We start from the raw sequence: 57,024 nt of genomic DNA on the forward strand, positions 1-57,024 counted from the left end.
GCTGCCTCGGATGCCGGCTGGCCGGACGCCGCGGCGCCCCGCGACCTACGGACGTCGCGCCCGAGGCCATGCCCGCCGACATCGCCTCTCGTACGGGCGCGCCCGCTGATCTGTCGTCCTGACGGCAGTCAGGACGACATGACCGCAGCCGCCGCCGGCGCCCGGTTCCAGCGCATGCGGGACCACGGCAGGGCCAGGCGGCTCTGGTCGGACACCTCTCGCGGGGCGAGGTCCGTGATCGATGCGGCCTCGTGGTGGCGGGCGTAGACGGTGTCGACGTAGCGGTGGCCGGTGTCGGCGGCGATGAAGAGGACCGTTCGTCCGGGGGAGCGGTCGCGTTCGTGGCGGGCGGCGAGGTAGCCGGCTCCGGTCGACAGGCCCGCGAAGACCGCGTGCCGGCGCAGCAGGTCGACGCTGCCGGCCAGGGCCGCGTCGAAGGAGATCCAGTGCAGGGTGTCGTACAGCTCGTGGGAGACGTTCCCGAAGGGGATGGAGCTGCCGATCCCGGCGATGATGATCTCGGGGTCGGAGACGTGCTCGGCGCCGAAGGTGACGCTGCCGTACGGCTGGACGCCGACCAGTTCGACATCCGCCGAACCCGCCGATCCCGCCGGATCCGCACGCAGGTAGCGGGCCAGGGCTCCGGTCGAGGCCCCTGATCCGACGCCGCCGACGACGGTGAGCCCGTCCGTGCCGGTCGCCTCGCGGATCCGGTCGGCGATCGCGCGGTAGCCGAGGTAGTGGATGTCGTCGTGGTACTGCCGCATCCAGTGGTACTCGGGGCGTTCGGCGAGGATCTCGTGGATCCGCTCGACGCGCCGCTTCTGGTCGAGCTTGAGGTCGCTGCACGGCTCCATCTGCTCCAGCGTCGCCCCGAGTACGGCGAGCTGGGTGCGCAGCGTGTGGTCCACCGTCGTCGAGCCGACGATGTGGCAGTGCATGCCGTGCCGGTGGCAGGCCAGGGCGAGGGCGTACGCGTAGATGCCGCTTGAGCTGTCCAGCAGGGTGTCCCCGCGGCGCACCGCCCCGGTGTCCAGCAGGTGGCGTACCGCGGCGAGGGCGGAGACCACCTTCATCGTCTCAAAGCGCAGGCAGACGAGCCGGTCGTCGAGGCGTATCAGGTCCGGGCGGCCGATCGACTCCGCGATGTGCTGGTCCATCCAGGATCTCCTTGGTGGTGGTGAACGTCGTGAAGGTCCGGGTGGCGGGGATGCCGTGGGCGTCCAGGGCGCGCAGGCAGCTGCGGACGCGGTGTCGCAGGCCCGGCGCGGCCGGGTCGAACAGCACGCCCGCCACCGCGCCGCTGTGCGCGATCTGGACACCTGCCGCCCCGACCCGGCGGGCGATGGCGGTCAGCGCGTCGAACTCCTGGTGGCCGAGCACGTGTTGGCCGCGCCGCGCGCTGGCGGTGGCGACCTGGCCGAGCAGCCGTACGTCGCCGGTCGCCACCGCCCGGCGCAGCCGCGTGCGCATCCGCTCCCAGGCCCGTACGTCACTGTCGCCGGGTTCGCGTACGGGCAGGGACAGGGTGTCCACGGGCGCGCCCCCGCCGAGGGTGCAGCCCACCACGACCAGCGGCGGGAGGGCCGGGCCGAGGACCTCCAGGACCCGGCCCTCCCGTTGGGCGAACAGCACCGGGCGGCCGTCCAGCATCAGCGGATCGCAGGCCGACTCCGCGCGCACGGCCAGCCGGGCGACCGTGTCGGGTGCCGGTCGCAGCCCGTACGAGTCCGCGACCGCCCGCACGGCGGCGATCACGTCGCTGGTGGAGCTGCCCATGCCCAGGCCCACCGGTATGTCACCGGTGAGCCGCAACTCCCCGCCGCAGGGCGGCCGGCCGGTCCGCTCCGCGCACTCCGCCACCGCGAGGGCCGCCGCCCTCGCGGCCTTCGTACGGTCGGCCGGTACGACGCTGAGCGCCTCGGGCGCCGTGCCGGTCCGGCGGACGAACTCGGCGCTGCTGCCGGGCCCGGCCATCGGCAGGGTGACCAGGCCCGCGCATCGGCGCCCTTCGTCGTCGAGGAAGACGCCCTGGAGGATTTCGCCGTGGTGGCAGGGGGCGTACCCGGTGCCGGTGACCTCCCCACCGGCACCGGGCACGGCCGTGCGGGTGGCGGGAATCACGCGCCGCCCACCGTCCGGTAGCGGTACAGGCCCGTCTCCTCGGCGCTGAACTGGGAGAAGGGGAACGGTTCCGCGGACAGGGCGGTGACGCCCGAGCCGAGGAAGGCGCGGGCGACGGCGCTGCCGGTCTGCGCGTAGACGATCAGCGGGATGCCCCGGGACCGGCAGCGCTCCAGGATGGTGTCGAACGAGCTGTTGCTGAGGGTCATTCCGGTGGCGACGACGGCCTCGGCGCGGTCCAGCACCTCGTGCATGTCGTCGGTGACGGGGTCGCCCCACTGGGTGGTCTCGAGGTTGAGGTCGCAGGGCAGCGGTCGGCCGCCGCGCTCGCGTATCGCCGCGATCAACGGGTTGACGACGCCGATGAGGCCGACCTTCGCGCCCTCCTCGATGTCCAGCAGGCCGGCGATGGCCGCGTCGCGGGCCTTCGCACGGACCTCCGGGGTGCCGGCGGGGAGGATGACGGGCTCGGCGTCGCCCGCCTCGGCGGCCACGCGGTGGGGACGGGTCTCGGAGAGGTAGGCGTCGAGGGCGGCGATCCGCAGCGGACGCGGGGCCTCGCGCAGCAGGACGTCGAGCGGGGTGCCGGAGGAGTCGCGGCAGATCGCGGGGTCGATCTCGCCGGCCTCGAAGGCGCAGCCGCCGAACGAGCCGCCGAGGCGGACCAGGACGTACTGGTTGAGGTAGGTGGTGTCGCCGCCGGCCAGGCGGGTGCCGTGGTGGATCCAGAACACGCTGGTCGCGACGAGTTCGGAGGGGAGCGGGCCGTGTTCGCCCGCGAGGACGGCCTCGACGAGGGCGTCGACGGTCGGTGCGAGGGAAGGGGCGGGGGAGTTTTGGGTCATGGGATTCCTATTCATAGGGATTCACAGGGAGAGGTGGCGCGGTCCGCGGTACGTGACCACCGGGCGCCCCAGGGCATCGGTGGTGAGTTCGGCGTCCACCTCGAAGACCTCGGCGAGCCGCTCGGCGGTCAGGACCGCGGCGGGGGTGCCGGAGGCGATAAGGCGGCCGTGGTGCAGGAGCAGCAGCCGGTCGCAGTACCGGGCGGCGAGCGACAGGTCGTGCAGCGCGACCAGGACCGTCTGCCCGGTACCGGTCAGCAACTGCATCAGTTCCAGCTGGTGTTTGACGTCGAGGTGGTTGGTGGGCTCGTCGAGCAGGAGCCCGTACGGCTGCTGGGCCAGCGCGCGGGCGATGTGGGCGCGCTGCCGCTCGCCGCCCGACAGGGCCTTCCAGCAGCGGTCGGCGAGCGCGGTGAGTCCGACGCGCTCCAGCGCGGCGGCGACCACCGCCCGGTCGGTGGCGTCCGGTCCGCGCCAGCGGTCCCGGAACGGGGTCCGCCCCAGGCCCACGACGTCGGCGACGCGCAGATCGCTGTCCGCGCCCGAGTCCTGTTCGACGAAGGCGACACGGCGGGCGATCCGGCGCGCACTCCAGTCCCGTACGCACTCGCCGTCGTAGCGGACCGTGCCCGCGTCGGGGGCCCGGAGGCCGGCCAGGCAGCGCAGCAGCGAGGACTTGCCCGAGCCGTTGGGGCCGAGCAGCCCGACCGTCTCGCCGGGGGCGATGTCCGCGCTGACCTCGCGTACGACCGGGGTGCCCGCCACCGACCAGCTCAGCTCGTCGACGGTGATCCTCACAGTTCACCTCTCTTGCGCAGGACGAGGAGGAAGAGCGGCACGCCGAGCAGTGCGGTGATCACGCCCACGGGGACCTCGCGGGGTGCGAAGGCGATCCGCGCCAGCGCGTCCGTCCACACCAGGAACACCGCGCCCGCGAGCGCCGCGTACGGCAGCAGCACCCGGTGCGGCGGCCCGACGAGGAACCGCACACCGTGGGGGACGATCAGCCCGACGAAACCGATGGCGCCGACGGTGGCCACCGCCACCGCGGTCAGCGTGGCCGTGACCACGAGCAGCAGCATCCGCGTGCGCCGCACGCCGATCCCGAGGGACGCGGCGGTGTCGGTGCCGAACGCGAGCCCGTCGAGGGCGTTCGAGCGGAGCCACGCGGCCAGCAGCCCCAGCGGGGTGACGATCGCGCAGACCACGACGGTGTTCCAGCGCGCCGGCGCCATCGAGCCCAGCAGCCAGTGGGTGACGGCCCGCGTGGTGTCCGCGTCCGCCGAGGCCATCAGGACGAGCGAGGTCAGAGCGGTGAAGAGCTGGCCGACGACCACGCCGGTGAGGACGATACGGACCGAGTCCAGGCCGGTGCGCCGCAGCAGCAACAGCAACAGCCCGAAGGAGAGCAGCGCGCCGGCGAGCGCGCCGCCGGTGATCCCGAGCGCGCTCGCGCCCACGCCGAGGACGATCACGGCGACGGCTCCCGTGGACGCGCCCGAGGAGACGCCGAGCAGGTAGGGGTCGGCGAGCGCGTTGCGGGTGACCGCCTGGAGCACCGTGCCGCACACGGCGAGCGAGGCGCCGACGAGCGCGGCCATCAGTACGCGCGGCAGCCGCAGGTCCCAGATGAGGGAGTCCACCAATGGGGGCAACGGCTCCACGTCCAGGCGGAGATGGGCGCCGAGGACGCGGGCGAGGTCGGTCCAGCCCACGTCGGCGGTGCCGATGCGCACGGCCGCCGTGACCGAGCCCGCCAGGGCGAGCGCGGCGAGGAGGAAGAGGACCACCCGGGTCACGGCCGGCCGGCCCGACTGCGGGGTGGTGACGGAGCCCTCCGGCACCACCCGCCCGCGGGCCGCCGGAAGCAGGAGGTCCACCGACCCCGCCCGGGCCACGGGGTCAGCGGACATACCCGAGGTCCTTCATCCCCTTGGCCAGCAGTCCCAGGGCGTGCACCGAGCGCACGGACGGGTCCAGCTCGATGCCCGGCACCTCGAGGATCTTGTTGTCACGGACCGCCGCGAGCTGGGAGACCACCGGGTGCCCGGTCATCGCGGCGCGCTTCTCGGCCGCGCTGTCGCCCGGCCGTCCGCGCTCGGACAGGTCGCCGATCACGATGAAGTCGGGGTCGCGCTTGGCGACTTCCTCCCAGGAGACCTCCGGCCAGTCCTCGTTCACGTCGTCGAAGGCGTTCTTCGCGCCGACGATCCGGCTCATCTCGCTGGGCAGGCCGCTCTTGCCCGCCACGTACGGCATGCCGTTGAAGACGGAGTAGAGGTAGACCACGGTGGGCCGGTCGTCGCCCCGGGGAACCTTGGCGGCGTTCTCCCCGGCCTTGGCGACCGCCGCGCGCTGGTCGGCGGCGAGCTTGCGGGCCCGCTCCTCGGCGCCGAAGACCTTGCCCAGGTTCTCGTAGTCGGAGAAGAGCAGCTCGAAGGGGGTCTTGCCGGCCGGGTTCTGCTGCGGGCAGTCGACGGCGCTGACGAAGGTGGGGACCTTGAGGGAGGCCAGCTCCTCGCGGGTGCCGGCGCGGTCCTTGGTGTAGAGGTCCTTGGAGCCGGCGACGACGAAGTCGGGGGTGGCGGCGCGCAGCTGCTCGCCGGTGGCGATCTTCGGGGCGATGACCGGGACCTTTGCGTACGCGGCCCCGTACTGCGCGGGGATCTTCGTCTTGAGGTTGGCCGTTCCCGCCATCCGGTCCTGGAGCCCGAGTTCGAGCAGGGTCTCGGTCGAGGTCTGGTCCAGGGCGACGGCCCGCTTGGGGGGCCCCGCGACGGACACCCGGCGGCCGCAGCTGGTGACGGAGGCCGCCGGGGCGGAGGCCCGGGCGCCGGGCTCGGCGTCCGTCCCGGAGCCGTCGCCGGCTGCCGTGGAACAGCCCGCGGTGACGAGGGCGATGGTCAGGGCGATGCCGAGGCGGGCTGGGTGGCGCATGGGTTCTCCGGTCTGGGAGGGGAGGGAGGGGAGGCGGGAGGAAGGCGTGGGTGTTGTCGTGCACCGGGCAGGAGTGCCGCGTTCGAAGGGTACTGTAATGGTATTCATTTTCATTAACGAATCCGGGTGCGGTTCGCCGAGCCGCCACCCCCACCCCCGAGGAGCGACCACACCGTGCCGACCACACCCGCGCCGACAGCGCCCAAGACCGATGCCCCGCCCCCGCGTTCGGTCCTCCGCGACACCGCGTTCCTGCGCCTGTGGGCGGGCACCACCGCCTCCGGCCTCGCGACCTGGGCCCTGCCCTTCGTCCTCGGACTCGCCGTCCTCCACCGCGACCTCGGCGCCGCCGGACTCGGCCTGCTCCTCGCCGCGCGCACCGCCGGCTTCCTCATCGCCGTCGCCGTCGGCGGCGTGCTGGCCGACCGCCACTCCCGCCGCGCGGTCGTCCTCTGGTCGGCCCTCGCGGCCGCGGTCGCCGCGCCCCTCCTCGCCGCCGGTCTCGGCCGCTCACTCGTGCTGATGACGGCCGCCGCCGCCCTCGCGGGCGCCGGGCAAGGCGCCTGCCGCCCGGCGTTCCAGGCGCTCACCGCCGAGACCGTCGCCCCCGAGCGCCGTCAACAGGCCAACGCCGCCATGACCATGGCCGTACGGAGCGCCACCCTCACCGGACCCGCCCTGACCGCGCTGCTCGCGGCCTTCCTCGACGTCTCGACGCTCCTGCTCGGCATCGGCCTGCTCTGGCTGGTCGCCGCGCTCGTCCCGGGCAAGGGGGCCGCCGCGGTGAACCTCGCCGCCGATCCCGCCCCGCGCGCCGGCTTCCGCGCCGAGTTCGTCGAGGGGATACGCGAGGCGCGCCGCCACCCCTGGTTCCTCGCCGGGCTCGCCGCCCTCGTCGCCGTCATCGCCCTCGGCTACTCCGCCACCAGCGTGGCCCTGCCCCTCATCAGCCGGGACCGCTACGACACCCAGTGGGTGCTGGCCGCGGCCATGACCGCGTACACCGTGGGCGCGCTCGGCGGGGCCCTGGTCATCGCCCGCCGGCGGCCGCGCTCCCAGGGCTGGGCCGCCTTCGCCGGGCTGGGCGCGTACGGCGTCGCGCCGCTGAGCCTGATGCTGCCCGTGCACCCCGTCGTGGTCGTGGCCGCGTACGCCGTGGCCGGGATCGGCATCGAGCTGTTCAACGTGCCCTGGTTCACGGCCACCCAGCGCGAGGTCGCCCCGGAGAAGCTGGCCCGCGTCTCCTCGCTGGACTTCCTGGTCTCCTACGGCCTCGCGCCCGTCGGCCTGGCCCTGATCGCCCCGGCCATCGACGCGTTCGGGGTCACGCCCGTCCTCGCCGTGTGCGCCGCCGCCTGCTTCCTCGTACCGGCCGCGGCGGCGCTGGTGCCCACCGCCCGCCACTTCGCGCGTACGGCCCCGGCGACGAAGGACTGACCTCCGGGCAGGTCACGGCACGTCCCTGCCCCGAGCGGGCATGCGAGGGCCCCGGCGGGGCCCTCGCATGCCGAACGGCGCGACGACGGCCGACGGGCCAGGTGTGGTTGCGACTCGAACCCCGCAAGAAGGTTCCGCCTCGCGTGTGTTCCTGCAGCTGGAGACCGCGAATGATGAACTGGGCACCCGCCTGTTCGGTTCGTAGCCAGTACAGCCGATTGCCGGGCTCGCCTCGGAACACGGGCGTGCCGTCGCCGTCCGGAAATTCGTCGTCATCCTTGGCGATCACGGGCCAGACTGGCTCCGTGCAGCATGATGAAGAGCAGCAGTTGACCGGTGGGAACGTCAGCAACGGCGTCGTGCGTGTCGGTGATACCGTCCGCCGCCCGGCGGGGCCGTGGACTCCAGCAGTGCACGCGCTGCTCACCCATCTCCACGGGACGGGCTTCCGGGCGGCCCCTCGCCCCCTCGGCATCGACGACCAGGGCCGGGAGGTACTGACCTTCATGCCCGGCGACGTGGTCTGGCCCGACCGGTTCGCTCTCCTGGAGCCTGTGCCACGGCTCGCGCGTGTCGCGCGTCTGATCAGGGACTTCCACGATGCCGTGCAGGGCTTCACGCCGCCGCCCGACGCCCAGTGGCAGGTGCTCATCCCCGCCGAGGGCGCCGACATCATCGCCCACCAGGATCTCGCGCCGTGGAACCTCGTGGCCGGCGGCGCGGACGATTGGGCCTTCATCGACTGGGACACGGCCGCGCCCGGCTCCCGCCTCTGGGATGTCGCCTACGCGGTGCACGGCTTCATCCCGCTGTCCGCAGATCCCCACTGGCAGCGCACCGATGCGGCGGACCGGCTGCGGGTCTTCGCCGAGGCCTACGGGCTCGACGAGGCCGAACGGCGTCAGCTGGTGCCCCTGCTGGGGCGCCGTACGCGCTCCATGCATGACTTCCTGCGCGACCAGGCGGCCCAGGGCAATCAGCCCTGGGCCACCCTCTGGGCCGAAGGTCACGGCGACATCTGGCGAAGCGACGCCGAATACATCGAGCAGCGCGAAGAACTGTGGGCGCGTGCCCTGTTCGCGGGCTGAGCTCGGCTCAGAGAGCCACCCGCCTCGTCACCGTCACGCGGTGACCCTGGCGAAGACGTGGTCCAGCGCGGCGTCCGGCAGCAGCCGGGACAGCGCCATGGCCGTCCTCGCGTCGGTGCCGACGTGGTAGCGGGGCCTGGGCCGGGAGGTGGTCAGGACGCGGAAGACCGTACGCGCGAAGTCCTCGGGCCGTGTCCCGCTCGACTGCGCCCGCTCCTCGTTCATCTGCAGGAACCGCTCGAACGACGCGCGGTACAGGCCGGCGACGTCGCCAGGGGCACGGTCGAGGAGCTCCTCGCCGGCCTCCCGCACCTTGTCCCAGATCGGCGTCGCTATCGCGCCCGGCCGTACGACACTGACCGAGACGCCGAAGGGGCGCAGTTCGCGGCGGAAGGCGTCGCTCATGCCCTCCTTGGCGAACTGGCCCGTCGCGTACGCGCCGAGGTAGGGAGCCGCGAGAGCGCCCAGGCCCGAGGAGATGTTGACGACGCGCCCGCCGGTGCGGCGCAGGTGGGGGAGGAAGGCCTGGGTGACGGCGACCGCTCCGACGACGTTGACGTCCAGCTGCGCGCGCAGCCGCTCGGGCGTGACGCACTCCAGCGGTGCCGACACGCAGGTACCGGCGTTGTTCACCAACCCCCACACGCCCTGCTCGCCGGCCGCGTCGACGACCTCGGCCGTCGCCGTCCGGATGGATTCCTCGTCGGTCACGTCCAGGAGCACCGGGCGCAGGCGGGTGGAGGAGGCGTCGGCGCGGAGCTTCTCGCCGTCCTCCGCCCTGCGGACACCGGCGAAGACGCGGAAGCCACGCCGTTCCAGATGGAGCGCGCACTCCCTGCCGAGCCCGGACGAGGCACCGGTGAGGACTACGGCGCGTCCGGCCGGAGGGATGGGCTTCGGCTGTCGGATCAACGGTTCTCTCCTTCTGTGTGGTGGATGGCGGACAGCACCGTGCGTACGGACTCGTCGGCGATGTGCCGTGCGCGGTCGGCGGGCACGATGCCGTCGACATGGCTGAAGTTCCACGCGAGCCGGCCGTGGCTGGTGTTGGCGGTCGCCACGACGGCGCCCGTCACCGAGACGGCCGCGACCAGCTGGGTGTCGGAGACGCGCCAAGGGCCTATCCGGGCGGGGAAGTCGTAGCGGCCGAGGTTGGACAGGCACAGGTTGAGCGGCCCTTGTTCGTCCATGTACCGCATGAAGGGCTCGTAGTCGGCCGAGGACTTCGGCCCCGCCCTTCCCAGCAGGTTGATCATGGACAGATGTTCCTCGCGCTCGCGGCGCGCCACCAGGTCCCGGCCGATGGCCCCGGCCATGGGCCACAGCGGTGTGCCGGGCCGGTAGAGCACGCGGGACGGGAGGGTGGCCGCGTAGGAACCGGCCTCGTCGTAGGAGACGGCGGGGTCCAGTTCACTGCGGAAGTCGACCGGGGAACCGATCGAGAAGTAGGCGGGCTCCGAGGTCCCCGCCTCCCGGGCGACGGCGGTCACCATGGCGGCGGCGAGGGCTCCGTGCACCGTGGTGCCGTGCCGCTTGCAGGCCCGTACCAGCAGCTCCAGCTGTTCGGCCGTGAGGGACCGGTGCACCATCCGGGTGCGCCGCTCAGCGAAGGGCACCGGGTCGCTGGGGACCACCCGCCGCGGCCGCAGCCGCTCGGTCTCCTCCTGGTCGCGGTCCATCAGGGCCGTGAGAGCGGCCGCGCCCTCCGCGCCCCGGTGGCGGCGGGGGAGCAGGTCCTCCGTGGCGGGCAGCGCCCGCAGCGAGGTGCGCGGCAGCGCCTCGCCGTCGCCCAGCCGGGCGGCGAGCTCGATCCACTGCCTCATCAGGGACAGGCCCGTCATGCCGTCGGCGATGCAGTGCGAGGCCGTGAGCAGAAGGTCGTGGACGTCCTCCGGGTGTCCGGGGCCCGCTTCCCGCGTGATCACGACGGCGCGCACCAGCGGCCCTTCGCGCCAGTCGATGCGTTCGGCGAGCTCGTGCTCGTCGACCTCGCGCTCCCACCGGGTGTCGGCCGCGGGGTCCGCCGGCGACACCGTGACCTGGCGCAGCGGGATCGGCCGCCCACCCACCGGCCGGAACGCGGGCTCCACCCCCGCCGTCCCGTCCGCGGCGCCGGTGACGGCGACGCGCAGTAGGGGGTGCCGGGCCTGGAGGGCGTCCAGGGCGCCGCGCAGCAGCGGCACCGGCAGGGGGCCGCGGAGTCGGGCCCGGAAGACGCCGCTGAGCGATGAGGCCCGGTCGGCCGTCCAGTACCAGCGCTCCAGCGGGCTGAGCGGGCGCCGCACGCGCGGCTCGGGGTCCGGGATTCCGGGGAAGGTGAGGGCCTCCTCGTTCTGCCGGGCGAGCTCCTCCCTGGGCGTCAGCCGGAAGTAGTCGTCCCGGACCTTCCGCAGATCGGGGGTGTCGGCCTGTTCGAGGTCGCTCATCGACCGGGAGGCGGCGACCATGGCCCGGGTGCGGTCGCGGCGGCGGTCCTCGTACGTGCGCAGGGCCAGCGGCAGGTCCTCGCACGCCCCCGGCTCGGCGAGCGTGTGCGCCAGGACGACGGCGTCCTCGATGGCCATGGCCGAACCCTGCCCGAGCGTGGTCAGCATGGGGTGGGCGGCGTCGCCGAGGAGGGTGACGGGGCCGTCCCCCCACCGCTCCAGGAAGGCGCGGTCCCGGGAGGGCACGGCGAGGATGTCCTCCGGCGGGGTGGCCTCGATCACCGCCCGCACCTCGTCGGCCCACCCCGCGTACGCCTCGGTGATCTCGTCCTTGGTGCCGTCCCACGCGTGCGAGCGGGCGGCGGGCATGTTCTTGGTGCCCCACCAGTAATAGCGGCCGTGGCCGATGTCGATGAGACCGAAGCGCTGCCCGCTGCCCCAGTAGTGGCGCACGGCCCCCGGGGTGAGCACCGGATGGTCGAAGGGGACGATGCCGAGCCAGCAGACGTAGCCGCTGTCCTCGGACGCCTCGGGGCCGACGAGGTGGGCGCGTACGGCCGAGTGGAAGCCGTCGGCGCCGATGAGGAGGTCGCCGCGGGCCGAACGCCCGTCCGCGAAGCGGACGGTGACGCCGTCGCCGTCGGCCTCGAAGCCGGTGGCGGTCGCGCCCAGGTGGAGGGGGACGCCGCCGGCCGCGTCGAGCAGGGCCTCCTGGAGGTCCGAGCGGCTCAGGCAGACGCTGGGCGCGCCCACCTTGTCGCAGATCTCCTTGAACGGCAGGTCCCGTATCCCGCCGCCCAGATGGTCCAGGACCAGGAAGGACTCCGCGACCTGGCCGCGCTTGTCCAGGCCGAGGTCGATGCCGAGCGTGGCCAGCGCGTTGACGGCGTTGCTCATCACCGAGAGACCGGATCCCGCCGCGCGGAGCTCGGTGGCGCGCTCGTACACCTCGACGTCGACTCCGACCCGTCGAAGGGCCACGGCACAGGCCAGGCCGCCGATGCCGGCGCCGATGACGAGGGCCTTGGCGGGCTGTCGTCCCGTCATGGCGTCACTTCCCCTCTACGGAGGCGGCCGGGCCGCTCCCGAGCAGTTCCACGACGGTCCTGGCAACGTGTTCCACGTACGGTTCCTCCATGATCGTGAGATGGTCGCCGGGCACGTCGACGACGCGGAGCCGGCCGCTGGTCATGTCGCGCCAGCCGTTGGCCCGGTCCTGGTGGCGGCTTCCGGCGGCGCCGTGCATGGCGGTCAGGACGTCCGGAAGCGGTTCCATGGCCCGGATCAGGGTGAGGTCCTGCTCCTGGACGCCCGGCCGGTACTCCAGCGTCGCCTGCCAGTTGGCCCGGTAGACGCCGAAGAGCCGGCGTATGACGGCTCCCGAACTGCCCGCGGGCAGGACGCCCGCGTCGCTCGCGAGCCGGGCGATGAAGTCGAACTTTTCCTCGAGGGAGGTCAGTTCGTCCGGGATGGTCTCCATCGGGGAGTCACCGCCGCGCTCCAGCAGGAGCAGCTCCCAGAAGAACCACCGCAGCAGCGCGTCGTCGTCGTGCCGGACGCGCGCCCCCTGGTCCAGCGCGGTGGTGTCCAGCAGCACCAGGTGGGACACCTCCTCGCCCGCCGCCCGCAGCTGCCGGGCGATCTCGAAGGCGACGAAGCCGCCGAAGGACCACCCGCCGACGGCGTACGGGCCCTGCGGCTGTACCCCGCGCAGTGCGGCGACGTAGCCGGCCGCGATCTCCTCGACGGTGCGCAGCGGTGTGGTGCCCGGGTCCGCGCCGGCGGCCTGGAGGGCGTACAGCGGCTGGTCGTCCGGGAGGTGCCGGGAGAAGGGGACGTAGCAGAGCACGTTGCCGCCCATGGGGTGGACCATGAACAGCGGCGGCCGGGTGCCCTCCGGACGGATCGGGACCACCGGGTCGTACGCGGCGACCGCGTCTCCCGCGCGCAGCCGCGCCGCGAGAGCGGCCACGGTCGGTGCGGCGACGAACCCGGACAGCGGGATGTGCACGCCGTAGCGCTGCTCGATCTGGACCACCAGCCGCATGGCCGTGAGCGAGGTGCCGCCCAGGTCGAAGAGGCTGTCGCCGATGCCGACAGCGGGCAGCCGCAGCAGGTCCGCGAGCATCTCGGCGAGCGCCCGCTCATAGGCGTCGCGCGGCTCGGCACCGACGCCGGTGGCACCGGCGGCGGTGGTGAGCGGGGTTCGGCGCAGTGCGGCGTCGTCGCGCTTGCCGCTGGGGGTCAGGGGCAGGGACGTCAGCCATTGCAGGTGCGCGGGGACCATGTGGTCGGGCAGCGTCGCGCGCAGGTGCTCGCGGATGCCGGCCAGGTCCGCGGCCGTGCCCTCGCCCACGAGGAACGCGGCGAGGAAGGAGTCGCCGTCGTCGCGACGCCGGGCCACGACCGCGGCGTCGAGCAGGCCCGGGTAGCGTCCGGTGAGGTCGGTGAGGGCCAGCTCCACCTCCGCGGGCTCGACGCGGAACCCGCGCACCTTGACCTGGGAGTCCGCCCGCCCGGCGTAGGCGATCGTCCCGTCGGGCAGCACCAGGCCGAGGTCGCCGGTGTCGTAGAGCCGCCGCTCCTCGCCGTCGAAGGGATGGGGGACGAAGCGCTCCTTGGTCAGGTCGGGGCGGCCCTCGTAGCCGTCGGCCAGGCAGGCGCCGCCGAGGTGGATCACCCCGCGCGCCCCGGCGGGCACCGGGCGCATCCGGGCGTCCAGCACATGCGCCTCGGCCCCGTCGACGGGCCGGCCGATCGGCGGCAGCGCCGGGAACGCGGCCGGGTCCCCGGTCATGGCGAAGGCGGTGGCGACATGCGTCTCGGTCGGCCCGTACTGGTTCTCCAGGACGGCGCCCGGCAGCGCGGCGCACAGTCCTCGGATCTCCTCGGTGACGCGCAGCTGTTCGCCGGAGGAGATCAGTACGCGCAGGGCCCGGGGGACGATGTCCAGCGCGGCCGCGGTCTCGGCCAGTTGCTGGAGCGCGACGTAGGGGAGGAAGACCCGCTCGACGCCTTCGTGATCGATCAGCCGCAGCAGGCGGGACATGTCGCGCCGCTCGGTGTCGCCCACCAGGTGCAGCGTGCCGCCGGAGCACAGGGTGGAGAAGATCTCCTGGAAGGACACGTCGAAGCTCAGCGGCGCGTACTGCAGGGTCGTCCCGCCCACGGCGCCGCTCGCGGTCCCGTTCTGCCAGGCCACGAGGCCGGCCAGGGAGCGGTGCGGCATCGTCACGCCCTTGGGCCGGCCGGTGGAGCCGGAGGTGAACAGGACGTAGGCGGCACTGTCGGCGTCGATTCGCGGCGCGTCCGCGGCGGGTTCCGCCGGCTCCCGGGTCAGGGATTCGGCGGGCAGCACGAGCGACGGGTCGCCGGCGAGGTGGGCGTACGGGGCGTGGGCGACGACCCGGAAGGGCCGGGCCTGCTCCAGCATCGCGGCCAGCCGCCGGGCGGGGTAGCCGACGTCCAGCGGCACCACCGCGCACCCGGCGCGCACCACGCCCAGCAGCACGGCGATCATCTCGGGCGAGCGGTCCATGGCGATGCCGATCCGGGCCCGGGGCGGGGCGCCGAGCGCGCGCAGCCGCCCGGCCACCCGGTCGGCGGCCTCGGCCAGCCGTGCGTAGCTCCACCGCTCCTCCCGCATCACCAGGGCGGTCGCCCCCGGGGTGCGGGCGGCCTGCTCGGCGAAGAGTTCGACGACGGTGGGGCGCGCCACGGAGTCCGCGAGGACCGGGGGGTCGGCGAGGAAGGCGAAGTGGGGCTCCTCGTGCGGCTCCTGCACCATCTTCCGCAGGATCCGCAGGAATCCGCGCGCGTAGAGCTCGGTCCGCTCGGTGCAGAACGTCTCGCCGTCACCGTCGATCCGCAGCCACACGCGCCCGCCGTCGGGGTCGGTGACCGCGTTCACCAGGAGCCGGAAGTTGGTCTCCTCCCAGGTGCTGAAGTCCAGCAGGCGCACGCCGGGCAGGCGCAGGACCTCGGCGAGCTGGTGGAAGTGCACGTAGTTGAAGGCGGTGTCCAGGACGGGGCCGCCGTGGTCCTCCTGGACGGCGCTCAGCGGATACCGGCGGTGGGCGTGCCCGTCCTGCTCCTGCCGGAAGGCCTCGCGCACCACGTCCAGCCAGCTGACGCGCCCGGTGCCCAGACGCAGGGGCACGGTATTGAGGAAGAGTCCGGCGACGCGTTCGGCGTGGGCGAGCTCGGGCCGCCCGTGGGTGACCAGCCCGGTGGTCACGTCGTGGGTGCCGGCGAACACGGACAGCGTCAGGCAGTGCGCCGCCAGGAGCGCGGACTTCACGGGCACGCCGTGCTCGGCGGCGAAGGTCCGCAGCTGTGCCAGCAGGCCGGCGGGCAGGTCGAGGCGGTGGGCGGCCGGACCCCGGCGGGCGTGCGGCGGCCGGTGCGGCCGGAACGTCTCGATCTGCAAGGGTTCGCAGCCGGCCAGCTTCTCCTTCCAGTAGCGCCGCGCCTCCTCGGACCCCAGGGCGATCCGTTCCTCCCGCACATGCGCCGCCGCCGACGGCGGCGCCGTGGCGTCGACGGGGCCGATGCCCAGCCCGAGGTCGTGCGCGTAGTCCTGGAGGAGTTCCTGGAGGAGGTTGGCCACGCTGCCGCCGTCGAGGAGCGCGTGGTGGAAGCTGAGGACCAGATCGACGGTCGTGGGCCTCACGTGGACCCTGGCGAGGTACAGCGGCGCCCGGTCGAAGGCGTAGGCGTGGTGGCGCCGTTCCTCGATGTGCGCGTGGACCTCGGCGTCGGCCGCGGCGCCGTCGAGGGGGCGCAGGTCGACGACGTCCAGGCCACCGTCCACCCGGGGGTGGACGATCTGCAGCGGCTCGGAGAAACCCGCCAGGTCGAAGCCGGAGCGCAGCGCCGGATGCCGCGCCACCATCCGGGCGAACGACCGGCGGAACCGCTCCTCGTCCCATGGCATCTCGAGGCGGTACAGGAAGACGTCCTTGTACATGGCGGAGGTCTCGTGCCGACGGCTGTGGTACAGCAGGCCGAGCTGCAGCCGGGTGAGCGGATAGGCGTCCTCGGCGCCTTCCAGCCGGGCCCGGTCCACCGTGGATATGAGACCGAACGGCGCCGGGACGTCCCCGCCGCCGGCCGCCGGGGCGCTGTCGGCCCGGGCGGCGAGACCGGCCACCGTCGGATGGCGGATCAGGTCGGTGAGCGAGAAGCGCAGGCCCCGCTCCTCGGCCTCGGCCCGCACCTTGAGCATCAGGATGGAGTCCCCGCCGAGCGCGAAGTAGTCGTCGTGGACGCCGACGCTCTCCACGCCCAGCACCCGGGCCCAGATCCCGGCCAGGACGGCCTCGGTACGGTTGCGCGCCCGTCCGCCGGCGGCCGGCTGCGCGGGCTCCCCGGGTACGGGCAGCGCGCGGCGGTCGGCCTTGCCGTTCGGGGTCAGCGGAATGCCGTCGATGCGGACGAAACAGGCCGGAACCATGAACACCGGCAGCGTCCGCGCGAGCCGCTCCCGCAGCGACTCCGGGTCGATGTCGGCGTCGGCCACGTAATAGCCGACGAGGTGGGTGCCGCGGGCGTCGGTGGCGCGGTCCACGACGAGGGCGTCGCGGACGCCCGGCACCGTGCGCAGAGCGGCCGCCACCTCGCCGGGCTCCACGCGATTGCCGCGGATCTTCACCTGGCCGTCGATGCGCCCGAGGTATTCCAGGGTGCCGTCCGCCAGCCAGCGGGCGAGGTCGCCGGTGCGGTACATCCGGCCGCCCCGCACGAACGGGTCCCGCAGGAACTTCTCGGCGGTCAGCTCCGGCCGGTCCAGATACCCCCGGGCGACACCGACGCCGCCGATGCACAGCTCGCCGGCGACGCCGACCGGCTGCGGATGGTCGTCGGGCCCCAGCACGTACAGCCGGGTGTTGTCGATCGGCCGGCCGATGGGCACCCGGGCGATGTGCCCTTCGCGCGGGCAGTCGTGGTACGAGACGTCGACGGTGGCCTCGGTCGGACCGTAGAGATTCACCAGCCGTACGGGGGAGTGCGCGCCGAACACGCGGTTGAACTGCTCGACGCGCGCGGAGGGTAAGGCCTCACCGCTGCAGAAGACGTACCGCAGGGAGCCGAGTCCCTCGACGGCCTCCGGTGTCCGCTGGAGCAGGTCGAGGAACGGCCCCAGCATCGAGGGGACGAAGTGCGCGGCGCTGACCCGCTGCTCGCGGACGGTCCGCAGGATCTCCCGCGGGTCCTGCTGTCCGCCGGGCGGCAGCAACGCCACGCTCGCGCCCTCGATCGCCCACCAGAACAGCTCCCACACCGACACGTCGAAGGAGACCGGCGTCTTCTGCAGCAGGACGTCGCTCGCGCCGAGCGGATAGCGGCTCTGCATCCACGCGAGGCGGTTGACCACGCTGCGGTGTTCCACCATCACCCCCTTGGGGCGGCCGGTCGAGCCGGAGGTGTAGATGACGTACGCCAGGTCATGGGAGGTGCCGAGCGGTTCGAGCGGGGCGCCGTCCGCGCGCAGCAGGTCCTCGACGCACCGCACCGTCGTCCCCTCGGCGGTATCCGCGACCGGCCCGTCGCCGTCCACGATCACCACCTTGGCGCGGCTGTCCTCCAGCAGGAGCCGCACGCGCTCGGCCGGGTAGCCGCGGTCCACCGGTACGTAGGCGCCACCGGCCTTCAGCGTGCCCAGGAGCGCCACCAGCAGCTTCGGCCCCCGCTCCATCATCACCGCGACCCGGTCGTCCGGGCCGACGCCCTCGGCGCGCAGGGCCCGTGCGACCCGGTTGGCCCGCTCGTCCAGCTCGGCGTACGTCAGGGTTTCCCCGGCGGCGCCGGTCACGGCCGTCTGGCCGGGCCTGCGGGTGGCCTGCGCCTCGAACAGGCCGTGCAGCGTGGCCCCGTCCGCGTACGGGACGTCCGGGCCCTGGGCGCGCACCACGGTGAGGTCCTCGTACTCGGCGGCCGCCAGCATCGGCACGGCCGGGACGGGCCGGTCCAGCATGTCCACACCGTTGCGCAGGAGCGTGGTGAGATGCCGGGCGACCGACGCGATGGACAGGTCGTCGTCGAAGACGTCGCAGGCGTAGTCCAGGTCGACGTGGAGGTCGGCGCTGTCGTCGAAGGCGGACACCACGATGCCCAGGGCGTCCTGCTCGTGCGAGGGGGCCCTCATGGCCGTCCGCCGCTCGATGCCGGGGAGCCGGTCCTGCTGGGGCCAGTGGATGTAGGAGAGCGTGACGTCGAACAGCTGACGGGGGCCCTCGGCGGAGGAGGGTAGCTCGCGCAGGACGTCACCGAGGGAGAGCCGCTGGTGCCGCTGGAGCGCCCGGGTCGCGTCCTGGGTTCCGGCGACCAGGTCCCGCACCGACCGCTCGCCGGCCGCCGGTATGCGCAGCGGCAGGGCGTTGGCGAACTGGCCGAGGATGTCCCGCCATCCGCCCGGCCGGTTGAGGAAGGGGACGCCCAGCACGACCTCCTCGCTGCGGTGCAGGCGTGTCAGGTACGTACCGACCATGGCGGCGATGTACGCGAACGGCGAGAGGCCGGCGGCGCGGACCCGCTCGACGAGGGCGCTCTCCACCGTGAACGAGTGGCGGCCCCGCCCGCCTCCGGCCGCCGCGCGGGTGAAGAGGGCAGGGGCCACTCCCGCCAGGTTCTCCCGGTGGAAGGCGCGGTCGCGGTCGGCGTCCGCGCCGGAACGGTAGGCGGCCTCCTCCTCCACGAAGGCGAGATAGGAGGTCGGCGGGCGGAGGCCGCTCATCCCGGCGGTCACGGTCCGCGCGTAGTCGTCGAGGATCTCGGTGCTCAGCTTGTGGAAGGTCCAGGCGTCGGCGACGATGTGGTGTGCCTTGATGTGCACATGAGTGACGCCCGGACCCTCGAGGAGCAATGCGGCTTCGACGAGGGGGCCGTCGGCCAGCGGCAGAGGCGTCTCCAGGGAACGCCGCATCCACTCGGCGCACGCCGCCTCCGGCTCGGGCTCCTTGGCTAAATCGACCCTGTCGACCCCGACACCTTCCGGTTCGGCCCACTGGAACGGCGTCCCCGCCCGCTCGTCGAACCGCAGCCGGAACGTTTCATGGCGGCCTAACGCACGCTCGACACAGGCGGTGAGCGCGTCGAGGTCGACGCTGCCCAGCAGACGCTCGTGGAGGACGCAGTTGAACTGCGGCGAGTGGGGGGCCTGGGAACCCGCGGCCCAGATGTCCCGCTGGTAGGCCGTCAGGGGGTGCTGCACTTGACTGATCACGTATATCTGCTTTCCACGGGTGGACCGCCCTGTCAGTCGCAGTCCCTGTCTTGATCGACATCATGCCTATGGGGAATTAGGCCATTTGCTGGTTCTGGGTCACGGTGGGGCAAAGCGAGGAGGAGGATTCCAGCCACTCGTCCACGCGGCTGCCGGCGTGCGCGATGGCCGGAGTCGTGGAACGGTGATCTGCGTGAGGCGCCCCGTTTCGTGGAGGCGCCGAAGGGTTCACGGGAACGACGCGTCGAGGGCGGAGCGCATGGCCGTCACACCGCTGACGAGCTTGGCAGAGTTCGAGGTGGCCATCAGCCAGGACAAGCCCGTGGTGGTGGGCTTCTGCGCCACATGGGCCCCTCGCTGCCGGGTGATCGGCCCTGCCTTCGTCCGGCTCTCCGAGCTACCCGAATACGCCGGAACCGTCGACTTCCGTTCGGTGGACATCGACGAAGCGTTCGAGATCGCCCAGAAGGCGGGTGTCGGGCCCGTCCCCGTCTTCATGGCGTTCCTCAACGGCACCAAACTCGCCGAGGTCGTGGCCCCCCATCCGCAGGCGCTGGGGGAGTGGGTCGGCCAGGCATGCGCGGGAAGCGGGTGACGTCGCCCGCTCAGCCCCCTTTCCCGGCCGCCTCCCTCACCTCGTCGGCGATCTCCGTATCCAGCGCCGCCCTCACCAGCGCGGCGGCGAACGCCGGAGCCTGCTCGCGCCCGACCAGCCGGGCCAGTGCGGCGGGGTCACGGGGCAGCCCCAGGCGATCGGCTCCCTCGCCGGCCTTGCCCCCGAAGCACGGATGGACCTCCGGCCACAAGCCCTGCACCTCCCGCAGGAAGATGTCCACGCCCGTCGGCCCGAGCCCCGGGATCTCCCGCAGCAGCTTCCGCAGCCGCCCGAGATCGCCGTCCGCCTCCTCGCGCATGCGCCGGACGTCCCCCCGATAGCGGTCGAGCAGCAGCTGCGCGCCGTCGCCGAGCTGGGTGGCGGTGCGCTCGTCGTAGCGGCGGTAGCCGCCCTCGCCCAGGGCGTCCACGCGCTGCTGCCACGTGGCCCCGGCCATCCGCCGCGGGTCCTTCATACCGGCCTTCGCCAGGCTGCGGGCGGTATCGGTCGCGACGGACGCACGGATACGCGCGCTGAGCAGGCAGGCCAGCACCACGAGCCGGTACAGCGGCTGCGGGGTGTCCCGCAGCGTGATGCCCGCCTCCTCGGCGTACGTCCGCCCGTGCGCCCGCAGCAGTGCGGCGGCCACTCTCCGGTCCCCGGTGCTCATGGAGCGAGTCTGCCGTGGCCCGGCCCCGATACCGCCGACGGACGCCCCGACCCCCGGCATACGCGCCCGCCCGTTCATCCGGACGGCCGCATGGGCGAACGCCCCCTCGTACGGCCCCTCTTGACAACCCGACCTGGAGTGAAGAACATGGGCGTCAGATTGGAAAGTTTGTGCCCACCGGCGCCTCGCCGCCGGTCCTGACACCTTCGTCGCAGACGCGACACGTGACCGAGGCACCTTTCCGCAATCCGCACCAGCATCTTTCCGCACCACATGACTCCCAGAGCGGCCCGGGTGATCCCGGGCCGCTCTTCGTTTGCAGTCGAGGAGGGAACATGACGAACGGAGCCGGAAGGACCGCGCTCGTCACCGGAGCGACCAGCGGCATCGGCCTGGCGATCGCGCACCATCTCGGGGAGCTCGGCCACCGGGTCTTCCTGTGCGCCCGCAGCGCGGCCGATGTGAAGCTGACCGTCGAGCAGTTGAGGGCCAAGGGCTACGACGCCGACGGCACCGACTGCGACGTCCGCTCGGCCGAGCAGGTACGGGCCACGGTGACCGCGGCGGTCGAGCGCTACGGCAGCATCGACGTCCTCGTCAACAACGCGGGATGCGGAGGCGGCGGCGTCACCGCGGACCTCACCGACGAGACGTGGCTCAACGTCATCGACACGAACCTCAACAGCGTCTTCTACATGACGCGCGACGTGCTCTCGATCGGCGGAATGCGGGACAAGAGCTGGGGCCGGATCGTCAACATCGCCTCCACCGCCGGAAAGCAGGGCGTCGTGCTGGCATCCCCCTATTCGGCGTCGAAGCACGGCGTCGTCGGCTTCACCAAGTCCCTCGGCAACGAACTCGCGAAGACCGGGATCACCGTGAACGCGGTCTGCCCGGGGTACGTGGAGACGCCGATGGCCGAGCGCGTCCGCAGCAATTACGCGAAGGCCTGGGAGACGACCGAGGACGACATCCTCCAGAGGTTCGAGGCGAAGATCCCGCTCGGTCGCTACTCGACCGTGGACGAGGTGGCGGGCATGGTCGGCTACCTCGTCGGCGACAGGGCCGCCTCGGTGACCTCGCAGGCCCTCAACGTCTGCGGCGGCCTGGGCAACTTCTGAGCCGCCCCCGTCCCACGGCCGGCCGGGCGCCGGCAGCGACAAGGAGACCTTCCTGTGCAGTACACAGCATTCCTCGGGGTCCGATTCGAGCCCGAATGGTTCCTCAAGTCCCGCGCCGAACGCGAGGAATTCGAGGCCGAGCACCTGTTCCCCGTCATCGGGAAGCACGCGCAGGTCCTGCAGATCCAGCCGTTCCGCGCCGCGGCGTTCAGCGCCCGGCTCAGCAATTTCTTCCTCGTCCACTTCGACGACGTCACGGCCTACAACGACCTCGTCGAGGAACTGCACGAATGCCCGCTGATGGCCGAGAGGTTCGCCGTCATCACGGACAACGTCATCGGCATGCAGGGGACCTACTACGCCGACCGGGAGCAGGCATGACCAGGATCGGCATCATCCTCGGCAGCACCCGGCCGGGACGCAACGGCGAAGCGGTCGCCCGCTGGGTCCACGACATCGCGAGCCGCCGCGACGACGCCGCGTACGAGCTCGTCGACATCGCCGACCACGCACTGCCGCACCTCGACGAAGCCGTCCCGCCGATGGCCGGCGTCTACACCCAGCCGCACACCCTCGCCTGGGCCGAGCGCATCGCACGGCTCGACGGGTTCGTCTTCGTGACGCCCGAGTACAACCACTCCATACCCGGCGCCCTGAAGAACGCCATCGACTTCCTGTACGCGGAGTGGGGCGACAAGGCCGCCGGCTTCGTCGGATACGGACCGCTGGGCGCCACCCGCGCCGTCGAGCACCTCCGACTGATCCTGGCCGAACTCCAGGTCGCCACGGTGCGCGCCCAGGCGGCGCTGACCTTCGCCACCGACTTCGCCGACCACAGCACCTTCCGGCCCGCCGAGGCGAGCGCGGCTGCGGTCGAGGCCGTACTGGACCAGACCGTGGCCTGGAGCCGGGCGCTGGAGCCGCTGCGGCGCAAGGCGTCCGCGTGAACGGCGCCGCCGCCCACCGCACCACCGCTCCGGAGGTCGACGCACCGGTGATCGTGGCCGGGGCGGGGCCGACCGGCCTCATGCTGGCCGGGGAACTCCGCCTCGGCGGCGCCGAGGTGATCGTCGTCGAGCGGCTGGCCGAGCCCGTCACCGAGTCCCGCGGACTCGGCTTCACCGCCCGCGCCACCGAAGTGTTCGACCAGCGCGGACTGCTGGACCACTTCACGAACCCCGAGATCAGCACCAAGGGGCACTTCGGCGGCATCCCCATGGACTACGGCGTGCTGCCCGACGGCCACTTCGGCGTACGCAACGTCGAGCAGAGCGAGACCGAGGGAGTGCTGGCACGCTGGGCCACCGGGCTGGGCGCCACGGTCCTGCGCGGACACGAGGTCACCGACGTACGCCCCGGCGACGACCTCGTCGAGATCACCGTCTCCACGCCCGCCGGCGACCGCGTACTGCGCTGCTCCTACCTCGTCGGCGCCGACGGCGGCCGCAGCGGCGTCCGGCAGGCCGCCGGCTTCGACTTCCCCGGCCACGACGCGACCAGCGAGATGTTCCTCGCCGACATCGCGGGCGCCGACGTGCGCCCGCGCTTCATCGGCGAACGCGTCCACGGCGGCATGGTCATGGCCGCCAGACTGCGCGACGACGTCGACCGGGTCATCGTCTGCGAACGCGGCACCGCCCCCCGCGAACGCACGAGCCCGCCCACCTACGCCGAGGTGGCCGGCGCCTGGAAGCGGCTCACCGGTGAGGACATCGGCCACGGCGAGGCCCGGTGGATCAGCTCCTTCACCGACGCCTCCCGCCTGGTCACCGCCTACCGCCGCGGACGCGTGCTGCTGGCCGGCGACGCCGCCCACATCCACCTGCCCGCGGGCGGCCAGGGGCTCAGCGTCGGCGTGCAGGACGCCGTGAACCTCGGCTGGAAGCTCGCCGCCGTCGTCACCGGCCGCAGCGAGGCGGACCTGCTCGACACCTACCACCGCGAGCGCCACCCCGTCGGGGAGCGCGTCCTGACCAACACCCGGGCCCAGGGCCTCATCTACCTGGGCGGCAGCGAAGTGGAACCGCTCCGCGCGGTACTGGGCGAGCTGCTGCGCGACGACGACGTCGCCCGCCACCTCGCCGGCATGGTCACCGGCCTCGACATCCGCTACGACACCGGACCGGGACAGCACCCGCTCCTGGGACGGCGGATGCCCCCGTGCGAGGTGCTCACCGGCTCCGGCCCCACCACCACGGCGAAACTGCTCCACCCCGCCCGGGGCGTGCTCCTCGACCTCACCGACGACCCGGCACTGCGCCGCACCGGCGAGCGCTGGGCGGACCGCGTGGACGTGGTGACGGCCACCGTCGAGGACGAACGGCTCACCGGTACGAGCGGGCTGCTGCTGCGCCCCGACGGCCACATCGCCTGGGCGGCCCCCGACGGCGGGGACCTGACCGCAGCACTCGGCACCTGGTTCGGCGCGGGCCGCTCCCAGGAGACGGAGCTCGCCGCACACCGCTGACGGCCCGCGACGCCGCAACGGACGGAACGAAGGAGACGGCAATGCACAGCACTTTGATCGTCGCACGCATGGACCCGAACTCGATCGACGGAGTCGGCAAGCTCTTCACGGAATTCGACCGCACGGACATGCCGCAGCGCATGGGAACACTGCGCCGGCAGCTCTTCAGCTACCAGGGGCTGTACTTCCACCTCCAGGACTTCCACTCCGAGGACGGCGGCGAGCGGATCGCGGAAGCACGCACGCACCCGCTCTTCGTGGGAATCAGCGACGACCTGAAGAAACACATCAGCGCTTACGACCCCGAGACCTGGCGCTCGCCCGCCGACGCGATCGCCCGGCGCTTCTACCACTGGGAACAGGGCGCCTGAAACAGGACGGACGAAAGGAGAAGCACACATGACGGTGATGACGTTCACCATCGACGATCTCAAGAGGATATTGCTCAGCGCGGCCGGCACGGAAGAGGGCGTCGACCTGGACGGCGACATCCTGGACTCGCCGTTCACCGACCTCGGATACGACTCGCTCGCGCTGCTGGAGACCGCCTCGGTCATCTCCCGGGAATACGGCGTCGACCTGGACGACGACGCCGTGACCGGCGCCACCACGCCCCGCAGCTTCATCGAGCTGATCAATTCCGCCTGAGCCCTCGGACCGCGGGTCGCGAGAACTCTCTTCGATGAATCGACGAACGAGCCCGGGAGGCACGATGAGCGGATCGGAAGTCCACGAAGTCGAGCACGACATCACGGTCGACGCACCGGCGAAGACCGTGTACCAGCTCCTCGAAGAGGTGGAGAACTGGCCACAGGTGTTCCCGCCGAGCGTCCACGTGGAGCGCATCGAACGCACCGGAGACAACGAACGGATCCGGATCTGGGCCACCGCCAACGGCGTGGCCAAGACCTGGACGTCCCGCAGGCGGCTGCTGCCCGCCGACGGCCGCATCGAGTTCCGCCAGGAGGTCTCCAGCCACCCGGTCGCCGCGATGGGCGGCGCCTGGATCGTCGAGGCCGACGGCGACGAGCGGTGTCGCGTACGACTGCTGCACGACTACCGCGCCGTCGACGACGAGCCCGGCGCCCTGGAGTGGATCACCACGGCCGTCGACCGCAACAGCCGAGCGGAACTGGGCGCGCTCAAGGCCCACGCGGAGGCCGCCGCCGGCGCCTCGCCGGCGCTGCTGTCCTTCGAGGACACCACGCAGATCGCCGGCAGCGCCCAGGACGTCTTCGCCTTCATCAACGAGGCGCACCTGTGGCAAGAGCGGCTCCCGCACGTCGCACGGGTACGGCTGGAGGACGAGGACGGGCTGCAACTGCTCGAGATGGACACCCGCACCACCGACGGAACCGTCCACACGACCACGTCGGTGCGGGTGTGCCTGCCGCCCGGCCGCATCTACTACAAGCAGATCCAGGTACCGCCGCTGATGACCCTGCACACCGGGCAGTGGCGGTTCGAGGAGAACGCCGACGGCGTCCTGGCGACCTCGCAGCACACGGTCGTCATCAACGAGGCCAACATCGCGGCGGTCCTCGGCCCCGACGCGGGCCTCGACGAGGCCCGCACCATGGTCCGCAAGGCACTGGGCACCAACAGCCTGAGCACCCTCGCCCACGCCAAGGCCCACATCGAGGGCGACCGGCCATGACCTCGCGCACCGACGGCCCGGGACCGGCGCCATGACGCCCCCGGACGCGACCGCACAGGTCATCGTGGTCGGCGCCGGCCCCGTCGGGCTGCTGCTGGCGGGCGACCTGCGGCTGCACGGCGTGCGCGTGGTGCTCGCCGACACCCTCGCCGAGCCCATGACCGAGTCCCGCGCTTCCCAGCTCAACGCCCGCACGATGGAACTCCTCGCCCAGCGCGGCCTCGTGGAGGCGTTCGACGACCTCGTGCACGAGGCGGCCGGCCACTTCGGCGGCCTCGCGTTCGACGCCCGCACCACGGCGAGCAGATACGCGGGCAACTGGAAGGTCCCCCAGTTCCGTACGGAGGCGGTGCTGGGGGAGCGGGCCCGCGCCGCGGGGGTGGACCTGCGCCGGGAGCACCGGCTGCGCACGCTCCAGGTCACCGACGACGGCGTCGAGGCGCGGTTCGACACGCCCGCCGGCCCCCGCACCCTCCGCGCCGACTACCTGGTGGGCTGTGACGGGGCCGGGAGCACGGTGCGCGACCTCGCGGGCTTCGAGCTCTCCGGCAGCGCCGCCGTGCGCGAACTGCTGCGCGCGGACATCACCGGCATCGAGGTGCCCGATCGCCGGTTCGAGCGCTTCGAGCGCGGCTTCGCCGCCTCCTCGCGCCGGGCCGACGGCGTCACACGGGTCATGGTCCACACATCCGGCCGGCCCCCGGCACCCCGCACCGGCCCCCCGTCGTTCGCCGAGGTCGCCGAGGCCTGGCGGACGGTCACGGGCGAGGACATCGCCGGGGCCACCGCGATCTGGCTCGACGCCTTCGACGACGCCCGCGCCCAGGCCACCGCCTACCGGCGCGGCCGCGTCCTGCTCGCGGGCGACGCCGCCCACGTGCACATGCCCGTCGGCGGCCAGGCCCTCAACCTCGGCCTGCAGGACGCCGCCAACCTCGGCTGGAAGCTCGCCGCGCAGGTGCGCGGATGGGCGCCCCCCGACCTGCTCGACAGCTACCACGAGGAGCGCCATCCCGTCGGCCGGCGGGTCCTGGACAACGTCCAGGCACAGGGCATGCTGCTGTTCGGCGGCGCCGGGACCGCCCCCGTACGCGACGTGCTCGCCGAGCTGCTGGCCCGCCCGGAGCTCCACGAGCTGTTCGCCGGCATGGTGAGCGGCCTCGACGTGCGCTACGCCGTGGGACCCGGCGACCGCCCGCTCCTGGGCGCGCGCATGCCCGACCTCGACCTGACCGTCGACGGGACACCCACGACGGTCTCCCACCTGCTCGGCGACGGCACCGCCGTCCTGCTCGACCTGACAGGGGACCGGACGTCCGCCGGGGACCTCCTTGGGGCCGCACACCCCTGGACCGGCCGCGTGCGCGTCATCGTCGGCACCTGCGACGCGGACCTCACCGACGGCGCCGCGTTCCTGCTGCGGCCGGACGGACACGTCGTATGGACCGACCGGGCGCGGCTGCCCCTGCGGCAGGCGCTGCGCCGCTGGTTCGGCGACGCAGAGGCGGTCGCCCGCCCGGCGTGAGGGGAATTCACCGGGGCCGTCCTTCGCGGGGCGGCCCTCCAGCATGTGTCGGATTCACATTCCTGTCGCTGTTCTGAAGGGATAGATGATGAGGCGGCGAGTTGTCATCACTGGAATAGGGGTGCTGGCACCGGGAGGTGTCGGCACCAAGAACTTCTGGTCTCTGATCAGTGAGGGGCGCACGGCGACGCGGACGCTGTCGCACTTCGACCCGACGCCGTACCGCTCACGGCTCGCGGCCGAGGTCGACTTCCGGCCGCAGGAACACGGCCTGAGCGCCCAGGAGATCCGCCGGATGGACCGCGCCGCGCAGTTCGCCGTGGTCTCCACCCGGGAAGCGGTGCTCGACAGCGGGCTCGAGCTCGCCGACCTCGACCCGCACCGTATCGGCGTGACGATCGGCAACGCCGTCGGGGCCACCACCAGCCTCGAGGACGAGTACCGGGTGGTGAGCGACGACGGGGCGCTGAACCTCGTCGATCACTCCTACGCCACCCCGCACCTTTACGACTACCTCGTGCCCAGCTCGCTCGCCGTGGAGGTGGCGTGGTCGGTGGGCGCCGAGGGACCGTGCACGGTGGTCTCCACCGGCTGCACCTCCGGCATCGACGCCGTGGGACACGCCGTCGAGCTGATCCGCGAAGGCGCCGCCGACGTGATGATCACGGGCGCGACGGAGGCCCCGATCTCGCCCATCACGGTCGCCTGCTTCGACGCGATCAAAGCGACGAGCGTCCACAACGACGACCCCGAACACGCCTCCCGCCCCTACGACAGCACCCGCAACGGCTTCGTCCTCGGCGAGGGCGCCGCGGGCTTCGTCCTGGAGGAGTACGAGACGGCCCGGCGGCGCGGCGCGACCGTCTACGCCGAGATCCTCGGCTACGCCACACGCAGCAACGCCTACCACATGACCGGGCTGCGCGCGGACGGCGCCGAAATGGCCGAGGCCATCACCGTGGCGCTCGACGAGGCCCGGCTGCACCCGGCCGACCTCGACTACGTCAACGCCCACGGCTCCGGCACCAAGCAGAACGACCGGCACGAGACCGCGGCGTTCAAGCGCAGCCTCGGCGAGCACGCCTACCGCGTGCCGGTGAGCTCCATCAAGTCGATGGTGGGCCACTCGCTCGGCGCGATCGGCTCGATCGAGATCGCCGCCTCCGCGCTGACGATCAAGGAGAACGTGGTGCCGCCCACCGCGAACCTGCACCACCAGGACCCCGAACTCGACCTGGACTACGTGCCGTTGACGGCCCGCGACTGGAAGACCGACCGCGTGCTCACCGTGGGCAGCGGCTTCGGCGGCTTCCAGAGCGCGATGGTCCTGGCCGACCCCGAGAGGAGCACCGCGTGACGGCCGTGGCAGTGACCGGGATCGGCGCCATCGCGCCGAACGGCAAGGGCACCGACGCGTACTGGAAGTCCACGGTCGAAGGGACCGGCGGCATCACCGCCCTCAGCCGCTTCGACGCCTCGCGGTACCCCGCGAAGGTGGCCGGCGAGGTGCCCTTCGACCCCGCGGCCCACCTGCCGAGCCGGCTGATCCCGCAGACCGACCACATGACCCGCCTCGCGCTGACCGCCGCCGCCTGGGCGCTGGACGACGCCGGCGTCCAGCCCTCCGAGCTGCCCGAGTTCAGCACGGGGGTGATCACCGCCAGCTCCGCGGGCGGCTTCGAGTTCGGCCAGCGCGAGCTGGAGAGGCTGTGGAGCAAGGGACCCGAATACGTCAGCGCGTACCAGTCCTACGCCTGGTTCTACGCCGTCAACACGGGACAGATCTCCATCCGGCACGGGATGCGGGGCCCCAGCGGCGTGGTCGTCAGCGACCAGGCGGGCGGCCTGGACGCCATCGCCCAGGCCCGCCGCCAGCTCCGCAAGGGAACCAAGCTGATCGTCTCGGGCGGAGTGGACGGCTCCCTGTGCCCCTGGGGCTGGGTCGCACAGATGGCCGGCAACCGCATGAGCACCTCACAGGATCCGGACGCCGCCTACCTTCCCTTCGACTCCAAGGCCGACGGGCACGTGCCGGGCGAGGGCGGCGCGCTGCTCGTGATGGAGGACCTGGCATCCGCACGGCAGCGGGGCGCGGAGATCTACGGCGAGATCGCCGGGTACGGCGCCACGATGGACCCCAAGCCGGGCAGCGCCCGCGAGCCCGGCCTGCGCCGGGCGATCACGACCGCCCTCGACGACGCCGGTGTCTCCCCGGACGAGGTGGACGTCGTCTTCGCGGACGCGGCCGCCGTGCCCGAGCTCGACCGGCTCGAAGTCGAGGCGATCAACGCGGTGTTCGGGGCCGGCCGCGTGCCCGTCACCGCCCCCAAGACGATGACCGGTCGGCTGGCGGGGGGCGCCGGAGCGCTCGACGTGGCGGCCGCACTGCTGTCCATCCGCGACGGGGTGATACCCCCGACGGTGAACGTCTGCCGCGCACCGGAGTACGACATCGACCTGGTCTCCGGGGAGGCCCGCCCCGCCCGGGTGCGCACCGCGGTCGTCCTCGGCCGGGGACAGGGCGGCTTCAACTCCGCCGTCGTGGTGCGTGCGGCGCGGTGAGCACACCGTACGCACCGCCGACGGCATCCCCTCGATTTCCCAGGGCCGGGTGCGCCCGGCCGACGACGACCTCTGCGAACGGGGCGGAAGCATGAACCGGACATTCGACATCGAGGATCTCAAGCGCATCCTCCGGGAGGGCGCGGGCGGCGTCAGCATGCTCGAAGGCGACGTCTCGGACGTGTCGTTCGAGGAGCTCGGATACGACTCGCTCGCGCTCCTGGAGACCGCGAGCCGCATCGGCCGCGAGTACGGCCTCAAGTTCGAGGACACCGCCTTCGTCGACATCGAGACCCCCGACGACCTGGTCCAGGTCGTCAACGCCCATCTGCTGGACCACTCGCTCCACAACTGATCAAGGAGATCCGCATGGCGGCGAACACCATTCCCCGTACCGACATCGATCCCTACACCGACGCCTCGATCCTCTCGCCCTACGAGGACTACCGGCGGCTGCGCGACCTCGGACCGGTGGTGTGGCTGGAAGCCCACCAGGTCTTCGCCGTCGCCCGCTACCGCGAGGTCTACGACGCGCTGCACGACCACACCACCTTCTCCTCCGGATCCGGTGTGGGGCTGACCGAGACGCTGAACAAGGCGCAGAAGGGCAGCAGCTTCACCAGCGACCCGCCCTACCACGGCTATGTGCGCGGCCTCGTGGCCCGGCACCTGAAGCCCAAGGCGCTGGAGCAGTTCCACGACTACATCGAGGGCTGGGCGGACAAACTGGTCGACAAGCTCGTCGAGAAGGGCACGTTCGACGCGGTCACCGACTTCGCCCAGGCGTTCCCGCTGGCGGTGGTCCCCGACCTGCTCGGCTGGCCGGTGGAGGAGGGCAAGGAGCGGCTGCTGGAGTGGGCGACCGCCGGCTTCAACGCCTTCGGACCGCTCAACGAGCGCACCATGTCGGGATTCCCGCTGCTCCAGGAGATGTCCGAGTTCCTCCAGCGGATGTCGGTACCCGGAAACCTGCGCCCCGACAGCTGGGGTGCCCAGCTGGTGAGCGACGCCAAGGAGGGAAAGATCGAGGAGCACCTGCTCCCGGGCCTCCTGGGAGACTTCCTGGCCCCCTCGATGGACACCTCCGTCAGCGCGCTGTCCAGCATGCTGTGGCTGTTCGGCTCGCACCCGGACCAGTGGGACCGGGTCCGCGGGGACGAGGCCGTCATCCCCTCCGCGTTCAACGAGATCCTCCGCATCGAGTCCCCGCTGCGCGGCTTCACCCGCCTGGTGACGCGCGAGCGGGAGCTGGGCGGCGTCACCCTGGAGACCGACGCACGGGTGCTCCTGCTGTACGGCTCCGCCAACCGCGACGAGCGCCAGTGGACCGACCCGGAGACGTTCGACGTCACCCGGCCCGGCGTCGCCCAGCACATCGGATTCGGCCACGGCATCCACGGCTGCGTCGGCCAGGCGCTCTCCCGACTGGAGGGCCACAGCCTCCTGAAGGCGCTCTCCCGGCGGGTCCGGTCCATCGAGATCGGCGAGCCCACCTGGCGCCTGCACAACACCATCCGCGGCATCGCGTCCCTGCCGGTGTCGCTGAGGACCTGATCTCTTTCGACGAAGGGCTGCCGGGATGAAGATCACCGTCGACCGACGCCGCTGCGAAGGACACGGCTTGTGCGAGGGCGTGGCGCCGGGTCTGCTCAGCGCCGACGAAGGATACGCCGAACTCCTCGTGGACGGCGACGTGCCGACGGACCAGCAGGGCGCCGCGATGAGCGCGGTGCGGGTGTGTCCCATCGCGGCGCTCAGGATCTCCTGAGCGCCGCCGTCGAAGAATCGAAGGTGGTGCCGAAGATGAACACGACAGCCTTCGTGTTCCCCGGTCAGGGCTCGCAACGCGTCGGCATGGGCCGCGCTCTGGTCGAGCGACGCCCGGAACTCCTCGACTCGTACTACCGGGTCGCCGACGAGATACTGGGCCTTCCCCTGACCGAGCTGTGTTTCGAGGGGCCGGCCGACGAACTGCGCGCCATGCCCGTGACCCAGCCGGCGGTGTTCCTCACCAGCGTCGTCGCCCACGAGGTCCTCCGGGGCCACGGCGTCGTGCCGGGCTTCGTGGCCGGGCACAGCCTGGGCGAGTTCGCCGCGATGGTCGCGGCCGGAGTCCTCGACTGGACCGACGGCCTGCGCCTGGTCCGGCTGCGCGGCGAGCTGATGGACTCGGTCAACCGCAGCGTCCCGGGATGCCTGGGAGCCGTCGTCGGCCTCGTCCTGGCCGACGTGGAGGACCTCTGCGTCCGGGCCGCCGCCGACACCGGCGAGGTCGTCGAGATCGCCAACCACAACCACCACCGGCAGGTGGTGGTGTCGGGCCAGCGCGGGGGAGTGGCCCGCCTGCTCGCCCTCGCCGAACAGGCTGGCGCCGAGCGGGTGCTCACGCTCGACATCGGCGGCCCGGCCCACTGCAGCCTGCTGTCGGGCATCGAGGAGGAGTTCGGGCAGGCGATCGAGGGGACCGTCCTGCGCGACCCCGAACTGCCCGTCCTGTCGGCCGTCACGGCCGCGCCCGTACGCACCGCGCAGGAGGCCGCCACCTGTCTGCGCCGCCAGTTCACCAGCCGGGTGCTGTGGACCGACACGGTCGAGGCCCTGGCGGCGGCCGGCGCCGACCGGTTCGTGGAGGTCGGCCCCGGCAAGGCGCTGAGCGTGCTGTGCGGCCGGCTGTGCCCGGAGGCCGAGGTGCACCGGACCGGTGACGCCGAGCGCCTCGACCGCGCGGTCGAGGCGCTCGGCGTGCGGGACCGCCGCGGGGCGTGGGCGGGATGAGCGAACTGCCCGTCGCCCTGCTGCTCGCGGGCCAGGGCTTCCAGCACGCCGGCATGGCCGTCGAGCTCTACGAACGGGAGCCGGCCTTCACCGCCGCCGCCGACGAGTTCCTCACCGCCCTGGGCCCCGAGGGCAAGGCCGTCCGCGACGACTGGCTGGCCCGCGTGGACGGCGCACCGGCCGACCGGGGCACCCGGGCACAGCCGCTGCTGTTCATGATCGGGTACGGGATCGGCCGCGTGCTGGCCGACCGGGGCGTCCGGCCGGCCGTGATGATCGGCCACAGCGTCGGCGAACTGGCCGCCGCCACCCTGGCCGGGGTGTTCGACCTGCCCGCGGCGGCGCGGATCATCGCGGCGCGCTGTGCCGCGCTGGACGACGCCCCGCCGGGCGGCATGCTCGCCGTGGCGGGTGCGCCGGAGCGGGTCCTGGACCGCCTGCGCAGCCGGGGGGTGGGCCAGGACGTGGTGGTGGGCGCGCACAACGGTCCCCTGCAGACGGTGCTCGCCGGGCCGGAACCCGGGCTGTCCAGGGCCGAACGGGCCCTGCGGGACGAGGGCATGGTCGCCCGCCGGGTGCGTGCGCTCGAACCGTGGCACTCGCCGGCGATGGCCCGGGCCGCCCGCGGGTTCGGCGCGGCGATCGCGGCCGAGACGCTGCGCCCGCCGGGGATCCCGATCGTGTCGACCCGCACCGCTCGTGTCGTCACGGCGGAGGAGGGGGTGCGGCCCGAGTTCTGGGCGGGGCAGATGGCGGCGCCGGTGTTGTTCTGGCCCGCCCTCGAGACCCTGCTCGACGGCGGGCGGTACCTCGTGGCCGACGGCGGCCCGGCCGGCGGGCTCGCGACCCTGGCGCGCAGGCACCCGTCGGTGCGCGAAGGGCGCAGCACGGTGGTGACGTTGCTGGCGCCTGTGGGACGGGACGCCGGTACGGCCTGGACGCAGGGGCTCGCGCGACTGGGCGCGCACCCCTGACCGGCGCTACGGCGGCGCACCGGTTCCGCGCGAACGGCGCGGGGTGGGGCATGAGCCCGCACCCCGCGCCCCTGACGGTCGGTCAGCTACCGAGGGCGGCGGTGACGTCCGCGTGGTGGTAGTAGACCTTTCCGGAGACCTTGCGGCGCCGCCACTGGTTCTGGCTGGCGAGGCGGTAGACGCTCCCGCTGGAGATGTTCCTGAGCGCTTCGATGTCCGCCACGCTGTACCAGACGCGGCCGGAACCCTCGTGCGCGTGCATGCCCGTGCTGAGCGCGGCCCACTCGTCGGAGGCCCACCAGTGCCCGTCGTCGGCGCTGCACCGGATCTCCGACGGCTTGGGACGCGCGCCCGGGACGACCTTGACCACGGCGCGGAGCTTGCCGGTGCACCGGGACCGTACACAGTCGCCGACGGGGACGATGCGCACCTGCCGCGGTTCGCACGCCCGCCGGGCCAGCCGGGTCAGGGTGGTGAACTCCTCGACGGCGTCACCGGCCGCCCAGTGGGCGCAGAGCCAGCGGACGTTCTCGTGGACGAACCGGGCCAGTTGGACGACGTGGCGCTGCGGCGCCCCGATGCCGCGCTCGTCGGCGATGAGGGCCGCCCACGACGCCAGGACGGACGTGATCGACGAACGCGCCTCGGCCGCCGCCGCGTTGAACGGCATGTCCTGTCGGCTGTGGGACGTCGATACCCTTTCCTGTGGCGTGCGTGTTCCCCCGAGTGCGATCTCACAGCCCAGATAAAGGGCGGGGAGTTCGCGCAGAGAGGAGGAAAGCCGCTCTCTGCAGCTGTCGCACAGCATTTTTCCCGGGGTTTCCCTGAAGCACCCGAGCGAACTCCGTCGTGCATGGTCGAGATTCTGCGATAGGCATTCCATAGCGGCCGTCCATTTCCCCCTGTTCCGGACCGTGCTGCTTACCTTTCCGATCTCCAAGGTATGGCAGAGAATCTCCATGCGGGAGTGTCTCCATCATAAATACATAGTGGAATCATCCGGTTCGATCATGGAAAATTCACACCTGTTCTCATGGTGGCGTCACTTCCGCGGATCCGGGAACCCGGGGTAAACATGACAAAGCCCCTACCGGGGCGGGGGAATTGCCACCGCTCCGGCAGGGGCTTTTTATCATGGGGACGTTGCAGGAACGTTACAGCCAGCCGGCGTCCACGGCGATGCGGACGGCGTCCACACGGGTGCGCGCGTTGAGTTTGGCGGCCACGGTGGTCAGGTAGTTGCGGACGGTGCCGGGAGACAGATGCAGCCGTGCCGCGATGTCGGGCACGTCCTCACCCGCGGCCGCGAGCCGCAGGACTTCCAGCTCGCGTTCGGTGAGCGGGGGCGCCGGCGCCTGCCAGGCGGACACCGCCAGCTCCGCGTCGATCACCCGGTGTCCTGCCGCCAGGTCCCGGATGGCGCTGACGAGCTTCTCCGGCGGCGAATCCTTGAGCAGGAATCCACCGACCTCCATGTTCAGCGCCCGGCGCACCGTGGCGGGGCGCCAGTGATGAGTGAGGATCAGTGCACGCGTCTTAGGAAGCTCGTGATGGAGCTTATCGATTATGGAGAGGTCGTCCTGCCCGGGCATGTCTATGTCGATCACCGCGACATCCGGCCGGTGAAGCCGGGCGGCGGGCAGGACTTCGTTGGTGTCGCCTAAGTCCGCGACGACGTCGATGTCGTCTTCCCGCGCCAGTAGTGCGATAAATGCCCCCCGTACCATGAACACGCCTTCGGCGAGCAGAACCCTAATCACTTGCCCTCCAGAGGTGAACGCGAGTGCCGTGCAGTGCGCCCAGGGCGCTGGTGGGGCAAGAGCCTAGCTCTTGGTCGATGTTTTTTACAGCTAATGCTTCCGCGTCAGGTATCCGGGCGCCGCTGCGGTCTCGGTGCCCGATCTCCGTGCTCGATATGTTGAATGAGGGATTCAATAAGTGAAGTTCGTCGGGGGAGTCGTAGCGGTCCGGGGCGCTTTGCGTCTCTCGTGCGCCATTTGAGCAGGGAGGACGTGCGCGCGATGGGGACGGGCGGTGAGGGCTGTGCGGAGAGTGTACGAGAGGGGCAACCGAGGACGCTTGGCTTCCGCTAGCGGTGGCACGCAGCACGGAAGGCCCAGGCGCCGAAGACCTGGACCTTCTCGAGCGTGCGTCGCGTCCGGGGACGCCGAGCGGTGTTCAACTGCAGTGCGGGGGCCGGACGTCGGCCGGTTGAACACCCCTCACAGGACCGCGCGGTCCTTCAGCGGCTCCCACCAGTGGCGGTGGTGCCGGTACCAGGCGACGGTCTCGGCCAGCCCGGTCGCGAAGTCCTTGCGCGGCCGGTACCCCAACTCCGTCCGGATCTTGGTGCAGTCGACGGAGTAGCGCAGGTCGTGCCCCTTGCGGTCGGCGACGTACTCCACCATGTCCCAGTCCGCGCCGCACTCCGCGAGCAGGTACCCGGTGAGCTCCTTGTTGGTCAGCTCCGTGCCGCCGCCGATGTTGTAGATCTCGCCGGGACGCCCCCCGGTGCGGACCAGTTCGATCCCCCGCACGTGGTCGTCGATGTGCAGCCAGTCCCGGACGTTGCGCCCGTCGCCGTACAGCGGCACCTTCTTCCCGTCGAGCAGGTTGGTCACGAACAGCGGTATGGCCTTCTCCGGGAAGTGGTGGTGCCCGTAATTGTTGGAGCACCGGGTCACGCGCACGTCCAGCCCGTGGGTGCGGTGGTAGCTGAGTGCCAGCAGGTCGCTGGAGGCCTTGGACGCCGAGTAGGGCGAGGTGGGGCGCAGCGGGTGCTCCTCCGGCCAGGAGCCCTCGGTGATCGAGCCGTAGACCTCGTCCGTGGAGATGTGCACGAAGGTGCGCGCACCTGCGCGCAGGGCCGCGTCGAGCAGGACCTGGGTGCCCATGACGTTGGTCCGTACGAACGCGGTCGAGCCCCGGATCGAGCGGTCGACGTGGGACTCGGCGGCGAAGTGCACCACGTGGCCGGCCCGGCCCATCAGCGCGTCGACGAGCGGTGCGTCGCAGATGTCGCCCTGGACGAAGGTGAACCGCGGGTGCGAGCGCACCGGATCGAGGTTGGCCGGGTTTCCCGCGTAGGTGAGCTTGTCCAGCACGGTCACCGCGACGTCGCCCGGGCCCTGGGGGCCGAGGAGGGTGCGTACGTAGTGAGAGCCGATGAACCCCGCACCGCCGGTCACCAGCACGTCGGTGACGGTCATGAGGAGATCTGCACCTTGCTGTGGTCGCCGAGGACGAGGCGGTGGGCGTGGGGGACGGCCGGCGCCGGGGTGACCGTGACGTTGCGTCCGATCAGGGACGCCTCGACCCTGCGCACGCCCTTGATCGACGAATCCCGGAGCACGATCGAGAACTCGATCTCGCTGTTCTCGATGCGGCAGTCCTCCGAGACGGAGGTGTAGGCGCCGATGTAGGAGTCGCTGATCACCGTGGAGCGGCCGATGATGGCGGGTCCGACGACGCGGGACCTGTGCACCCGTGCGCCCTCCTCGATCAGGACCCGGCCGATGATCTGGCTCTCCTCGTCCACCTCCCCCTCGATCCGCGGCTCCAGCGTCTCCAGCACCGTGCGGTTGACCTCCAGCATGTCCATCACGTTGCCGGTGTCCTTCCAGTAGCCGGAGACCGTCGTGGAGCGCACGGTCCGCCGTGTGTCGATGAGCCACTGGATGGCGTGGGTGATCTCCAGCTCGCCCCGCAGGGACGGTGTGATCGAGCGGACCGCCTCGTGGATGGCGGGCGTGAACAGATACACGCCGACCACCGCGAGGTCGCTCTTGGGGTGGAGTGGTTTCTCCTCCAGGCGCACCACGCTTCCCGACGCGTCCAGTTCGGCCACGCCGAAGACGGTGGGGTCGCTCACCCGGGTGAGCAGGATCTGGGCGTCCGGGCGCTCCAGGCGGAAATTGTCGACGAGCCGGGAGATTCCGCCGACGAGGAAGTTGTCGCCCAGATACATGACGAAGTCGTCGTCCCCCAGGAATTCCCGTGCGATCAGGACGGCGTGGGCCAGTCCGAGCGGCTCCGCCTGGGGAATGTAGGTGACGTCGAGGCTGAACTTCGAGCCGTCGCCGATGGCGTCCCGGATCTCGTCGGCGGTCTCGCCGACGATGATGCCGACGTCCCTGATGCCCGCCCGGGCGATGGCCTCCAGGCCGTAGAAGAGGACGGGCTTGTTGGCCACGGGCACCAGTTGCTTCGCGGTGGTGTGGGTGAGCGGCCGCATCCGCGTGCCCGCGCCCCCCGACAGTACGAGGGCCTTCATGACGCGCCACCCAATTGACGGGCGGGAAGCTCTTCAAGGGTCATGGGTATGTGCGACGACATCAGTATCCCCCAAGCGTCTGTGCACGTTCCTGCAATTAAAGCTAGGCGCTTGGGAGTTGGCTTGTCCAGGGATCTCGGACATTAATTGTCAATTCCTTCGGGATTCGAATGGGATGGCGCCGCGCAAGTGATTTCCACACCATTGCCGCCTGTATTTCTCATGGCTTCCCGGCCGAATCGCGTGGAAGTGCCGGAAGGCATACGAAAGGCGGCCCGGTCGGAGGTCACGGGGGGTTCCTCCGACCGGGCCGCCCGGGCGCCGGCAAACGCCGGCGCGGGATGGCCGCGCCGCGCACGGTCCGTGCGGGATCAGTGCGGGCTCGGCTCCGGCTCCGCGTGCTCGTACGTCGCGGTGGCGGTCTTCGGGGAGATGAACAGCGTGGCCGCGAGCGCCAGCACCAGCAGCCCGGCGCAGACGTAGCTGGAGATCTCGAGGCCGGTGGTCATCGCCTCGCGCGCGGCGTCCGCCGCCGCGGCGGTCTTCGGGTCGGCCGACAGTGCCGGGATCACCGATCCGGCGCTCTCCGTCACCGCCCCGCTGAGCCGCTCGGCGTCCTGGCCCGAGAGCCCGTTGCCGGTGAGACGGTCGGTCAGGTCGGAGGTGAGCGTGCTGAAGAACAGGGTGGCGAGGGCGGCGATGCCCAGCGCGGAGCCGAGCTGGCGCGCCGAGCTCTGGATGCCCGAGCCCTGTCCGGCACTCTGCGGGGGCACGTCGGCGAGCACGATGTTGGTGACCTGCGCGGTGGCGAACCCGACGCCGATGCCGTAGACGAACAGCGCCAGCGCGATCAGCCACCAGGCGCTGTCGGTGGCCGCGATCAGCCCCAGGATCACCAGGCCGGCGGCCTCCAGGAACAGACCGATCCGCACCTGCTGCAGCGCGGGGACCGAAGCGGTCATCGAGAAGCTCGCACCGCTGGCGCAGAAACTGCCCGCGGCCAGGGCGACGAGCGCGAGCCCGGCCTGGAACGCGGAGTAGTCCAGGGCGAACTGCAGCCACAGCGGCAGCACCGCGATGATGCCGAACTCACCGAGGCCGACGGCGAGCGTCACGACGTTGCCGTTGCGGAACGAGGAGATGGAGAACAGCCGCACGTCCATCAGCGGCTCGTCGTTCTTGCGGCCGAGCGCCGCCTGCCGGCGCCAGAAGGCGAACAGGGCCACGGCCGACGCGAGGAGTGCGACGAGTACGGGGGAGGGGTTGCCGCTCCAGGAGAATCCGCCGATCTCCATCGGCTCGATGGTCTCCAGCCAGCCGTAGGTGCGTCCTTCGATCAGTGCGAACGCCAGCAGGCCCAGTCCGATGGCCGACAGCACGCTGCCGAGGACGTCGATGCGTCCCCGGCCGGCGGGCGAGGCGGACAGATAGACCAGGACGCCCGCGGCGACCACGATCACGAGCGGGATGTTGATGCCGAAGGCCCAGCGCCAGGAGAAGTCCGCGAGCCAGCCGCCCAGCAGCGGGCCGACCGCCGCGGCGGCGCCGATCGTCGATCCCCAGATGGCGAACGCCTGCCCACGGGCCTTGCCGCTGAACGTCATGTTCACCAGGGCCAGCGACGTCGGCAGGATCATGGCCCCGCCGATGCCCTGGACGAACCGGGCCAGGATCAGCAGGCCGCCGTTGGGTGCGACCGCGGCCATCAGGCTCGTGGCGCCGAACACGGCGAGGCCGATGAGGAAGATCTTGCGGGCGCCGTACAGGTCGGAGAGGCGTCCGGTGAGCAGGAGCAGCGCGGCGAAGGCGATCGCGTACGACTCCTGGATCCACTGGGCCTCGACCGAGTCGATCTCGAGGTCCTCGATGACCGGGGCGAGGATCACGTTGACGATGGTGACGTCCACGACAATCAGTGCCACACCCAGCGATACGGCGATAAGGCCTAACCACTGACGCTTGGCAGGGGATTCTGCAGTGCCGTTCAAGATGCCTCCACTCTGATGTATCTTCGCCATGAAGATATTTTGGGGCAGGGTAGGTTGTCAAATGGAGTGGCAGAGCACGCCCTCTGCGCAGATGGAGAAGTGGAGCATGTCGATGGGGAAACCGGAGTCCGGCAGCCTTGAGGTCCAGCGCGACCGCCTCATGGACGGGCTGCGAGCGTTCGGCGCCAACTACACGGAGTTCACCCAGCGGTTCGCGACCTGGCTGGGGCTGCACTCCACCGACGCCGCGGCCCTGGCGGAGATCCTGTACGCCGAGGACAAGGGGGCGCCCCTGTCGCCGGCCCGGCTGAGCGAGCGCATCTCCCTGTCGTCCGGAGCGACGACCGCCCTGCTCAACCGCCTCGAACTGGCCGGCCACATCGTCCGCACCCGCGAGCACACCGACCGCAGGATCGTGACCCTGCGCAGCAGCCCCCACGTCAAGCCGCGCGCCGAGGAGTTCTTCGGCCCGTACGCCCAGCGCATGGCCGCGGAGATGTCGCAGTACACCCCGGACCAGCTGCAGCAGTTCGAGGACTTCATCGGCCACCTCCGCGAGACCATGGACTCGCTGCTCGCCCACGAGTACCAGGAGCACCGCCCGGGCGCACGCCCCTCGCGCGGCAGCAGCTGACCCGCCGACGCCTCGCGTCCATACGTCCCCTCCCGCGCCCTTCACCGGCGCGGGGGGAGAGCGGGATGCGGACCGTGACCGAGGTGCCCCGGGAGGAGTTGGGGCTGGACGAGCCGGTTCTCACCGAACCGCACGTCAGCCGCACGACCCGAGAGGTCCGCATGCCTCCTGTCGCAGTCCACTTCAACGGCGGGGTCAACCTGCCGGACTCCGCCACCGTCCTCAGAGCCCTCGCCGAACGGGTCCCCCAAGGCTTACGGCGCCTGCCCGACGGCGAGACCGGCGGCCGGGCCCAGTGGATCGGCTACCAGTACCCCCGCCTCCTGGCGACCCCCGGCCTGCGGCAGGCCGACGGCCCCTGCGACGCCGACTCCGGCGACTCCTACACGGGCGGCCCCTCGGTGCGCCTCGCCGCCGGCGTCGACCCCAGTGCGATCGAGTGGCCCGACCTCGGTTACGCGGCCGAGTACGAGAAGTCCTACGCGACCTTCGCGCAGCTGCGCGACGAGGGCGTGATCCCCGCCGGCGTCCGCATGCAGGCCGAGTACCCCACCCCCACGGCGGTCGGCACGCTCTTCCACCCCCGCGACAAGGACCGCATCGGCCCCTCCTACGCACGTGCGCTGCTCGCCGACCTGGACCGCCTCCTGGCCCGCGTGCCGCACGACGACGTGGCCGTGCAGTGGGACGCGGCGGTGGAGACCGTCATGGCCGACCAGGAACCCGCCCTCCTGGAGCCGATGGCGTCGCGCCTCGCGGCGCTCATGGACCACCTGCCGGCGGATGTGCCGGTCGGACTGCACCTGTGCTACGGCGACTTCGAGCACCGGCACATGATCGAGCCCACGTCCCTGGCCACCCAGGTCGCGCTCACCAACGCGGTGACCGCGCACGCTGCCCGGCCACCGGCCTGGATCTCCTTCACCGTGCCCCAGGACCGCGACGACGAGGCGTACTTCTCCCCGCTGGCCGGCTTGGAGAACCACCCCGCCACCGAGCTCTACCTCTCGGTCGTCCCCTACCACCCCGACCGCCAGCGCGAGGGCACGATCGACGCGCAGGTCGCCCTCATCGACCGGTACCTGCCCGAGGGCGGCCGGCCGTGGGGCATCTGCACCGAGTGCGGCATGGCCCGGGCCGACCGCGAGGACGTACCACGCCTGATCGAGCTGCACCGCGAGATCCTCGCGAAGTACAGCGCGGGCGAGTAACCCACCGCCGACGACGGCCGCCCCGCGCTCCGGGGCGGCCGTCCCCTTGCGTGCGCGCCCCGCCAGTCGCTATGGACGGCCCGAACTGCCCTGCGACGCCCAGCCCTTGACAAGGTCACCTGCGGCGAAGAAGATACCTTCCATCTTGGAACGCATGTGCCCAGCTGCCGCGTTCCCTTCGTTTCCTCATCTCCGCCGGTAGGCCCTTCCGACGCCTCCACACCGGCTTTCCTCCCCTCGGCCGTGCGACCCGCCGACGTCTCCTGGCTCTGTCTGCTCACGAGCCCGCCGCCGGTCGTCGAGGCCAGGCCCCAAGGAGAAGCATGAAAGTTCTCTTCATCGCCGCGGGCACGAGCCCGGCGGGTGTCTTCGCGCTGGCCCCGCTCGCGACGGCGGTGCGCAACGCCGGACACGAGATCATGGTCGCGGCGTTCGACGAGCTGACCCCCACGATCGCGGCCGTCGGGCTGCCGCCGGTGGCCGTGGCCACCGACCACACGACGGAGAGCATCAAAACACTGGACCGGCCGGGCGGGCCGATCGAGTTCCCGTGGTCCACCGAGCAGGAGCTGCCCTACGTCGGCCGGTGGTTCGGCCGTCAGGCGGCGGTCAGCCTCGGCGGACTCCTGAAGCTCGCCGAGGTCTGGCGCCCGGACCTCGTGATCGGCGGCACCGACGCCCACGCCGGCCCGCTGCTCGGCGCCCACCTCGGCGTACCGTACGTCCGGCAGGCGTGGGACTGGCTGCACTTCGACGGCGTCGAGAGGTACGTGAACGAGGAACTCGCCCCGGAGCTCGCGACGTTCGGCCTCGACCGGCTGCCCGACCCGGACCTGTTCCTCGACATCTGCCCGCCGAGCCTGATCCCGCCGGGCGCACCGCCCGGCAGGCCCATGCGGTGGGTGCCGGGAAACCGGCAGTGCAAGCTGGAGCCCTGGATGTACAGCCCGGGCCCACGCCCCCGCGTGTGCGTCACGCTCGGCAGCTTCCGCACCGCCATGCCGGAGATGTTCGACTACCTCTGCGCACTGGTGACGCGGCTCTCCGAGCTCGACGCCGAGATCGTGGTCGCCGCGAACGAACGGGCGGCCGAGAAGCTGCGCGTCCGCTTCCCGGAGGTGCGCAGCGGCTGGGCGCCGATGGAGTACCTCGTCCGCACCTGCGACGCCATCGTGCACTGCGGCGGCCTGACCGCCCTCAACGCCATGGAGGCGGGCACGCCGCAGGTCGTGGTCAACCAGTTCGAGGCGTTCGAGGGTTCGCTGCGGCTGCTGGAGCAGCAGGGTTCGAGCGTGGTGCTCCACCGGGGCGACGGATCGCCGGACAACACCTTCGAGGCGTGCCACAAGATCCTCAAGGACGACGGCTACGCGCGGCAGGCCCGGGAACTCGCCCGTGAACTCCACGGGCTGCCCACCCCCAACGACGTCGTCGGCGACCTGGAAGCACTGGCGCGCGGATGACCGCCCCCTGATGCCCGCCCCCCGCCCACACCGCCCGTCCCCACCCCGCGACCGAAAGGGTCCGCCCGTCATGGAGACCTCACTTCCGAAGCCGCCCCCTTCCGTCCGCGTGCTGCAGCTGGCGACGTCGAGCTGGATGGCCGCCGCCGTGAGCGCCGCCGCCGAACTCGGTGTCGCCGACGCGCTGGCGGACGGCGCCCGTCCCGTGGACGAGATCGCCGAGGAGGCCGGCGCGCACGCGCCGACGCTCTACCGGCTGCTGCGCGCCTGCGCCGCCATCGGGCTCTTCGAGGAGCGCGACGGCAAGGTGTTCGCGCTGACCGACGTCGGTGACGCGCTCCGCAGCGACTCGCCGGCCTCGATGCGCAACTTCGCACGGTGGGTCGGCCTCGCCGCCGACCGCAACACCTGGGCCGGCCTCGCGGACAGCGTCCGCACCGGCGAGAGCGCCTTCGAGCGGATCCACGGGCAGGACGTCTGGGACTTCATGCGCGAGCGCGACGACGTCTCGCGCGTCTTCGACGACGCCATGACCGAGGCGTCGCGCCAGCTGATCGCCCCCGTGGTCGGCGCCTACGACTTCGGCGGCCTCGGCACGATCGTGGACGTCGCGGGCGGCCACGGCGCCCTGCTCGCCGCGGTCCTCGCCGCCAACCCCGACGCCCGCGGCCTGCTGTACGACCAGCCCGACGTCGTCACCGGCGCGAAGCGCACGTTCCAGGAGAGCGGCGTCGACGACCGCGTCGACATCGTCGCCGGCGACTTCTTCGACTCCGTGCCGGCCGGCGGCGACGCCTATCTGCTGTCGAACGTCATCCACGACTGGGACGACGAGCGGTCGTTGAGGATCCTGGCCAACTGCCGCGAGGCCCTGACCGGCGACGGCCGGGTGCTGCTCGTCGAGGCCGTCATGCCGGGCCCGGCCGAGCCGTCGGGGACCGTCACGCTGATGGACCTCAACATGCTGGTGCTCTGTGGCGGCCGGCAGCGCACCGAGGCCGAGTTCGCCGACCTCTTCGCCCGCGCCGGGCTCCGGCTGACCCGGATCGTCCCGGCGGGCCTGCACAGCGTCGTCGAAGCAGTCCGGGCCTGAGCCCGGATCCGAACCTGACCCAAGCCAAGCGGAGGGACCGGAAGACATGCCATTCATCACGCCGGACAACGGATCGCTCACGGTGTTCAACCTGTTCGACACCGCCACCCGGGAGGACCAGAAGACCCTGCTCGACACGATGCAGGGCATCATCGAGGGGGCGAACTACCCGGGGTGGCGGTCCTCCACCCTGCACGGCGGCCTGGACAAGCCGTGTGCCGCCAACTACATCCAGTGGCGCAGCGTGGACGACCTCCAGGACCGCTACGAGGGCGAGAACTTCAAGCACAACACGGTGCCGTACTTCACCGAGCTGACCACGTCGGTCCACCTGCTCAAGACCGAGGTGGTGGCCACCCACCTCGCGCCCTCGCTGGAGCACATCGAGATATCGCCCGACCGCGACGACTTCACGGTCATCGTCATCATGGGCGTCGAGCCCGCGAACCAGGCGAAGCTCGTCGACCTGTTCGCCAAGCCCGACGAGTGGATGCACGACGTGCCGGGCTTCCGCTCCAACTCCATCCTGCGCGGGCTGGAGGGCGACTTCGTCGTCAACTACGCCCAGTGGGACGACCGCGAGGCCTACAAGGCCTTCCACGACCTGCCGGAAGCGGACCGCCCGGCCGAAACGCGCGCCATGCGCGCCGCCGCCCGGCCGCTGCTGACATCGCGGTCGTCCAACACCTACGAGGTCGTCTTCTCGCGGTCGGCCGCCGACCAGCCGGCCGGTGACCGGTGACCGCCACCACCGTCGACGGCCTCCCGGCGGCCACGGGGACGCCGGGCGCGCGCCCGGTGCCGGACGCGGTGGTCGTCGGGCCCGACGACCACCGCTACGGCGAGCTGGTGCGCGGCGACAACTACCGCTTCGTCGGCCGGCCCGACCACGTCGAGCTGGTCCACGACACCGGGCAGGTCGTGGACGCGCTGCGCCGCGCCCTGGCCGAGGGCAAGAGGGTCGCCGTGCGCAGCGGCGGACACTGCCCGGAGGCGTTCGTCGCCGACCCCGCGGTCAAGGTCGTCATCGACCTGTCGCTGATGTCGGACGTGTACTTCGACCCGGAGATGGGCGCTGTCGTGATCGAGGCGGGCGCGACCGTCGGCCACGTCTACAAGGCGCTCTACCGGAACTGGGGCGTGACCCTGCCCGCCGGGGTGTGCACCGCGGTCGGCGTGGGCGGCCACATCTCCGGCGGCGGGTACGGCCCGCTGTCGCGGCTGCACGGCCTGGTCGCCGACCACCTGTACGCGGTGGAAGTGGTGCACGTCGACGAGGCGGGCACGGTCCGCACCACGATCGCCACCCGTGAGCCGCACGACCCCAACCGGGCGCTGTGGTGGGCGCACACCGGCGGCGGCGGGGGCAACTTCGGCATCGTGACCCGCTTCTGGATGCGCTCCCCGGGCGCGTCGGGCTCGGACCCCGGGGAGCTGCTGCCCAAGCCGCCCGCCTCGCTGCTGATCGCGATGGTCACCTGGTCCTGGGAGCAGTGCGACCTGTCGGCGTTCACCAGGATCGTGCGGAACTTCATGGCCTGGCATGTCGCCCACAGCGGCGTCGGCTCGCCGTTCGCCGGGCTGTTCGCGTCGCTGTGGGTCAGACACCGCTCGGGCGGCGGCCTGACGATGTTCGTGCAGATGGACTCCACGGCACCCGACGCCGAGGCGAAGCTGGACGCGTTCCTGGCCGCCGTCGACGAGGGGACCGGCGCCACACCGTTCGTGCTGCGCAACCACCTGCCGTGGCTGACCGCGAGCCGCTACATGGGCCAGGGCGACTCGGGCCCCGTCCTGGGCTCGCGGATCAAGACCAAGGCCGCCTATCTGCGCGACGTCCATACCGACGAGCAGATCGCCACCCTCCACCGGTGGTTCACCAGCGAGGACTACTTCGGGCGCGAATCGCTGATGATGCTCAACGGCTACGGCGGCGCGATCAACGCGGTGGCGCCGGCGGACACCGCGTCGGTGCAGCGCGACTCGGTGATCAAGGCCGCCTACTCGGCGGCCTGGGGCGACCCCGCGGAGGACGAGCGGCACATCGCGTGGCTGCGGGGCCTCTACGGCGAGCTGTACGCCGGGACCGGCGGGGTGCCGGTGCCCGGTGACCTCGCCGACGGCTCCTACATCAACTACCCGGACGTCGACCTCGCCGACCCGGCGCACAACACCTCCGGCGTGCCCTGGCACGAGCTCTATTACAAGGACAACTACCCGGCGCTCCAGGCCGTGAAGGCGGCCTGGGACCCCCGCGACGTGTTCCACCACGGCCTGTCGGTGCGACCGCCGTCGTCCTGAGCCGCGCAGCAGCACGCCCTGTCCACGCTCCGAGCGCAGGAGAACCCATGACATCTTCCTCGTTTTCCTCGGCCCACATACCCGACCGGTACGACTTCGAAAGCATGTACGCGGGCGAGGCGAAGGCGCCGCCCGTCCAGCCCTGGGACATCGGCCGGCCCCAGCCGGCCCTGGTCGCCGTCCACGAGGCGGGGATGGTCCACGGGGACGTCCTCGACGTCGGCTGCGGGCTCGGGGACAACGCGACCTTCCTGGCCGCGCGGGGACACCGCGTCACCGCGGTCGACGTGTCCGAGACCGCGGTGCGGGAGGCACGCCGGCGTGCCGCGGCCCAGGGCGTGGACGTCGACTTCGTCGTCGGCGACGCCACCCGGCTCTCGGGCCATGAGGGCCGCTTCGGCACCGTCCTCGACAGCGCCTGCTACCACTCGCTGGCCGAGGATCAGCGCCGGCCGTACCTCGCCGTGCTGCACGAGGCCTGCCGGCCCGGGGCCCTGCTGCACATGTTCGCCTTCGCCGAGGAACTCGAAGCGCCCTTCCCCGGACCGCACCGGCACAGCGCCCGCAGCCTGCGCGACGTCGTGGGCGGCATCTGGAACGTGGTGTCCGTCGAGGAGGCCACCTACGCCAGCTCGCTCGGCGTCGACGACATCCGCGCCATGATCAAGTCGGAGTACCCGGACGCCGACCTCGACAGCCACCGGCTCGACGGCCTGGCGCTCGACGAGTTCGGCAAGGCGACGATGCCGGTCTGGCACGTGATCGCCGAGCGCCGTGGCTGAACGCGTCCCGGTCGACGCCCCGCGGCGGTGGCTGGTCCTGGGGGCCGAGGGCCTGCTCGGCTCGGCCGTCGCCGACGTCGCCGGGGCCGACCCCCGGATCGCCTCCGTCGTACGGGCGGGACGCGACCGGGCGGACGTGACCCGGCCCGCCGACGTGGAGCGACTGGTCCGTGCCGCACGGCCGGACGTCGTCGTCAACGCCGCCGTCTTCACCGGCGTGGACCCCTGCGAGGCCGACCCGGCCGGCGCGTACGGCGTCAACGCGCTGGGCGCCCGGTGGGTCGCCCGGGCCTGCGCCGATGCGGGGGCCCGCTGCGTCTACATCAGCACCGACTACGTCTTCGACGGCACGGGGGAGGGCCCCTACGACGAGAGGGCGGCGCCCCGCCCCGTCCTCACCTACGGAGTGTCCAAGCTCGCGGGGGAGCTCGAGACGCTGCACGCGGACCCCCGGCACCTGGTGGTCCGCACCGCCGCCCTCTTCGGCCCGCCGGCGCCCAGCGCCCGCCGCAGGGCCGGCTTCGTCGAACGGATCCTGCGGCGCGCCGCCGCCGGGGAGCGCGCCGACGTGGTGGACACCCTCGTCATGTCGCCCACCTACACCGTGGACCTGGCCCGGACGGTCGTCGAGATGCTGGCGGCCGGCGTCGACGGCGGGCCGTACCACGTGGTCAACGAGGGCAGTGCGACCTGGTACGACCTGGCGCGGGCCGCGGTCGTCGGCGCCGGCCTCCCCGCGCTGCCCCGGCCGGCGGCCGGCGCCGGCCCCGCGGGCGGCCCGGCGCGGCCGCCCTTCACCCCGCTCACCTCCGTGCGCCTTCCCCCGCACGTCCGACGGTTGAACCGGCCATGGCAGGACGCCCTCACGGAATTCCTGCGCGAGCACGGGCCGGCCGTCGTGGCCGCCGCCAAGCGCCCGCACCACCACTGAGCGGCCCGCACACCCACGCAAAGCCACCGAACTGAGGAGCCTTCATGTCCGACATGCCGGTCTGCCGTATCTGTGGCGGCACACTGAGCGAATTCGTCGACCTGGGCGCACAGCCCATGGGCAACGCGTTCGTCTCACCCCAGGACCCCGACGACGACGCCGCGTCCTTCCGCTTCCGGCTCGCCGTCGCCATGTGCGAGGCGTGCACCATGGTCCAGCTGGTCGACGACGTCCAGCACGACCAGATGTTCCACCAGGGCTACCCGTACCGCTCGTCGGGATCGTCCGTCATGCGGGCCCACTTCGAGGCGCTGGCCCGGCGGTTCCTCGCCCAGGACCTGACCGGCACCGACCCGTTCATCGTCGAACTGGGCAGCAACGACGGCATCATGCTGCACACGATCGCCAAGGCCGGTGTGCGCCACCTCGGCGTGGAGCCGTGCGGGGACGTCGCCGAGGTCGGCAGGGCCAACGGCATCCGGGTGCGCAGCGAGTTCTTCGACGAGAACCTCGCGGCCGACGTCCTCGCCCAGGACGGGCCGGCCGACGTCATCTTCGCCGCCAACACCTTCTCGCACATCGACTTCCTGGACTCCATCCTGCGCGGCATCAAGAACCTGCTCGCCCCGGACGGCGTCTTCGTCTTCGAGGACCCGTACTTCGGCGACATCGTCGAACGCGCCTCCTTCGACCAGATCTACGACGAGCACATCTTCTTCTTCACGGCCCGTTCCGTGCAGGACATGGCCGCCCGGTTCGGCCTCGAACTGGTCGACGTGGAGCTCCTTCCCGTGCACGGGGGCGAGCTGCGCTGCACCCTCGCCCACACCGGAGCGCGACCCGTCAGTCCCGCGGTGACGGAACTGCTGGCCGAGGAGGCCGCGCAGGGCCTGACGGAACCGGCCACGCTCTCCCGCTTCGCCGACGCGGTGCGCGAACTCGGCGATTCCCTGGTGACCCTCCTGCGCGAACTGCGTGCACAGGGCAAGCGCGTGGTCGGCTACGGCGCCACGGCCAAGAGCACCACCCTGCTCAACTACTGCGGAATCGGCCCCGACCTGGTCTCCTTCATCAGCGACTCCACCCCCGAGAAGCAGGGGCGGCTCACCCCGGGCACGCACATCCCGATCCGCGGCCCGGAGGCCTTCGCCGACCCCTATCCCGACTACGCGCTGCTGCTCGCCTGGAACCACCAGGAGGAAATCCTCCGCAAGGAGGCCGCATTCCGCGAAGCCGGCGGCAAGTGGATTCACTACGTTCCGGACGTGCGCGTGGAGTGACCCGTGCCCGGCGCCCGCGACGCGAAGGGATACGACAGCCGCCCGGCACCCGGCGGGCGGCTGCCACGACGCCATTCCACTTCGGTACGCGTGGTGGTGGCCCGTGGCGATCGACGGTACGGTCTCCGGCATGCCGGACAGCGAAGTCCGCTACTGCCGGAGGGCGTTCATTGCGAAATACCACCGCCAAGGACAGCGGGCGAGCGGCCGGCACTCCGGGGCGTGAGACGCTCCCGTCCCTGACCGGGGCCCGCTGGGTCGCGGCCTTTCTGGTTTTCGGTCTCCATTTCACGGCAATGCAGCTGGGGACGGACGTCGGCGCCCGTGAGCCCGCTGCGGTCGATCGCGGAATGCACAGCCTGTTCCGCACCGGATTCATCGGTGTGTCGTTCTTCTTCATCCTCAGCGGATTCGTGCTGACCTGGTCCACGCCCCAGGACCGCCCGGCGCGCCACTTCTGGCGGCGGCGGTTCGCGAAGATCTATCCGGTGTACGTCGTCGCCACGCTCCTGGCCGTCGTGCTGTTCTACCTCTCGGCCCGGATCGTGCCCAGTCGGGGCGCCGCCCTGGCGCACGCGTTCATGGCCCAGTCGTGGGTTCCGGACCAGTCCTACATCTTCGGCCTCAACCCGGTCATGTGGTCGCTGAGCTGCGAGGCCTTCTTCTACCTGTGCTTCCCGGCGCTGCTGGTGCCGCTGTCGCGCGCAAGCACCCGGACCCTGCGTCTCGCCGCCGTCGCCTGCGTGGTGCTGACCGTCGTGGTGCCCGCGCTCGCCGGCCGGGTCCTCACGCTGCGCACGCCCGAGCCGGCGATGGTCGTCTCGCTGGACGGCTTCGACAACCAGTTCATGTACTGGTTCACGTACGTCTTCCCGCCCATGCGCCTGACCGAGTTCGTCCTCGGCATGATCATCGCGCTGCTGGTGCGCAGGAACGCCTGGTCGGGGCCCGGGGTGCCCCTCGCCCTGGCCGTCTGCGCCGCGGGGTTCGTCCTGAACCGGGAACTTACGCCCTACCTCCAGCGTGCGGCCGGCATGCTCATCCCCTTCGCGCTGCTGATCGCCGCCCTGGCGAGCGCGGACCTCGCCGGGAAGCGGACGCCGTTCGGCGGGCCGCGCATGGTGTTCCTGGGCAGGATCTCCTTCTGCTTCTACGCGGTCCACATGCTGTTCGTGCTGAACACACGGGATCACCTACGGCCGTGGCTGGCCGATCTGGGCCTGATCTCCCGGCCGGACCGGGCCCTGCCGGTCTGGGCGAACGCCGGATTCTTCCTCGGCTACCTGTGCGCGGCAGCCCTCGTCGCCTGGATCCTCTACCGGATCGTGGAACTCCCGATGATGCGGATCATCCGGGGCGGCCGGTCCGGCCGTGATCACCAGGGCCCCGGGGGGCCGGGCCGCAGGTCGTCGGAGCGGGTGGCGGCGGCCTCCTCGGAGGGCTCCTGACGGGGCGACACCCCGTCCCGGTGCAGCAGATAGCCCGCGTGCAGACGGTTGCGGGCACCCAGCCGCGTCATGATCTCCGAGATGTGACGCTGACAGGTGCGCTGCGACATGCCCAGACGGCGGGCGATGACCTTGTCCTCGTGCCCGTCCACCAGAAGCCGCGCGATGATCTGCTTGAGGTCCTCGGAGACCGCCAGCACCTGCTCCCGCACGTATTCCGTGGGAAAGGGCGAAGCCCCCGTCCAGGCCCGCTCGAAGGCATCCGCCACGAAGCCGACGACGTTCGGCTCCCGCACCACGACGGCGCCCGGCGCACCCTCCTGGAGGGGAAGCAGCGCCGTGGCCCGGTCGAAGACCAGGGCGCGCATGAAGCCGTCGCCGACGGTACGGACCTGTGCGCCCCGCTTCGTCACGTACTCGACGTAGCCGACGGTGTGCCGGCTGAACCGGGCGGTGTGCTGGTAGAGCGCGCGCACCCGCACCCCGCGCGCCAGGACCCGCTCCGCGCGGTCGAGCGAGTCCCTGAGCGCCTCCGCGGGCAGCGCGCCGCCCGGCTGCGAGAGCAGGACCTCGCCGGTGGCCTCTGCCGACAGGGCCGCTATCGCCTCGCGGACGGTGTCCGGGCCGGCCAGCACCTCGACGCTGTGCCGCCGCAGCCGGTTCGTCACCCCCTGCTCGTACAGCGGCACCAGCCGCGCCAACTCCTCCCGCACGTCGCCGATGGTCTGCCGGCGCTGTGCCAGGTCCTCGATCAGCGGGGTCAGCAGCAGCATCTCGGCGCTGTCCGGCGGCACCGCCGCGTAGGCGTCCGGCTCACCCGGCGCGTGGCGCAACAGCCGCATCCTCAGCAGCCGTTCGACCGCCGCCCGCGCCTCCTTCGGCGCGAGGCCCTGCGCGGCGCAGACGTCCCCCAGCCGGAATTCCAACGTCCGGACGGCGTGCGCGTAGACGCGGTGCTCGATGTCCCCCAGCCGGTCCGGCTCAATCTCCCGTGCGTCCTGTTTTGCCATATTCGTTCATCCCCCATACATATGCATGGCGAGGATACGACGCCCTGGCCAGAGCCGTCCCGGGCCCTCTGTCGATCACGATGGGCCCGACCAGGACCTGTACGAAGGCAAGGACACCATGACTTCAGTGCGATCGTTCGCGGCGGACCGGCCCACCGCGTCCCCCGAGCCGCAGCCGTTCGCCCACTTCGGCCCGGACCCGCTGGCCGGCGCGCTCGGCGAGATCCCCGCGACGAGCGTCGAGGAGTTCACCGCCTCCTGGGACGACCTGCCGCCCGACGCCTACCTGGGCACCGACACCCCCTACCGCTTCCGCCGCTACAGCTCCTTCCGGCTGCACGGCGACCGCCTCGAGCGGCTGCCCCACGCCGCGTTCTTCCAGGACAAGGCGGTGAACAAGGTCAACGGCGGAGTGGACCGCCTGTTCGCCCCGATGACCGACGCCGTCGCGAACGGCGCGGCACTGCGCGCGGTCGTCCGCACCCTCCGCGAGCGCCTCCCCGGCCCCGCCGACGGCATCGACACCTGCGGCGTCCACCAGATCCGCGTCACCGCCACCGCGGACGCCGAGGGCCGCCCCGCCCCGGAGGGCGTCCACCAGGACGGACACGCCTACGTCGGCCAGGTGCTGATCCGCCGGCAGGACGTGGAGGGCGCCGAGTCCTGCCTCTACGACCTCCAAGGGCGGCCCGTCCACCGGGCGCTGCTCACCGAGCCCTGGGAGGCGATCGTCCTCGACGACCGCCGCGTCCTGCACGACGTCTCGGCGATCAGGCCCGCCGCCGGAGTCGACCGCGGCATCCGGGACATGCTCCTCGTCGACTTCTTCTCCGGCGCCGCCCCGGCGTGAGCGACCCGGTACGGACCGGACCCGAAAGCCGCTGTCACCCTGCCGCCCGGCGACCGCCGGGCGACAGGGGACGGGACGGAATCAGGCACAGGACGTGAAGGCCGGGCAGGCGGCCGTTGCTCAGTGATGTGAAGTTTTGGCGGGAGGCGAGCTCTGCTGGGAGGCGAACGCCGCCTCCAGGCGCGGAACGAAGTCCACCAGGTCCTGCGCCCAGCAGCCGTAGGTGTGGCCGCCCTTGCAGTCGCTGCCCCAGCCTGCGCCGTCGCCGTAGTTCACGTAGTGGTAGGGGTACTTGAGGGCGTCGAGGCGCTCCTTGGCGTGCCTGGACGCCGACTCGACCCAGAACTCCGGTTCGACCGGGTTGCCGGCGCCGGTGCCCGTGTAGATCGAGACGCCCATGCCGGCCAGCGCGTCCATGTGCGCGACCGGGTCCGCCTCGTTCCAGCGCCAGTCGGCCCACAGGATCGGATAGGGCGTGCCGAAGATCGCGTCGCTGGACACCGGGGGACCGTAGTTGAGGTTGCAGGTGGGGGCGGACGCGCCGCAGAGCGCGGCGCCGACATTGGTCAGCGTGGCCACGACGGCGGCGCGCATGACGGCGTGGTTCGTCGAGAGCTCGTTGGCGCCGGAGAGCGAGGCGACCTGGCTGAACAGATCGGGATGCCGCTGGGCGTAGTGCAGGGCCCCGAAGCCTCCCATCGAGAGGCCGCCGACGGCCCGTGCCTGCTTGGAGGCGAGGGTGCGCAGGTTGGCGTCGATGAACGGGAGCACCTGGTTGATGTGGAAGGTCTCCCAGTTCTGCGCACCGGCGGCGGTCTTCTGGTCGAGCCAGTTGGTGTACCAGCCTCTGCGGCCCCCGTCCGGGATGACCGTGATCATCGACTGGGCCGCGGTGAGGGCGGGGTAGGCCACGTTCGGATTGCCCGGGTCGTCGGAGGCGCCGTGCAGGAAGTAGAAGACCGGATAGCGCTTGGCGGGCTGGGTCGCGTAGTCCTTGGGCAGCAGGATCCGGATGCGGTGCGGTCCGGAGACCTGGTCCGTCTTCACGGTGATCACGAAGTTGGTGGCGGTGCCGGAGGCGGCGCCGACCTGGGTGAGTCCGAAGCCGTCGTTCATCGGCGGCGGGACCGGATCAGCGGCTCGCGCGGACGGCGCGCCCAGCATGAGGAGGGCGGCCGCGACGGCGAGGACCGCCGCCTTCGCGCGCAGGAGCCGGGCGGGTCTCCGTCCGGCGTTCACTGCCCGCTCCCGGTGTTCGGGTGCGGGCGTCGCGGGTAACGCGTGGGTGGCACGGTGGTCCGTCATGCCGAGCACCATAGCCAGCTCTAGAACAATTTTCTATAAGCTTGCTCGATTTCTGTTGCCGCCCGAGCGGATGGATCACCGCTTCTGTTCTAGGCTGATCGGCATGCCGAACGGAATCATGAGGGGGACGCACGATGTCTCCTAAGCAGCAACGCGGCGAGGCGACCGTCGACCAGCTCCTGACCGCCGCGCTGCAGGTGTACGGGCAATCCGGCCAGCAGGGCTTCACCGTCAGCGCGGTCACCACGGCCAGCGGAGTGAGCCTCGGCAGCCTCTACCACCACTTCGGCAGCTTCGACGGTCTCGCCGCCGGCCTCTACATCCGCTGCATGGAGCAACTGTGCGACGAGGTGTTCGCGTCGGTGGGCCGCACGCGCACCGCCCGTACCGGCGTCCGTGCGCTCGTCAAGGCCTATTTGCGCTTCACGGTGGAGCGCCGGGACATGGCCCTGTTCCTCCACGCCTCCGCCTACTCCGGCTATCTCGCCGCGCACGCCGAAGAGATCCGCGCCGTCAAGGCGGCCAAATTCGCGGCCATCGCCCAGTGGCTGGCCCCGCGCATCGCCGCCGGCGAGGTGGCGGACCTTCCCGCTCCCGTGCTCGAAGTGCTCGTCATGGGACCGATCGAGGAGGCCGCACGCCGCTGGCTGTCCAGCACCTATGACATCGACCTGAAACAGGCCGAACGCATCCTCCCCGACCGGATCTGGCGCTCGCTGCAGCCCGACCCGGCCGGGTAGGGGTCACGCACGTCGCGGTATTCCGCCGCTCACCTTGCGGACCCGGTGGTTGCCGAAGTCGCCGATGTACAGTCCGCCGTCGCCGTCGACCGCGATGCCGAGGGGCTGGTCGAGGCGGGCCAGAAGGGCGGGGCCGCCGTCGCCGCCGTATCCCTTGCTCCCGTCGCCGGCGACCGTGGTGATGATCCCGTCGGCATCGACCCGCCGCACCCGCTCGTTGCCGTAATCGGTGATGTAGAGGTTGTCGTCGCCGTCCACCGCCAGACACTGCGGAAGGTCGAGGACCGCCCCGATGGCGGGTCCGCCGTCACCGCCGAAGCCGATGTCACCGGTACCGGCCACGGTGGTGATGATCCCGTCCGGGGCCACCCTCCGCACCCGGTAGTTGTACCGGTCCGCGATGTAGAGGTTGCCGGCACTGTCGATCGCCAGGGCGTGCGGAAAATGCAGCGAGGCCGCGGTGGCGGGGCCGCCGTCGCCGCCGAAGCCGTCGGCACCGTCGCCGGCCACGGTGGTGATGACGCCGTCCGTGCCCACCTTGCGCACCCGGTGGTTGTAGTCGTCGGCGATGTAGAGATTGCCGACACCGTCGACCACCAGGGCGTGGGGGAAGTTCAGCGAGGCGGCGACGGCAGGCCCGCCGTCGCCGCCGAACGCGGCGGTCCCGTCGCCGGCCACCGTGGTGATGATCCCGTCCGTGCCGACCTTGCGCACCCGCTGGTTGGAGCGGTCCGCGATGTAGAGGTTGCCCCGGTCGTCCAGTGCCACGCCGGCGGGATCCCTGAGACCGGCCGCGATGGCGGGCCCGCCGTCGCCGCCGAACGCGGCGGTCCCGTCGCCGGCCACGGTGGTGATGGTCCCGTCCGGGCCCACCTTGCGCACGCGGTGGTTCTGGTAGTCGGCGATGTAGAGGGAACCGGCGCCGTCGAGGGCCACACCGTAGGGGGCACGAAGACCGGCCGCGGTGGCGGGGCCGCCGTCGCCGCCGAACCCGGCGGTGCCGATGCCGGCCACGGTGGTGATGGTGCTCCCGGACGACGCCGGTGCCGCCGGCTCCGCGATTCCGTTCTTCACTGCTGTCACGTTGATAAGCGCCTTTCGCTGGATCGGCACGGGTCCCGCCCGGCCGGGGAGGCCGGACGGGACCCTGTGTTCTGTCCTACGAACCTTCGTGCCCGCTGCTCACACCGGTCACAGGATGCGGCCGGTCAGTGGCACGGGTGCGAGGCGGCCGATGACGGCCCGGCCGTCGGTGGACTGGGTGCCCGGTGTCGCGTCCGGCCGGGCCTTGATCACGATCGTGTGGATCAGGGAGGTCTTGTCCGCGGTGCCGGTGTTCAGGTGCGGGTTGGAGCTGATGACGAGCGTCCTGCCGTTGTCCTCGAGCCGCGTGTCGAGGTTCCCCGTGACATACGGCCTGGTGTTGTAGTACCCGTAGGAGGCGGCGCCCGTGAACTCGAAGCCGGTGGGGGCCGTGATGCGCTGTTCGATGATCCCGGGGTTGACCGGCTGGTTGTTGACCGAGCGGATCTCCAGGTTGAACTTGACGGTCTGGCCCGGTGCCGCCGCCGGTACCGACGCCTGCACCACGCGCAGCGCGGTCTCGTCCTGGGACGTGCTGGTGATCTTGCCGGAGATCTGGACGGGATTGTGCCGGCCGACGCTGGCCGAGCCGTTGTCGTACTGCCCGGGCAGCGCGTTGATGCGGGCCTGGACGGGGATCGTGTAGATCACCGAGCCGCTGTCGCTGGTGGTGGTGTTGACGTGCGGGTTGGCGGTGATGACCAGGGTCCGGCCCTCGTCCTCGATCCGGTAGTCGAGATTTCCGGTGACGATGCCGTCGAGGGCCTCGTAGTACGCGTATGTGGGCTGTCCGGCGAAGATGAAGGCCGTCGGGGCGGTGTAGCGCTGGACGATGGTGCCGGGGTTGACCGGCTGCCCGGCGGGTGAGAGGTAGCGCATGACGAGAGTGCTCCGCTGGCCCGGGGCGACGTCGGGAACGGTGTCCTGATAGATCGTCAGTGCCGTCTCGTCCGCGACGGGGGCGGGCACGACGATCGTGACGGGCAGGGCGTACGTGTTGTCCTTCAGGTTCAGGTCCCCGCCGTACTGGATCTCCAGCGTGCACTCGTACGTGCCCGCGGGTGTGGTGTCCGGGGCGATCACCCGGAAGACGCCGTCCAAGCTGCCCTGATACGGGATGAGTTGCTGCCCGGTGAACGTGCGGGTGAGCCGCCTTCCCGTCGTGCCGGGGCCGCCGACCAGACCCTCGGGCAGCGTGAGCACCA

50 protein-coding genes (2 of these 50 running past the window's edge) are annotated in these 57,024 nt (G+C 71.8%); 31 read left to right on the top strand and 19 right to left on the bottom strand.

What is annotated here, in order from left to right:
• On the top strand, window positions 1-122 hold the 3' portion of the coding sequence (locus ACIGXW_RS30205) for an HGxxPAAW family protein (RefSeq protein WP_399576012.1). Its footprint begins 262 nt before the window's first position; 122 of the gene's 384 nt are visible here — the last part of the coding sequence; its start codon lies beyond the left edge, outside the window; the stop codon is at window positions 120-122.
• Between the two features lie 6 nt (window positions 123-128).
• Here ACIGXW_RS30205 and ACIGXW_RS30210 read toward each other — a convergent pair whose 3' ends face one another.
• The 6 genes from ACIGXW_RS30210 to ACIGXW_RS30235 are packed head-to-tail and all read right to left on the bottom strand — an operon-like array spanning window position 129 to window position 5,906.
• Window positions 129-1,160, bottom strand: a complete 1,032-nt coding sequence (locus ACIGXW_RS30210) for a pyridoxal-phosphate dependent enzyme (protein WP_399576014.1) — start codon at window positions 1,158-1,160, stop codon at window positions 129-131.
• On the bottom strand, window positions 1,081-2,124 hold the full coding sequence (locus ACIGXW_RS30215; protein WP_399576016.1) for a GHMP kinase: 1,044 nt from the start codon (window positions 2,122-2,124) through the stop codon (window positions 1,081-1,083). The genes ACIGXW_RS30210 and ACIGXW_RS30215 overlap by 80 nt, the downstream gene beginning before the upstream one ends.
• Window positions 2,121-2,969, bottom strand: a complete 849-nt coding sequence (locus ACIGXW_RS30220) for a Rossmann-like domain-containing protein (RefSeq protein WP_399576018.1) — start codon at window positions 2,967-2,969, stop codon at window positions 2,121-2,123. The genes ACIGXW_RS30215 and ACIGXW_RS30220 overlap by 4 nt, the downstream gene beginning before the upstream one ends.
• A 21-nt stretch (window positions 2,970-2,990) precedes the next feature.
• Window positions 2,991-3,767, bottom strand: coding sequence for an ABC transporter ATP-binding protein (locus tag ACIGXW_RS30225; protein ID WP_399576019.1), 777 nt, complete (start codon window positions 3,765-3,767; stop codon window positions 2,991-2,993).
• Window positions 3,764-4,882 carry a FecCD family ABC transporter permease gene (locus tag ACIGXW_RS30230; RefSeq protein WP_399576021.1) on the bottom strand — a complete coding sequence of 373 codons (1,119 nt, stop codon included), beginning with the start codon at window positions 4,880-4,882 and terminating at the stop codon, window positions 3,764-3,766. The genes ACIGXW_RS30225 and ACIGXW_RS30230 overlap by 4 nt, the downstream gene beginning before the upstream one ends.
• The gene (locus tag ACIGXW_RS30235) at window positions 4,872-5,906 is read right to left on the bottom strand and encodes an ABC transporter substrate-binding protein (protein ID WP_399576023.1); all 1,035 of its coding nucleotides are present in this window, start codon (window positions 5,904-5,906) and stop codon (window positions 4,872-4,874) included. The genes ACIGXW_RS30230 and ACIGXW_RS30235 overlap by 11 nt, the downstream gene beginning before the upstream one ends.
• Window positions 5,907-6,080: 174 nt before the next feature.
• On the opposite strand from ACIGXW_RS30235, the gene ACIGXW_RS30240 reads away from it, so the two are divergent.
• Both ACIGXW_RS30240 and ACIGXW_RS30245 read left to right on the top strand, forming a co-directional pair.
• On the top strand, window positions 6,081-7,343 hold the full coding sequence (locus tag ACIGXW_RS30240) for an MFS transporter (protein WP_399576025.1): 1,263 nt from the start codon (window positions 6,081-6,083) through the stop codon (window positions 7,341-7,343).
• A 305-nt stretch (window positions 7,344-7,648) separates the two neighbouring features.
• A complete protein-coding gene (locus tag ACIGXW_RS30245) occupies window positions 7,649-8,431 on the top strand; it encodes a phosphotransferase enzyme family protein (RefSeq protein ID WP_399576027.1) in 783 nt (260 codons plus the stop codon).
• A 33-nt stretch (window positions 8,432-8,464) separates the two neighbouring features.
• Here the strand turns inward: ACIGXW_RS30245 and ACIGXW_RS30250 are convergent, their stop codons facing one another.
• Genes ACIGXW_RS30250 through ACIGXW_RS30260 form a run of 3 tightly spaced genes read right to left on the bottom strand, consistent with a single transcriptional unit; the run spans window position 8,465 to window position 19,081 of the window.
• Window positions 8,465-9,343, bottom strand: coding sequence for an SDR family oxidoreductase (locus ACIGXW_RS30250; RefSeq protein ID WP_399576029.1), 879 nt, complete (start codon window positions 9,341-9,343; stop codon window positions 8,465-8,467).
• Window positions 9,340-11,904 (bottom strand): FAD-dependent monooxygenase, encoded by a 2,565-nt coding sequence (locus ACIGXW_RS30255; protein ID WP_399576031.1) that lies wholly within the window; start codon window positions 11,902-11,904, stop codon window positions 9,340-9,342. Before ACIGXW_RS30255 ends, ACIGXW_RS30250 begins: the two co-directional genes overlap by 4 nt.
• A 4-nt stretch (window positions 11,905-11,908) precedes the next feature.
• Window positions 11,909-19,081 carry an amino acid adenylation domain-containing protein gene (locus ACIGXW_RS30260; protein ID WP_399576033.1) on the bottom strand — a complete coding sequence of 2,391 codons (7,173 nt, stop codon included), beginning with the start codon at window positions 19,079-19,081 and terminating at the stop codon, window positions 11,909-11,911.
• Window positions 19,082-19,340: 259 nt separating this feature from the next.
• Here ACIGXW_RS30260 and ACIGXW_RS30265 point away from each other — a divergent pair, with 259 nt between their 5' ends.
• Window positions 19,341-19,676: a thioredoxin family protein gene (locus ACIGXW_RS30265; protein WP_399576035.1), complete on the top strand. Its 336-nt coding sequence runs from the start codon at window positions 19,341-19,343 to the stop codon at window positions 19,674-19,676.
• A gap of 10 nt (window positions 19,677-19,686) precedes the next feature.
• On the opposite strand, the gene ACIGXW_RS30270 is transcribed toward ACIGXW_RS30265, so the two are convergent.
• A complete protein-coding gene (locus tag ACIGXW_RS30270) occupies window positions 19,687-20,346 on the bottom strand; it encodes an endonuclease (protein WP_399576037.1) in 660 nt (219 codons plus the stop codon).
• Between the two features lie 335 nt (window positions 20,347-20,681).
• Here ACIGXW_RS30270 and fabG point away from each other — a divergent pair, with 335 nt between their 5' ends.
• The 15 genes from fabG (at window position 20,682) to ACIGXW_RS30345 (ending at window position 33,427) form a co-directional block, all read left to right on the top strand.
• Window positions 20,682-21,467, top strand: coding sequence for a 3-oxoacyl-ACP reductase FabG (fabG, locus tag ACIGXW_RS30275; RefSeq protein WP_399576039.1), 786 nt, complete (start codon window positions 20,682-20,684; stop codon window positions 21,465-21,467).
• 54 nt (window positions 21,468-21,521) lie between these two features.
• Window positions 21,522-21,848 (top strand): darcynin family protein, encoded by a 327-nt coding sequence (locus ACIGXW_RS30280; protein WP_399576041.1) that lies wholly within the window; start codon window positions 21,522-21,524, stop codon window positions 21,846-21,848.
• Window positions 21,845-22,414, top strand: a complete 570-nt coding sequence (locus ACIGXW_RS30285; RefSeq protein WP_399576043.1) for an NADPH-dependent FMN reductase — start codon at window positions 21,845-21,847, stop codon at window positions 22,412-22,414. The genes ACIGXW_RS30280 and ACIGXW_RS30285 overlap by 4 nt, the downstream gene beginning before the upstream one ends.
• Window positions 22,411-23,934, top strand: a complete 1,524-nt coding sequence (locus ACIGXW_RS30290) for an FAD-dependent monooxygenase (RefSeq protein WP_399576045.1) — start codon at window positions 22,411-22,413, stop codon at window positions 23,932-23,934. Before ACIGXW_RS30285 ends, ACIGXW_RS30290 begins: the two co-directional genes overlap by 4 nt.
• A gap of 41 nt (window positions 23,935-23,975) precedes the next feature.
• Complete coding sequence (locus ACIGXW_RS30295; RefSeq protein ID WP_399576047.1) at window positions 23,976-24,305, top strand: TcmI family type II polyketide cyclase; 330 nt, start codon at window positions 23,976-23,978, stop codon at window positions 24,303-24,305.
• A 28-nt stretch (window positions 24,306-24,333) separates the two neighbouring features.
• A complete protein-coding gene (locus ACIGXW_RS30300; RefSeq protein ID WP_360910060.1) occupies window positions 24,334-24,582 on the top strand; it encodes an acyl carrier protein in 249 nt (82 codons plus the stop codon).
• Between the two features lie 64 nt (window positions 24,583-24,646).
• Entirely contained in the window at window positions 24,647-25,591 is a 945-nt protein-coding gene (locus ACIGXW_RS30305; RefSeq protein WP_399576049.1) for an aromatase/cyclase, read from the top strand.
• A 31-nt stretch (window positions 25,592-25,622) separates the two neighbouring features.
• Entirely contained in the window at window positions 25,623-27,116 is a 1,494-nt protein-coding gene (locus ACIGXW_RS30310; protein ID WP_399576051.1) for an FAD-dependent monooxygenase, read from the top strand.
• An 85-nt stretch (window positions 27,117-27,201) separates the two neighbouring features.
• Window positions 27,202-28,473 carry a beta-ketoacyl-[acyl-carrier-protein] synthase family protein gene (locus ACIGXW_RS30315; RefSeq protein WP_399576053.1) on the top strand — a complete coding sequence of 424 codons (1,272 nt, stop codon included), beginning with the start codon at window positions 27,202-27,204 and terminating at the stop codon, window positions 28,471-28,473.
• Window positions 28,470-29,678 carry a ketosynthase chain-length factor gene (locus ACIGXW_RS30320; RefSeq protein WP_399576055.1) on the top strand — a complete coding sequence of 403 codons (1,209 nt, stop codon included), beginning with the start codon at window positions 28,470-28,472 and terminating at the stop codon, window positions 29,676-29,678. The genes ACIGXW_RS30315 and ACIGXW_RS30320 overlap by 4 nt, the downstream gene beginning before the upstream one ends.
• Window positions 29,665-30,033, top strand: coding sequence for an acyl carrier protein (locus ACIGXW_RS30325; RefSeq protein WP_399576056.1), 369 nt, complete (start codon window positions 29,665-29,667; stop codon window positions 30,031-30,033). Before ACIGXW_RS30320 ends, ACIGXW_RS30325 begins: the two co-directional genes overlap by 14 nt.
• Window positions 30,034-30,047: 14 nt before the next feature.
• Entirely contained in the window at window positions 30,048-31,232 is a 1,185-nt protein-coding gene (locus ACIGXW_RS30330; protein WP_399576058.1) for a cytochrome P450, read from the top strand.
• A 25-nt stretch (window positions 31,233-31,257) separates the two neighbouring features.
• The gene (locus ACIGXW_RS30335; protein WP_071966933.1) at window positions 31,258-31,446 is read left to right on the top strand and encodes a ferredoxin; all 189 of its coding nucleotides are present in this window, start codon (window positions 31,258-31,260) and stop codon (window positions 31,444-31,446) included.
• 35 nt (window positions 31,447-31,481) lie between these two features.
• Window positions 31,482-32,453, top strand: coding sequence for an ACP S-malonyltransferase (gene fabD / locus ACIGXW_RS30340; protein WP_399576060.1), 972 nt, complete (start codon window positions 31,482-31,484; stop codon window positions 32,451-32,453).
• Window positions 32,450-33,427 (top strand): acyltransferase domain-containing protein, encoded by a 978-nt coding sequence (locus tag ACIGXW_RS30345; protein ID WP_399576062.1) that lies wholly within the window; start codon window positions 32,450-32,452, stop codon window positions 33,425-33,427. The genes fabD and ACIGXW_RS30345 overlap by 4 nt, the downstream gene beginning before the upstream one ends.
• An 82-nt stretch (window positions 33,428-33,509) precedes the next feature.
• On the opposite strand, the gene ACIGXW_RS30350 is transcribed toward ACIGXW_RS30345, so the two are convergent.
• From ACIGXW_RS30350 to ACIGXW_RS30370, 5 genes are all read right to left on the bottom strand, one after another.
• Window positions 33,510-34,097, bottom strand: a complete 588-nt coding sequence (locus ACIGXW_RS30350; RefSeq protein ID WP_399576064.1) for a hypothetical protein — start codon at window positions 34,095-34,097, stop codon at window positions 33,510-33,512.
• A 484-nt stretch (window positions 34,098-34,581) separates the two neighbouring features.
• Window positions 34,582-35,187: a response regulator transcription factor gene (locus ACIGXW_RS30355; RefSeq protein WP_360910042.1), complete on the bottom strand. Its 606-nt coding sequence runs from the start codon at window positions 35,185-35,187 to the stop codon at window positions 34,582-34,584.
• A gap of 462 nt (window positions 35,188-35,649) precedes the next feature.
• Entirely contained in the window at window positions 35,650-36,636 is a 987-nt protein-coding gene (rfbB, locus tag ACIGXW_RS30360; protein WP_399576066.1) for a dTDP-glucose 4,6-dehydratase, read from the bottom strand.
• Window positions 36,633-37,700 (bottom strand): glucose-1-phosphate thymidylyltransferase, encoded by a 1,068-nt coding sequence (locus tag ACIGXW_RS30365; protein WP_399576068.1) that lies wholly within the window; start codon window positions 37,698-37,700, stop codon window positions 36,633-36,635. The genes rfbB and ACIGXW_RS30365 overlap by 4 nt, the downstream gene beginning before the upstream one ends.
• Window positions 37,701-38,071: 371 nt before the next feature.
• The gene (locus ACIGXW_RS30370) at window positions 38,072-39,718 is read right to left on the bottom strand and encodes a DHA2 family efflux MFS transporter permease subunit (protein ID WP_399576069.1); all 1,647 of its coding nucleotides are present in this window, start codon (window positions 39,716-39,718) and stop codon (window positions 38,072-38,074) included.
• Window positions 39,719-39,800: 82 nt separating this feature from the next.
• Here ACIGXW_RS30370 and ACIGXW_RS30375 point away from each other — a divergent pair, with 82 nt between their 5' ends.
• The 10 genes from ACIGXW_RS30375 to ACIGXW_RS30420 all read left to right on the top strand — a co-directional run bounded on the left by ACIGXW_RS30375 (window position 39,801) and on the right by ACIGXW_RS30420 (window position 50,831).
• Window positions 39,801-40,322 carry a MarR family transcriptional regulator gene (locus ACIGXW_RS30375; RefSeq protein WP_071967005.1) on the top strand — a complete coding sequence of 174 codons (522 nt, stop codon included), beginning with the start codon at window positions 39,801-39,803 and terminating at the stop codon, window positions 40,320-40,322.
• Between the two features lie 65 nt (window positions 40,323-40,387).
• A complete protein-coding gene (locus tag ACIGXW_RS30380) occupies window positions 40,388-41,533 on the top strand; it encodes a hypothetical protein (RefSeq protein ID WP_399576071.1) in 1,146 nt (381 codons plus the stop codon).
• A 323-nt stretch (window positions 41,534-41,856) separates the two neighbouring features.
• A complete protein-coding gene (locus ACIGXW_RS30385; RefSeq protein WP_399576073.1) occupies window positions 41,857-42,996 on the top strand; it encodes a nucleotide disphospho-sugar-binding domain-containing protein in 1,140 nt (379 codons plus the stop codon).
• Window positions 42,997-43,066: 70 nt separating this feature from the next.
• A complete protein-coding gene (locus tag ACIGXW_RS30390; protein WP_360910030.1) occupies window positions 43,067-44,089 on the top strand; it encodes a methyltransferase in 1,023 nt (340 codons plus the stop codon).
• 46 nt (window positions 44,090-44,135) lie between these two features.
• Window positions 44,136-44,831, top strand: coding sequence for an antibiotic biosynthesis monooxygenase family protein (locus ACIGXW_RS30395; protein ID WP_399576075.1), 696 nt, complete (start codon window positions 44,136-44,138; stop codon window positions 44,829-44,831).
• Window positions 44,828-46,390 carry an FAD-binding oxidoreductase gene (locus ACIGXW_RS30400; RefSeq protein ID WP_399576076.1) on the top strand — a complete coding sequence of 521 codons (1,563 nt, stop codon included), beginning with the start codon at window positions 44,828-44,830 and terminating at the stop codon, window positions 46,388-46,390. Before ACIGXW_RS30395 ends, ACIGXW_RS30400 begins: the two co-directional genes overlap by 4 nt.
• A 47-nt stretch (window positions 46,391-46,437) precedes the next feature.
• Window positions 46,438-47,172, top strand: a complete 735-nt coding sequence (locus ACIGXW_RS30405) for a class I SAM-dependent methyltransferase (RefSeq protein WP_399576078.1) — start codon at window positions 46,438-46,440, stop codon at window positions 47,170-47,172.
• Window positions 47,165-48,103: a dTDP-4-dehydrorhamnose reductase gene (gene rfbD, locus ACIGXW_RS30410; RefSeq protein ID WP_399576080.1), complete on the top strand. Its 939-nt coding sequence runs from the start codon at window positions 47,165-47,167 to the stop codon at window positions 48,101-48,103. Before ACIGXW_RS30405 ends, rfbD begins: the two co-directional genes overlap by 8 nt.
• 53 nt (window positions 48,104-48,156) lie before the next feature.
• A complete protein-coding gene (locus tag ACIGXW_RS30415) occupies window positions 48,157-49,383 on the top strand; it encodes a methyltransferase domain-containing protein (protein WP_399576403.1) in 1,227 nt (408 codons plus the stop codon).
• On the top strand, window positions 49,380-50,831 hold the full coding sequence (locus ACIGXW_RS30420; protein ID WP_399576082.1) for an acyltransferase family protein: 1,452 nt from the start codon (window positions 49,380-49,382) through the stop codon (window positions 50,829-50,831). The genes ACIGXW_RS30415 and ACIGXW_RS30420 overlap by 4 nt, the downstream gene beginning before the upstream one ends.
• Here the strand turns inward: ACIGXW_RS30420 and ACIGXW_RS30425 are convergent.
• Window positions 50,759-51,841, bottom strand: a complete 1,083-nt coding sequence (locus tag ACIGXW_RS30425; RefSeq protein WP_399576083.1) for a LuxR C-terminal-related transcriptional regulator — start codon at window positions 51,839-51,841, stop codon at window positions 50,759-50,761. The two genes, ACIGXW_RS30420 and ACIGXW_RS30425, sit on opposite strands and share 73 nt — an antisense overlap.
• A 118-nt stretch (window positions 51,842-51,959) precedes the next feature.
• Between ACIGXW_RS30425 and ACIGXW_RS30430 the strand changes: the two genes are divergently transcribed.
• On the top strand, window positions 51,960-52,691 hold the full coding sequence (locus ACIGXW_RS30430) for a 2OG-Fe dioxygenase family protein (RefSeq protein WP_399576085.1): 732 nt from the start codon (window positions 51,960-51,962) through the stop codon (window positions 52,689-52,691).
• Between the two features lie 120 nt (window positions 52,692-52,811).
• Here the strand turns inward: ACIGXW_RS30430 and ACIGXW_RS30435 are convergent, their stop codons facing one another.
• Window positions 52,812-53,855 carry an alpha/beta hydrolase gene (locus tag ACIGXW_RS30435; protein ID WP_399576404.1) on the bottom strand — a complete coding sequence of 348 codons (1,044 nt, stop codon included), beginning with the start codon at window positions 53,853-53,855 and terminating at the stop codon, window positions 52,812-52,814.
• Window positions 53,856-54,130: 275 nt separating this feature from the next.
• Between ACIGXW_RS30435 and ACIGXW_RS30440 the strand changes: the two genes are divergently transcribed.
• Window positions 54,131-54,736 (top strand): TetR/AcrR family transcriptional regulator, encoded by a 606-nt coding sequence (locus ACIGXW_RS30440; protein WP_399576087.1) that lies wholly within the window; start codon window positions 54,131-54,133, stop codon window positions 54,734-54,736.
• A 3-nt stretch (window positions 54,737-54,739) separates the two neighbouring features.
• On the opposite strand, the gene ACIGXW_RS30445 is transcribed toward ACIGXW_RS30440, so the two are convergent.
• Both ACIGXW_RS30445 and ACIGXW_RS30450 read right to left on the bottom strand, forming a co-directional pair.
• Window positions 54,740-55,810: an NHL repeat-containing protein gene (locus ACIGXW_RS30445; protein WP_399576088.1), complete on the bottom strand. Its 1,071-nt coding sequence runs from the start codon at window positions 55,808-55,810 to the stop codon at window positions 54,740-54,742.
• Between the two features lie 117 nt (window positions 55,811-55,927).
• On the bottom strand, window positions 55,928-57,024 hold the 3' end of the coding sequence (locus ACIGXW_RS30450) for an SMP-30/gluconolactonase/LRE family protein (protein WP_399576090.1). The gene runs 1,210 nt beyond the window's last position; only the last 1,097 of its 2,307 coding nucleotides appear in the window; the start codon falls outside the window, past its right edge; the stop codon is at window positions 55,928-55,930.

It is taken from the genome of Streptomyces sp. NPDC053079 (assembly GCF_044546695.1).
Classification (GTDB): domain Bacteria; phylum Actinomycetota; class Actinomycetes; order Streptomycetales; family Streptomycetaceae; genus Streptomyces.

Bases quoted from the DNA above. Each gene is read 5' to 3' on its own strand.
- ACIGXW_RS30285 (WP_399576043.1), top strand. From the start codon at position 21,845: ATGACCAGGATCGGCATCATCCTCGGCAGCACCCGGCCGGGACGCAAC.
- ACIGXW_RS30230 (WP_399576021.1), bottom strand. From the start codon at position 4,882: ATGTCCGCTGACCCCGTGGCCCGGGCGGGGTCGGTGGACCTCCTGCTT.
- ACIGXW_RS30385 (WP_399576073.1), top strand. From the start codon at position 41,857: ATGAAAGTTCTCTTCATCGCCGCGGGCACGAGCCCGGCGGGTGTCTTC.
- ACIGXW_RS30425 (WP_399576083.1), bottom strand. From the start codon at position 51,841: ATGGCAAAACAGGACGCACGGGAGATTGAGCCGGACCGGCTGGGGGAC.
- ACIGXW_RS30415 (WP_399576403.1), top strand. From the start codon at position 48,157: ATGCCGGTCTGCCGTATCTGTGGCGGCACACTGAGCGAATTCGTCGAC.
- ACIGXW_RS30395 (WP_399576075.1), top strand. From the start codon at position 44,136: ATGCCATTCATCACGCCGGACAACGGATCGCTCACGGTGTTCAACCTG.
- ACIGXW_RS30315 (WP_399576053.1), top strand. From the start codon at position 27,202: ATGATGAGGCGGCGAGTTGTCATCACTGGAATAGGGGTGCTGGCACCG.
- ACIGXW_RS30430 (WP_399576085.1), top strand. From the start codon at position 51,960: ATGACTTCAGTGCGATCGTTCGCGGCGGACCGGCCCACCGCGTCCCCC.
- fabD (WP_399576060.1), top strand. From the start codon at position 31,482: ATGAACACGACAGCCTTCGTGTTCCCCGGTCAGGGCTCGCAACGCGTC.
- ACIGXW_RS30265 (WP_399576035.1), top strand. From the start codon at position 19,341: ATGGCCGTCACACCGCTGACGAGCTTGGCAGAGTTCGAGGTGGCCATC.
- ACIGXW_RS30345 (WP_399576062.1), top strand. From the start codon at position 32,450: ATGAGCGAACTGCCCGTCGCCCTGCTGCTCGCGGGCCAGGGCTTCCAG.
- ACIGXW_RS30295 (WP_399576047.1), top strand. From the start codon at position 23,976: ATGCACAGCACTTTGATCGTCGCACGCATGGACCCGAACTCGATCGAC.
- ACIGXW_RS30405 (WP_399576078.1), top strand. From the start codon at position 46,438: ATGACATCTTCCTCGTTTTCCTCGGCCCACATACCCGACCGGTACGAC.
- ACIGXW_RS30390 (WP_360910030.1), top strand. From the start codon at position 43,067: ATGGAGACCTCACTTCCGAAGCCGCCCCCTTCCGTCCGCGTGCTGCAG.
- ACIGXW_RS30235 (WP_399576023.1), bottom strand. From the start codon at position 5,906: ATGCGCCACCCAGCCCGCCTCGGCATCGCCCTGACCATCGCCCTCGTC.
- rfbB (WP_399576066.1), bottom strand. From the start codon at position 36,636: ATGACCGTCACCGACGTGCTGGTGACCGGCGGTGCGGGGTTCATCGGC.
- ACIGXW_RS30220 (WP_399576018.1), bottom strand. From the start codon at position 2,969: ATGACCCAAAACTCCCCCGCCCCTTCCCTCGCACCGACCGTCGACGCC.
- ACIGXW_RS30435 (WP_399576404.1), bottom strand. From the start codon at position 53,855: ATGCTGGGCGCGCCGTCCGCGCGAGCCGCTGATCCGGTCCCGCCGCCG.
- ACIGXW_RS30310 (WP_399576051.1), top strand. From the start codon at position 25,623: ATGACGCCCCCGGACGCGACCGCACAGGTCATCGTGGTCGGCGCCGGC.
- ACIGXW_RS30350 (WP_399576064.1), bottom strand. From the start codon at position 34,097: ATGCCGTTCAACGCGGCGGCGGCCGAGGCGCGTTCGTCGATCACGTCC.
- ACIGXW_RS30255 (WP_399576031.1), bottom strand. From the start codon at position 11,904: ATGACGGGACGACAGCCCGCCAAGGCCCTCGTCATCGGCGCCGGCATC.
- ACIGXW_RS30270 (WP_399576037.1), bottom strand. From the start codon at position 20,346: ATGAGCACCGGGGACCGGAGAGTGGCCGCCGCACTGCTGCGGGCGCAC.
- ACIGXW_RS30375 (WP_071967005.1), top strand. From the start codon at position 39,801: ATGGGGAAACCGGAGTCCGGCAGCCTTGAGGTCCAGCGCGACCGCCTC.
- ACIGXW_RS30210 (WP_399576014.1), bottom strand. From the start codon at position 1,160: ATGGACCAGCACATCGCGGAGTCGATCGGCCGCCCGGACCTGATACGC.
- ACIGXW_RS30335 (WP_071966933.1), top strand. From the start codon at position 31,258: ATGAAGATCACCGTCGACCGACGCCGCTGCGAAGGACACGGCTTGTGC.
- ACIGXW_RS30305 (WP_399576049.1), top strand. From the start codon at position 24,647: ATGAGCGGATCGGAAGTCCACGAAGTCGAGCACGACATCACGGTCGAC.
- ACIGXW_RS30440 (WP_399576087.1), top strand. From the start codon at position 54,131: ATGTCTCCTAAGCAGCAACGCGGCGAGGCGACCGTCGACCAGCTCCTG.
- ACIGXW_RS30365 (WP_399576068.1), bottom strand. From the start codon at position 37,700: ATGAAGGCCCTCGTACTGTCGGGGGGCGCGGGCACGCGGATGCGGCCG.
- ACIGXW_RS30330 (WP_399576058.1), top strand. From the start codon at position 30,048: ATGGCGGCGAACACCATTCCCCGTACCGACATCGATCCCTACACCGAC.
- fabG (WP_399576039.1), top strand. From the start codon at position 20,682: ATGACGAACGGAGCCGGAAGGACCGCGCTCGTCACCGGAGCGACCAGC.
- ACIGXW_RS30300 (WP_360910060.1), top strand. From the start codon at position 24,334: ATGACGGTGATGACGTTCACCATCGACGATCTCAAGAGGATATTGCTC.
- ACIGXW_RS30380 (WP_399576071.1), top strand. From the start codon at position 40,388: ATGCGGACCGTGACCGAGGTGCCCCGGGAGGAGTTGGGGCTGGACGAG.
- ACIGXW_RS30370 (WP_399576069.1), bottom strand. From the start codon at position 39,718: ATGGCGAAGATACATCAGAGTGGAGGCATCTTGAACGGCACTGCAGAA.